Raw genomic sequence first — 57,671 nt, 5'->3', positions numbered from 1 at the left:
GCAGATCGAGAACGTCTACGAGGATACGACCGATCACTTTCTGATTGGCCCCAACTCTATCCATGCAGGGCCTGCACGTGATGCCGATCGCGTAACCGGCCTTGCCGATTTCATCGTGTCCAAACCGATCATTCGGAGCGACCTTGGTGGGCCGGGGATTCACGTCTCCCGTTTCGAACGGGTCAACATCGGGGGCGGCTCGATCGTCGGCGGTCGTGATGCTGGCATTCGCCTGGAATCCTGCGGCGGATCGGTCACCGATATGCATATCCAGGATGTCGGTCGCCTAACGGTCGGCGGTGATGCCGCCATCCGCGATGCGTCTAGCTCGGCAATCACCGTATTTGGAACGGGGGGCGATCTCACGATCGCGGACATCCGCGCGAAGGATACCCGCGTCGGCGATGCTCGCCGGATGACGCAAGCTGTCTATGCGAACGTCAGCACGGAAACACTGACGCGTATCCGCGACGTAACCGGGCGCAACATGATCTCCGGCGTCGTGAAGGACGTCAACAATTCGACGATGACCACCGGCGCCAGCGACGGCGAACGCAAGCTGCGTTTCAACAGCCCGATCGAGATGAACGGTGGCCTGAAGGTCGATGGCCCCATCGAGTTCGTCAGCAGCGACGGCGATCTGAATATCACGCTCCGCGCCGCGCTGGGCACCAACACGAAGCTATCCTTCATCAAGGGCATCGGGCTCGAGGCACAGATCGCGCAGCTCGCGGACGGCACGCTGCAGGTCAACATCTTCGAGAACGGCATCGCGACCGGTTCGCCTACGTCCAGTGCGTCGGGGAGGATGTCGGGGCAGCTCTGCTCTACCGCGACAAGTTCTCGGCTCGCGAGCTGATGGGCGTCTGGCCGGAATGGACGGGCGGCATCGCCGGCACTTGGTCGGGCAAGGCGGTCGCGATCGCGCTCGGGCTGCGCGCGGCGATCGACGAAGAGACCGGCTGGCATAAGTCGCTTTCCAACGTCCCCGTCGCCGGCGTGACCGGCATGAGCAAGGACGTTCATTTCGACCTGCAGGACATGTCCACCGATGCCGGCCTGCTCAATGCCGGCCACGTCACCACGCTGGTAAACATGAACGGCCATCGCTTTTGGGGGAACCGTACGTTCTCTGAAGAGCCGCAGTTCGCCTTCGAAGTCGCGGTGCGTACCTCGCAGGCTATTCAGGACGAGATCGCAAAGGCACTCGCGCGGTTCATCGACAAGCCGATGACTAAGGGCCTGGTCGTCGACATCGTCGAGACGGTCAACGCATCGCTCCGCCAGTGGGTGTCCGAAAACCGTCTTGTAGGCGGTTTCTGCTGGTACGATCCCGCGGCCAACCAAGAGGCAGCGCTCGCCGCCGGCCGGCTCGTGATCGATTATGACTTCACGCCATGCGCGCCCTTGGAAGGGCTCGAGCTGAATCAGCGGATCACCGACAAGTATTACGCCGGTTTCGCCGACAACATCGCCGCCTAACCGCGCCGGCGCCCCGCGAACCATCTGCAACTTCCGAACATCTAAAGGACGAACGTCATGCGCCTTCCCGCAAAGCTGAAGAATTGGGACGTCCACGTCGACGGCGAAAGCTACGCCGGCGTTGCTGGCGAAATTGCCCTCCCCAAGCTCGCCGAAAAGGTCGAGCAGTGGCGCGGCGCCGGCATGCTTGCCGAGGTCGATATCAGCATGGGCCTCGAAAAGCTCGAGATGGAAACGAAGTTCGGCGGGCTGGTGCTGGGCATCCTCCGCCAGTTCGGCGCCACCACGCTTGGCGGCGTGATGATCCGTTTCAACGGTGCCTACCAGGATGACTACACCGGCAGCGTTTCCGCGGCCGAGCTGGTCGTGCGTGGCAAGCACGTCGAGATCGATCCCGGCACCGCCAAGCCAGGCGACAACACCGAATGGACCGTCAAGTCGACGCTCACCTACGTGCGCTGGCGCGTGAACGGCCGGACGGAGGTCGAGATCGACGTGATCAACTGCATCATGATCATCAACGGCGTCGACCTCATGGCCGAGATCCGCGCCGGCATGGGCCGCTGATCGAACACTTCCCCCTGAAATTGCGAATTTGCGCAATTTTGCAAATCTGACTCCAGGACCTGCATCATGGCCGATCTGCCAGAACTTCCCGCGACCATCACCGTCGACCTCGATACGCCATTGAAGCGAGGCGACGACGCGATCGCAACGCTCACCTTCCGCCGGCCGACTACCGTCGTTCTCTTGGATATGTCGCTGATCCAGCTCGGCCTAGTCGACATGGACGTGATGCGGGACCTGCTCACCCGGACCAGCACGGTCGGCCTGATCGGTGAAGAGGTCGACAAGATCGACGGCGCCGACATGCTGCAGATCGCGCGCGATGTTTCCGATTTCTTCCAGATCGAAGAATTCGAGGATCTCGAGATCCATATCGACGGCGACATCGTCACGATCCCGCTCGTTAAGCCGATCGTCCGCGGCGAAACCACGCTCGATGAGCTGCGACTGCGTCGTCCGGATAGCGGCTCGTTTCGATCGCTTTCGCTCGCGCGAATCGGGCAGATGGAAACGCGGAGCCTCGCCGGACTGTTGCCGCGTATCAGCATGTCGCCTCTCACCGAGGCGGACACGTACGCGGCCGAACCAGGCAAGCAGCGTGGTTCGTTACACGCGTTCCTTGTCGCCTCGATCTGCACGCTCGCTCGTCCTGGCGCGATCGTCGACATCAACGTGGCGCCCGATCGCCAGCAATGGTGGCCGGGTTCGCCCTTGATCGACCTCAATCCGCACGGTCGAACACAGAACAAGAAGCACCGTGCCCTTGTGCCTGTTCTGCCTGCTTTGGACCGTTGGCTTCGCGCCGAATACGCTACGTACATAGCGCTCTCGCAGCAGGACCGCGCCGGCCGGGGCTGGCTGGTAAACTATCACGGCCGGCCAATCCAGGACGTCGACCGCGCATGGGACACCATGCTGACGAACCTCGAGCTGCCGAAGGGCCGCGAGTGGCGGTCATACCTGTTGCGCCACAGCCTCGCGACCCTCGCGCGCAACCGCGGCGCGACGAAGTGGGATCTTGAGGGCTTCATGGGACACAGCGACGGTAGCCAGACGGAAGTCTACGCGATCGGCGAATTTCCGTCCGTCGTGACAGCTCTCGAGGGGATCGTCGCTGATATGGAGCGGCTCGCGCCAGGTGCAATGCACCGAAGCCGCACCGAACACGGTCTAGTCGGCCAACTCAGCAAGGGTGACGAAAATGTGAGTTAAAACAAGCATTTAGCTTGGTTTTCGATGGTGCCGCTTACAGGACTCGAACCTGTGACCCCCGCATTACGAATGCGATGCTCTACCAGCTGAGCTAAAGCGGCCCGATGACGGATGTATCCGGTCGAGGGGGCGGCAACTACCAGCGGTTTTGCGGGCTGACAAGCGGTTTGCGAGTTTACCCGGTGTTTACCAAGCGCGGTGCACAATCGCGGCGACGATACGGGGATCTTTGGGCATGACGACGGCGCGCAGCGTAGAGGATGGACGCGCAGCGGGCGCGGATGGTGTGGCGCTTGCCGGGGCTCCGCAAACGGGGGCGACCACGGACGCCGGTGCCCGCGATTCCACCGATGCGGGCGTCAACGACGTGATGTTCGATCTCGGCGGCGACGAGCGGCGGATGCACGTGCGCGCCTATAACCACTGGGTGTCGCTGCTGAAGGACCGGCCCTACCCGTCGATCGCGGATCTCGAGCCCGAGACGATCACCGATTTCGGCCCGCACAGCGTGCTGCTCGATTTCAGCCACGGCATGGGCGACCCGAAGATCGCGTATCTCGGGCGTGCGCTGCGCGAGGAGTGCGGGCTGGAGGGGCCGATCGCGACGATCGCCGACGTGCCTAGCCGGTCGCTGCTGTCGCGCTTGACCGACCATTATCTCCAGATCATCGCCAATCGCGCGCCGATCGGCTTCGAAGCGGAATTCGTCAGCAGCAGGGGGCGCACGACGCTCTACCGCGGAATTCTGATGCCGTTCGCGTCGGGTGGGGCGACGATCGACTTCATTTACGGCGTGATCAACTGGAAGGAACTCGCGGACGCCACGCTTCAGGCGGCGCTTTCGGCCGAACTGGATGCCGCCGTGCACGCGACACCGTCCGGCTCGGGCGCGACCGCGCAGGTCTGGGCGGATGGGCCGAGCGGAGGCTTCGACGTCATGCCCGCCGAGCCGGCACCTGCGGTCGTGCAGGAACTCGTCCTGAATGATCCTTTGCCTGCCGGCCCCGAGCTGATCGGCCCGCTCGGCGAGCAATTGGCGATGGCGCGCGAGAGTGCGGCGCAAGTGCGGGCGGCAGAAACACGCAGTCGTGCTGCACTTCATCGGACGCTGGGTCGTGCGCATGATCTTGTGGTGTCGGCCGAGCAGGGCCGCGATGATTTCGGCGCGATGCTCTCTGCTGCGGGCATACCGGGCGGGACGGACGCGATGACGCAAATCGTCGCGCTGGTCTTTGGCACAAACTTCGAAGCGGCCCGGCTGGAGACGTTTGCGGCGGTGCTGCGACACGCTCGGCGGCATCAGGTGCCGGCGGGCGGCTTCGCTAGTTTTCTCGGCGGTTTCGACGGCGATCTTGCCGCGATCGCAGCCGCCGAACACTCCGCATCTTAGGTGCGCCGCAGCATATTCCTTCGCACCTGCCACAAGGGTTGAGATAGGCGAATAGCGGGCGCATAGGCCCTGACCTATGGCGAACCAATCGTTGAAGACGCTCACCGAAACCCTTGCGGGACGGTTGACCGAACGGGCCCTTCCGGGCGAACTGAGGGACTTCGGGGCGAGCGAGGTCGCGCAGGCCGCGGCGTTCGTTGCCGCGACCGCCGCGCACCGCGACGACGGTGCGCCGGCGATCGCGATCGAGCCGATCAGCGCGGACGACACGCGGCGCCGCATGCGACTCGCGATCGTCAACGACGACATGCCGTTCCTGGTCGATTCGATCGCGGCGGCGATCGGCGCGCAGGACATCGCGGTCGATCGGATCATCCACCCCGTGGTCCGCACGACGCGCGCGCCCGATGGCACGCTGCACGCTATCGACGCCGATGGGCAAGGCGCTGGCCGCCCCGAATCGATGATCTATCTCGAGATGGAGCGCGCCGATGCGCGCGACCGTCGCGGGCTGATCGAGGATCTGACAGCAGTGCTGGCCGACGTTCGTGCGGCGGTGACCGACTGGCGCGCCATGCAAGCGGCGCTCGACGATGATATCGCAATGTTGCCCGAGGGCGAAGGCGCCGCGCTGTTGCAGTGGTTCCTGGGCGGGCATCTGACGCTGCTCGGGCATCAGATCTGGCACCGTGACGGGAGCGGCCATGCCGCGCTGGGCATCGCGCGCAACGAACACCGCGTGCCGATCCTCGCCGAAGCCTCGCGCACGCTGGCGATCGAATGGTTCGAGGCGGGCAACGATGCGCCGCTGCTGCTGAAGTCGAACCTGATCTCGACCGTCCACCGCGCCGTCCCGCTCGACCTGGTAGTGGTGCCGGTGATGGAGGGCGCGACGGTCGCCGGGCTGTCGATCTATAGCGGGCTGTGGACCAGTGCCGCGCTAGCGGCGATGCCGCGCGACGTGCCGGTGTTGCGCACGCGGCTGTCGGCGATGAAGGCGAAGTTCGGGTTCGATCCGCGCGGTCATGCCGGCAAGGCGCTGACGCACGCGTTCACCGCACTCCCGCACGACCTCGTGATCGCGTTCGCACCCGATGCGCTGGAGGACCTGGCGCTGACCGCGATGAGCATCGCGGATCGGCCACGTCCCGCGCTGGTGCTGGTCGAATCGGCGCTTGGCCGTCATTTGTTCGGGTTCGTCTGGCTGCCGCGCGACGACGTCACCACCAGCCGCCGCGTCGCGATCGGCGACATGCTGGCCGAAGCGGCGAATGCGAGCGTGCTGAACTGGTCGATCGCTCTCGAAGACGGCGAGGTCGCGATGATCCGCTACACGCTCGACCTGCGCGGCGATGGCCGGATGCCCGACGTCGCGCCGCTCGCGCTCCGGTTGCAGCGGATGGTGCGCGGCTGGGTGTCGGACGTCGAGGCCGCCCTGGTCGAGACTTTGCCGCCGCCGCGCGCCGCGCGTCTCGCGCTCAAATGGGCCGCCGCGTTCCCGCAGAATTATCGCAATCTCAGCACGCCTGCGGAGGCTGCCGAGGATATCCAGCGGATCGCCGCGCTGGCCGATGCGGATGCACGCGGCGTGCGCCTCGTTCCGGGCGAAGCGGGCACCGATCCCCAGCTCAAGATCTACAAGCTGGGTGGTGCCCTCCCCCTGTCCGACGCAGTCCCGGTGCTGGAGAATTTCGGCTTCCGCGTGATCGGCGAATTGCCGACGCGGTTGCGCGACGACAGCGTGCCGTTCGTGCATGACTTCGTGCTGGAGGCGAACGACGCGGCGCAGCAAAGCGATGCGCCCGTGCTCGAAGGTGCGATCGCGGCGGTGCTGGAAGGCGCGGCCGAGAACGACGCGTTCAACCGGCTGATCGTCGAACTCGGGATGCGTCCCGAAGCGATCGTGCTGTTCCGTGCGTGGTTCCGGTACCTGCGCCAGGCGGGGCTTCCCTATGGGCTGACCACCGTTGTCGATGCGTTGCGCCGTGCGCCGAAAGTTGCGGCGGCTCTGATCGCGCGGTTTACTGCGGTCCATCATCTGCAGCACCCGGGTAACGCGATCGAGGCGGATCAGGCGATCGAAGCCGGGCTCGACGCGGTTACCGCGATCGACGACGACCGTATCCTGCGCGCCTATCGCAACCTGATCGCGGCGACGCTGCGGACCAACGCGTTCACGCCGGCCGCGTCGGAAGCGATCGCGTTCAAGCTGGACAGCCATCTGATTCCGGGGCTTCCCGCCCCAGTGCCGTGGCGCGAGGTGTGGGTCTATTCGCCGCGCGTCGAAGGCATCCACCTCCGCGCTGGCCCGGTCGCACGTGGCGGCCTGCGCTGGTCCGACCGTCGCGACGATTTCCGCACCGAGATCCTCGGGCTGATGAAGGCACAGCGCGTCAAGAACGCGGTGATCGTCCCGACCGGCGCGAAGGGCGGCTTCTATCCCAAGCAGCTCCCTGCCCCGTCGAACCGCGACGCGTGGCTTGCCGAGGGTACCGAGAGCTACCGGATCTTCATCCGCACGCTGCTGTCGATCACCGACAACATCGTCGAGGGCAAGGTCGTGCACCCGGACGGCGTGACGATCCTCGACGGCGAGGACCCGTATTTCGTGGTTGCGGCCGACAAGGGCACCGCGACGTTCAGCGACGTGGCTAACGCGCTCGCGCTCGAACGCGGCTATTGGCTGGGCGACGCGTTCGCCTCCGGTGGCTCGGTCGGGTACGATCACAAGGCGATGGGGATCACCGCCAAGGGCGCGTGGCTGAGCGTCCAGCGGCACTTCGCCGAGCGCGGGCTCGACGTGCAGAGCGAGAGCATCACCGTCGTCGGCTGCGGCGACATGTCGGGCGACGTGTTCGGCAACGGCATGCTGTTGTCGAAGACGTTGAAGGTCATCGCGGCGTTCGATCACCGCCATATCTTCCTCGATCCCGATCCCGATCCCGCGACCAGCTGGGACGAGCGCAACCGGATGTTCGCGCTGCCGCGGTCGAGCTGGGCGGATTACGACGCGAGCCTGATCTCGAAGGGGGGCGGCGTGTTCGCGCGCACCGCCAAGAGCGTGAAATTGTCGCCGCAGGTGCAGGCCGCGCTCAGCATAACGGCGAGCGAGATGGAGCCGGGCGCGTTGATCTCGGCGATCCTCAAGGCGCCGGCCGATCTGCTCTGGTTCGGCGGCATCGGTACCTACGTGAAGGCGGCGTCGGAAGCGAACGTCGCGGTCGGTGACCCGGCCAACGACCGCCTCCGCGTCAACGCCGAGGATCTGCGCGTCATCGCAATCGGCGAAGGCGCGAACCTGGGCGTCACGCAGGCGGCGCGCATCGCGTTCTCCGCGCGTGGCGGGCGGATCAATACCGACTTCATCGACAATTCGGCGGGCGTCGACTGCTCGGATAACGAGGTCAACATCAAGATCGCGCTCAACCGCGAGATGATCGAGGGGCGGCTCGACTATGAGGACCGCAACACGCTGCTCGCCAGCATGACCGACGACGTCGCGCACCTGGTGCTGGAGGACAACCGCCTCCAGACGCTGGCGCTGTCGATCGCCGAGGCGGACGGCGCGGTCGCGGTGCCGAGCTATGTGCGCGTGATCGAGATCTTCGAGGGCGGCGGTCGGCTCGATCGTGCGGTCGAGGGGCTGGCGTCGAACGATATCCTGCTGCGGCGCGGGCAGGACGGACATGGGCTGACGCGGCCTGAGCTGGCGGTGCTGCTGGCGACTGCCAAGCTCGGGTTGCAGGACGCGATCGAGCATAGCGAGATCGCCAAGGACGACGCTTTGAAGCCCGACCTGCACGCTGCCTTCCCGGCGGCGATGCGCGAGCGGTTCGAGACGGCGATCGACGAGCATCGGCTGCGGCCCGAGATCGTCGCGACCAAGCTCGCCAACCGGATCGTCAACCGACTGGGCATCCTCTACCCGTTCGAACTGGCGGAAGAGGAAGGCGCGGCGATGGGCGATATCGCGGCGATGTTCGTCGTTGCGGAACGCCTGTTCGACCTGCCGGCCTTGTGGGCGGAAATCGAGACGGCGGTGATGCCAGAGGCGGCGCGGATCGCGCTGTTCGACGAGGTGGCGGTCGCGACGCGCTCGCAGATCGCCGACCTGTTGCGCGTGTCGGCGCCGGGCGCCGTGCCGGGTGACGTGCTCACACGGTTGGCGAAGGGCATCACGCAGCTCGACAGCCAGACCGCGGCGTTGCTGCTCGACGAGGCAAGTGCGCAGAGCAGCCGCATCGCGGCACAGCTCGAGGCGGTCGGCGCGCCGGGCGATCTGGTGCGGAAGGTGGTCCGCCTGTTCGAGATGGACGGCGCGGTCGGGCTGGCCGATCTCGGCGAGCGGATGACGCTGGACGAGGCGGTTCTCACGCGCGCATTCACGCATCTTGGGCAGGCGCTGGGGCTCGACTGGGCGCAGGCGAATGCGGCGCGGATCAGCCCGACCGATCCTTGGGAGCGGTTGCTGATCGCCGGCCTCGCGCGCGATTTCCAGCAGTTGCGGCTGGAGTTCCTTGCGCGCCGCGGGGCGCAGGATCCTCAGGGTGCCGTGGAGACATGGCTGGCTGCAAATGCAACGCGTGTGGCGCAGTTCAAGGCCGTAATCGACCGCGCGCGCCATGCGGCAGTGCCGAATGCGGCGATGCTGGCGCAGATCGCCGGCCAGGCGCGGGTGCTGCTGGGGCGGTAAACCCCTCTCCCTTCCGGGGAGAGGGAGGGGCCCGCGCGAAGCGTGGGAGGGTGAGGGCACGCTCATCAAGACGCGTGCCCTCACCCTCCCGTCGCAAGCGCTCCTCCTTCCCTCTCCCCCGAGGGGAGAGGGTCAAGCCGCCCGCCGCGCCGCCAGATCCGCCTTCCACTTCCGCGCGTACCACCACATGATCACCCCGGTCACCGCCAGCACGGCGGGCAATATCCCGCCCAGGAAGATGATCACCTGCCACAGCGCCCCCATGTCGGTGCCATCGTGGATCCGTCGCATCCACCGCGCCACGCCGCCCTGAGACCGCGCCGCCGCCGCAGTCGCGCCGCCCGTGTCGTCCGCCACCTTCACCCCGATCGACGCGCCGCTACTCTGAAACGTCACCGTCCAGTCCGCGCTGAGGTCGGTTGGCCACGCAACGCTCCGCAACGGTGCATTGTCGACGATGGCCCGCGCCTTGCCGATCGCCACCGCCAGTGGCTGCGCAGGTGACATCAGCGGCCGTGCGCGCATCATCGCGCCGCGATCGGGTCCGCCTCTCGGCCGCGACGCCTCGCCGGTAAGCTTCCCGAAGACCTGCGGAAACGATATCCACGCCCCGGTCAGCGACAGCACGAACAACGGCAGCGCGATCCAGAAGCCGAACAGATGATGCAGGTTGGTCTCGACGTCGCGGTGCCGCCGGAACCGCAATCCGCGCGTCCACTTCCCCACCGTCGGCCACCACAGCCACAGCCCGGTAAAGCACGACACCATCATCGCCACGCCGATCCAGCCGACGATCGACCGCCCGACGCCGGGCAGTTGCAGGCTCCCGTGCAGCACGTGGAGGAACCGCACGAGCCCGCCGTTCGACGGCGACACCTCCAGCACGCGCGCGGTCGGCGGATCGAGATACACCATCGTTCGCTGCGGCGGACCGGGCTGGGTCGGCGCGTTGGCCACGCTGACTGCAACGACCACCGGACCGCCGTCATCAGGCATCGTCAACGTCGCGATCCGCTCGCCATGCTTCAATGCCGCGCGCGCCGCCGCGACATAGCTGTCCGGCCCGATCACGGTCTTGCCGGTCACCGCATAGCGCGCCGGATCGACGATCCGGTCCAGCGCATCATGCCACACCAAAGCCGCGCCGCTCAGCGAGAGCGGGATGATGAGGATCGCCAGCACCAGCCCGATCCACTTGTGAACCTGAAACCACGCCCGTCGCATCGCCATCTTGCTCATGGTCTACTCCCTGTGCGGCGTCCGTCGCATGGGCGGCCTGCCCAAGTCCATCACAAGGATAGCACGCGCAACGCGCTCTCCTGCTTTCAGCTATGGGAGCAGAACAGATCAGGCATCGGCCCAGCGGCGCAGCAGGTTATGGTACACGCCGGTCAGCCTTACCGTGGCCGGATCGCCCTGCCCTTGCGCGGCCGCGACCGCCTGCACGCCCTGGTCGAGATCGAACAGGATTCGCCGCGCGCCATCGTCGCGCACCATCGACTGCAACCAGAAGAACGACGCGACCCGCACGCCGCGCGTGACCGGCGCGACGCGGTGCAGGCTGGACGCGGGATACAGCACCATGTGCCCGGCGGGCAGCTTGACCGATTGCGGCCCGAACTGGTCCTCGATCACGAGTTCGCCGCCGTCATAGGTTTCGGGATCGGCGAGGAAGAGCGTCGCCGACAGGTCGCTTCGGATGCGGAAATCAGAGCCGCGCTTCATCCGGATCGCGTTGTCGACGTGCAGCCCGAAATCCTGTCCGCCGGCGTAGCGGTTGAACAGCGGTGGGTACACTTTCAGCGGCAGCGCGGCGGCGATGAACAGCGCCGACTGGCCGAGCGCGTCGAGGATGATGCCGCCGGCCTCACGCGCGGCAGCGGAGTCCTCGGGCAGTTGTTCGTTGCGCTTGGCGAGCGCGCTCTGCGGGCCGGAGGTCGCGTTGCCGTCGATCCACTCGGCGGCATCGATCAGCGCTCGCACGTGGGCGACGCTCGCCAAATCGAGCACTTCGGGAATCGCGATCAGCATGCTGCCCCATCGCGCAATGCCGCCACGCCGGAAGTCCTGAACGCCGGAATCTCGCTCGCCGCCAGCCACGTTTCGGCCTTGGCGAGAAACGTCGCGTTGCCGCGCGCACCGGCTTGCCTCAACCAGCCCAGCGCCGCTTCGACATCCCCCGCTGCGCCGAGCATCCGCGCGTGATTGAAACACCCTCGAAAATCGCCGCGTTCTGCCGCCCGCGCATAGCAATCCGCGGCGCGCACGAGATCGCGCGCGCACGCCCAGCCGTCTTCCGCGAAACTGCCGACGAAGTTGATCGCCTTCGCACTCGCCAGTCCGGAACCCATCGCCGCGACCCTCTCCAGCAACACCAGCGCGGCCGGCTTGTCCTCGGCGAGCCCCTCCCCCAGCGCGAGCAGCGTCGCGTAATTATACATCGCCCAGTCGAGTCCGCGCTCGCCCGCGATCCGGTAGCATTCGGCCGCCCGCGCCTTGTCGACCGCCGTGCCCCAGCCGAGATCGTAGCAGCGCCCGACCATGTTGAGCGCCATCACGTGATGCTGCGCCGCCGCCCTAGTGAACCAGCCGAACGCCGCAACTGGATCGGCAGCGACGCCCGCACCATCGAGCAGCATCTGGCCGTACACCGCCTGCGCCTCGGCGACGCCCGCGTCCGCCGCCTCGCGCACGAACGCCGCGCGCTCCTCCGGACTTCCGGAGAGGCGCGCGGCAATGGCGTCGGGCGTCAGCGTGTCGATCGCCGTCATGTCGTCCTCAAAAACGCAGGTTCACCGTGCCGAATACCGTACGCCCCGCCGCGATCGACGCAAAGTGGCTGGTATAGGTCTGTGAGAAATAGGTCTTGTTCGTTACGTTCTGCGCATTGACGCTGAGATCGACATTGTCGGTGAGCTTGTAGCTCGCGCGTGCATCGAAGCGCCAGTAATCGGGGATGCTGCGCGTCAGCACCTTGGTCGCGGCATTGACCGTGACGACGCCGGCGGCAGTCTGGGTCGCGGTGCGGTTGTCCGCATAGCCGCCGATCTGCTCGTCCATGTACAGCGCGGTACCACCGATCTGGAGCCGCTTCGTCACGCTGACGTTGGTCGTCGCGGTGAAGCTGTTCTTCGCGGTCTGCGGGACCTGCTTGCCGGTATTGACCGACACGACGCCAATCGTCCGCGCCGGCTGGATTACCGTGGTGACGCCGTTCGCAGTGCGCGTGATCGCAGCGGCGGTCAGGATGGTCGAGCCCCCGTCGATGATCTTCGGATCGAGATGCGTGAACCCGCCGAAGACGGTCCACCCGGGCAGGATCGTGCCGCTGACGTTGAACTCGAAGCCGCGGATCCGCGTCTCGCCGATGAACGACGCGGTATTATTGTCGTCGAGCACGCGCGCATTCGCGATATCGGTCTGGAACACCGCCGCACCAAGCTGGAGCTTCTCGCCGAACAGGCTCGCCTTCGCGCCGACCTCGTACGACTTGGTCTTTTGCGGCTTCAGCAGATTGAGCACGGCCGCGGTGATCGCATTGTCCTCGCGGCCTTCGCCGAGCAGGCTGTTGGGCGGTGTCGCGGCGGTCGCATAGCTTGCATACAGGCTCGTCTCCGCGGTCGGCTTGAACACGAGGCCCGCCTGCCAGTTGAACAAATTGTCCACGCGGGTGATCCGCGTCTGTTGGGCAGCGGGCAGCGTCACGGTAGATTCGAACCGGTCGTAGCGGGCGCCTAGATTGAGGATCAGCGCCGGCATCAGCGTGATCGAATCGAACGCGTAGACCGCCTTGGTATTCGCGTCGTTCTGCGTTTCGGTCGAGGTCGCCCCCTTTACGATTGGGGTCGCGGTCGTCGACGTGTCGCTCGTGTAATTGACCCAAGGTGCATACGGGTTCGGGTCGAACAAGCTGGTGCAATAGGAGCGCGCGATCGTGACCGTGTCGCAGCGCGGGCTGATCGTCGAGCCGTTGGCCGAGACGAACGTACCGCGCCGCGTCTTCTCCCACGAGATTTCGGTGCCGAGCGAGAAGCTGTGCTCGATGCTGCCCGTATTGAACTTGCCGTACAGATCGGTCTGGTCGACGATGCTCTCGCTATAGCCGTACCGCGTGTTGCCGCGCGTCCAGACATAGCCGCCGCCCGTCACCTTCGTACCGCCGGTGACCGCATTGACCCCGCTGGTCGTCGTCGCGGTCGTGCCATAGACATTGCCCTGGCTGTCGTCGGGCAGCGTGAAGATATAGCTCTGGTCGCTATGCGTGTAGCGCGCGGTGTTGCGCAGCGTGATGCCGCCGAAATCATGCTCGACGCGGAGCGTCGCCTGGTTAGTGGTGGCATCGCGGAAATCGCGGTTCGCCAGGCCGTAGAAGTTCTTGCGCGAAACGTAGCCGGTCTGGCCATCCGCCGTCGTCACATTGCCGAGCGCAGGTTGCGTCGTGACGTTGCCGGTGCCGGGATGGTTGGCGATCGTGTAGAGATACGGGATGCCGCTGTCGGGCAGTTCCTTGCTCTCCATGTGATAGAAGCTGGCCGTCAGCCGGGTCGGCGTGCCGAGCCCGACCGCGAACGACGGCGCGATGCCCCAGCGCTTCTGCCAGATCGCATCACGCCCGGCGACATCCTGGTCGTGCCACATCCCCTCGATACGAAAGGCGGCGGTGTCCGAGACCTTGAGGTTCACGTCACCGGTGACGCGCTTGTAATCCGCCTCGCCGTAGCTGCCGCTGAGCGCGCCGAAATTTTCGAGCTGCGGCAGGCGCGACAGGATGTTGATCGTGCCGCCCGCCGAGCCACGCCCGCCGAGCGTCGAATCAGAACCGCGGACGATCTGGACCGAGTCGACCGCGAACACTTCGCGCGTCTGTGCGGCGAGATCGCGGACGCCGTCGACATAGATGCTGCCCTGGCTGTCGAAGCCGCGAATGAACGGGCGATCGCCGATCGGATTGCCGCCCTCCGCCGCGCCGAACGTGATGCCGGGCACGGTGCGCAGCGCATCCGCCAGGCTGTTCGACCCGGTCTGCTCGATCACTTCCTTCGGCAGGACGATCACCGAGCGGGGCGTGTTGACCAGCGGCGCGACCTGCTTGGGGCCCTCGTCCCGCTGGCGCTGGCCGTTGACGAGAATTTCCTCGCGTTGCTGCGCGTCGGTCACCGGTGCGTTCTTGTCGGCCTCGGCGGCGTAGGCGGGCGCGGTCGCGAAGGCACCGACGCACGACAAAGCGAGAAACGCAGGCACGGAAGACGAACGCGGCAACGATGCACGCGGCGAAGGTAGCGACATAGACAAACCCCTTTGTTCTTGGGGGCTCGCTATTGAGAGTCGTTCGCACTGTCAACGCTAATGCGAGTAGTTCTCACTCTTGGGTGTCAAACAACCACGTTCTCAAGGCGCTAGCGAGGTTGGGAGGACTATCCGCGACGATGCGGATCGCATCGATCTCGGCAACGAGCGCGGACAGCGGCAGCCTTTGCCGCACCGCGGCAGCTTCCAGCGCCTGCCAGAAGACGGGTTCGAGGCTGATCGAGGTCTGGTGACCGGCGATCGTGATCGAGCGCTTGATGGGTCCGTGGAAGCCTCCCGCGGGCGCGGCGATCACGCCACCCGCGGTCACCGGCGGGTCATTCAGTATCAAACAGCGACGCGAGCTGTTCGATGATCGTCCCGCCAAGCTGCTCGACGTCCATGATCGTCACGGCGCGCGCGTAATAGCGGGTGACGTCGTGGCCGATGCCGATCGCGACCAGCTCGACCGGCGACTTGCTCTCGATCCAGCCGATCACCTGGCGGAGGTGGCGCTCGAGATACGAGCCCGAGTTCACCGACAGCGTCGAATCATCGACCGGCGCGCCGTCGCTGATCACCATCAGAATACGACGTTCCTCCGGCCGTGCGACCAGCCGCGCATGCGCCCACATCAGCGCCTCGCCGTCGATATTCTCCTTCAGCAACCCCTCGCGCATCATAAGGCCGAGCGAGTTGCGCGCACGCCGCCACGGCTCGTCGGCGCGCTTGTAGACGATGTGGCGGATGTCGTTGAGCCGACCCGGCTGCGGCGGACGCCCGGCCGCCAGCCACGTCTCGCGGCTCTGCCCACCCTTCCAGGCGCGCGTCGTGAAGCCGAGAATCTCCGTCTTCACGCCGCAACGCTCCAGCGTGCGCGCGAGGATGTCCGCGCTGATCGCCGCGATCGAGATCGGACGGCCGCGCATCGATCCGGAATTGTCGATCAGCAATGTCACGACGGTGTCGCGGAAATCGGTCTCGCGCTCAGCCTTGTAGCTCAGCGACAGAGTCGGGTTGACGATCACGCGTGCGAGGCGCGCCGCGTCGAGGATACCCTCCTCCTGATCGAAATCCCACGACCGCGACTGCTGCGCCATGAGCCGCCGCTGGAGCCGGTTGGCAAGCTTCGACACGGTCGATTGCAAATGCACGAGTTGCTGGTCGAGATAGCCACGCAGGCGGGCAAGTTCGTCGGCGTCGCAGAGTTCGGTGGCGGCGATCACCTCGTCGAACTGCGTCGTCCACGGTTTATAGTCGAACGCGCCGCCCATGTCCGCGAACGGACGGTTGGGGCGAACCGGCTGCATGCCTTCCTCGCCGTCGTCGCCGGGCTCGCCGTCGATGTCGTCCATCGACTCGTCGCTCTGCTCCTGGCTGTCGCTCTCCTCGTTCTGCTGCTCGGACTGTTCGCCGCGCGCCTCGACTTCGCCCTGGCCGTCCTCGCCCTGGTCGTCGCCTTCGTCGCCTTCGTCCTGCTGCTGCTCGTCGGTGCCCTCGTCCTCGGAGCCGCCTTCGTCGCTCTCCTCGGGGACCTGATCGCCTTCGACCAGTTCCAGCTCCTGCAGCATTTTCCGCGCAAGACCCTGGAACGCCTTCTGGTCGTCGAGCGCATAGGCCAGCGCGTCGAGATCGGTCTTGCTCTCGATCCACTCGCGGACCAGCGCGAGACCCGGTGCGGCGATCGCGGGCGATTCCTGTCCAGTCAGCCGCTCGCGCACCATCAGGCCGAGCGCAGTGGACAGCGGTACCTCGTCGCGATTGCGCGCACGCGTGATCGGGTCGGCGCGCAGACGTACGTCGAGTGCGCGTTCGAGGTTCTCGGTTATGCCCGCATAGCCGCGCGACCCAAGCGCCTCGACCCGCGCAGTCTCGACGGAGTCGAACACCGCGCGGGCCACGGCGTCGGCCGGCGCCGCACGATTATGCAACGCAATGTCGTGATGCTTCAACCGCAGCGCAAAACCGTCTGCGAACCCACGCGCTTCGGCCACCTGCTCCAACGGCAAGGCCCGCGCAGGCATCGGCACCTTGATGTGCTTTCCGCTCTGCGTCGGCGCATCCGCGGTGAACGCGAGTTCTACCTCTGGCTCCTCCGAGATCGCACGCGCGGTGCCGGCAAGAACCGCCTTGAAGCGATCGAGAGGGGTTTCGTTGGCCAAAGGTTTAGGCCTTGCCCACCACGCTCTCGGGCAGGTCCTTGCCGAACACGCGCTGGTAATATTCGGCGACTAGCGGCCGCTCCGCTTCGTCGCACTTGTTGAGGAAGCTCAACCGGAACGCGAAGCCGACGTCGCCGAAGATCAGCGCGTTCTGCGCCCAGGTGATCACGGTGCGCGGGCTCATCACGGTCGAGATGTCGCCGTTGACGAAGCCCTTGCGAGTCATGTCGGCGACGCGGACCATGTTCTCGACGGTCTTCTTGCCCTCGGGCTTGTCGTATTCGCCGGACTTGGCCAGCACGATCTGTGCCTCGACCTTGGCGGGCAGGTAGTTGAGCGTGACGACGATGTTCCAGCGGTCCATCTGGCCTTGGTTGATCTGCTGCGTGCCGTGATACAGCCCGCTCGTATCGCCCAGGCCGACCGTGTTTGCGGTCGCGAACAGGCGGAACCACGGGTTCGGGCGGATCACGCGGTTCTGGTCGAGCAGCGTCAGCTTGCCCTCGGTCTCCAGCACGCGCTGGATCACGAACATCACGTCGGGGCGACCGGCGTCGTATTCGTCGAATACCAGTGCGGTCGGGGTCTGCAACGCCCAGGGCAGCAGGCCTTCGCGGAACTCGGTGATCTGCTGGCCGTCCTTGAGGACGATCGCATCGCGGCCGATCAGGTCGATACGACTGATATGCGCGTCGAGGTTGATGCGGATGCACGGCCATTTCAGGCGCGCCGCGACCTGCTCGATATGCGTCGACTTGCCGGTGCCGTGATAGCCCTGGACCATCACGCGACGGTTATGCGCGAACCCTGCCAGCACGGCGAGCGTGGTATCGGCATCGAAGACGTACGCCGGATCGAGATCGGGGACGCGCTCGTCGGCTTCGGAAAACGCCGGCACTTCCATGTCGGAATCGATCCCGAACATCTCGCGCACTTTTACCATGCGGTCGGGTGCGTCGAGGATCGTGGTCTCGCGGCTGTCGGGCTGGGTAATGGGGATATCGGTCATGTTGGCCTCGTGTTCCCGGTAGCTCTAGGCCAAGCGCGGGCAGTTACTCAACCGCCGCTGTACGATTGGTCGGGCGATTGACCGGAAGAGTTAGACGAACCGCTCGCCAGCCGTGCGGTTCCGGCGGGGGCGTCGCGAAATATCGATCAGAGTAAGTATGGATCACATTCCCGACTTGTCAGGCAAACGCGGTCGCGCCCTTGAGGTGCTGGTAGGCCGCGATCACCTTCTGCAATTCCGCTTCGTGCGCACGATCACCGCCGTTCCGGTCGGGATGGTAGCGCCGGACGAGTTCGCTGTAGCGTTTGCGGAGCGCCGTCCGGTCGGTGTCCGTGCCGAGCCCGAGCACGCGCAACGAGCGCCGTTCGCCATCGGAGAGCACGCGGCCATCTTTCCGCGCCGCCGTCATCCGTTCGCCAAAGCGCGCGCCGATGGCATCGATCGGATCCGCGAAGTCCGCCCATTTCGGCGGCGTATCGCCGCCGCCATGCGCAAACGCGCGCGTCTCACGTTCCCAGCCCGCCATTGGCCGCTGCGCATAGTGGATCTCGTCCGCGGTCATGCCGTCGAAGAAATTATAGCCCGAGTTGAACGCGCGGACGTGCTCGAGGCAGAACCAACGAAACTGCGGCGGGCCGCCGTCGCTAGGCCCTTCCAGCGGCGGCGCGCGAAATTCGCCGGGCTCGTCGCAGTCGCGCCACATGCAGACGCGCCCCGTCCCTTCCACGCGGCCGTGAAACCGTGGGCTGGGGCGTTCTTTCCGCTCTTTTCGATCCTCGTCCGCCACCGGCTCCCCGCGCTTTTCAAAACGGGCTATATAGGGAGCATGACAGACCTCGCCACCGGCTCCGTACAGGACCAGATCACCGCCCGCCTCACCGCGACACTCGCCCCGACGCAGCTGACCGTCGTCAACGAGAGCGGCTTGCACGCCGGCCACATGGGCGACGACGGCACCGGCGAGACGCATTTCCGCGTCGAAGTGGAAACCCCGCAGTTCGAAGGCCTTAATCGCGTCGCCCGCCAGCGGCTCGTGAACCAGGCGCTCGCCGAACTGTTGAGCACGAAGATACACGCGCTCGCCATCAAGGCCCGCGCACCCGGGGAGATCTGATGGCGTACAAGCTCTGGTACTGGCCCTCCATCCAAGGTCGCGGCGAGTTCGTCCGGCTCGCGCTCGAAGGCGCCGAGATCGCTTATGAGGATTGCGCGCGCGGCGTAGGCGAAGAAGGCCTCATGACCGATCTTAACGACCGCACCGGCCGCACCCCGTTCGCGCCGCCCTATCTCGAACTTGACGGCCTCGTAATCGCGCAGGTCGCCAACATCCTGATGTATCTCGGCGAGCGTCACGGCCTCGCGCCGTCGAACATGGCGGACCGGCTTTGGCTCAACCAGCTCCAGCTGACGATCGCCGACCTCGTCGCGGAGGTCCACAACGTCCACCATCCGGTCGCGATGATGGACTATTACGACGACCAGAAGCCCGAGGCCGAGCGCGCCGCCAAGCAGTTCCGCGAAGAGCGGATGCCGAAGTATTTCGGCCATTTCGAGGATGCGGCACAGGCAAATCCCGGCGACTGGCTGATCGACCACAAGTGGACCTACGCCGATACTTCGCTGTTCCAGGTGATCGAGGGGCTGCGCTACATGTTCCCCAAGCGGATGAAGACGCTCGAACCCGACTATCCGACCCTAATCCGTATCCACGATCAGGTCGCGGAACTGCCGGGCATCAAGGCGTATTTCAAGAGCGACCGTCGCCTCGCCTTCAACACCGACGGCATCTTCCGCGCCTATCCCGAACTGGATGCGGAATGAGGCTTGGCAGCCTCTTCACAATCATCACCTCGTCGACCAGCACCTCCCCGGCGAAGGCCGGGGTCCAGGTGGGAGACAGGGGTAACGATGGGCAGCCCGTCGCCATATCGACCTTTCCAACTGGACCCCGGCCTTCGCCGGGGAGGTGCCGGTTGTGAGGACCCCGCGCCCGGCAGCTAGGATACTTCTCGTCGACGGCGAGGACCGCGTGTTGATGTTCCGCTTCACCCCGGCCGACCGCCCGCCGCTATGGTGCACCCCCGGCGGCGCAGTCGATCCCGGCGAGAGCTTCGCCGCCGCCGCACGCCGCGAACTCTGGGAGGAAGTCGGCCTCGACATCGACTGCGGCCCCGAAGTCGCGCGCCGCGTCGTCGACTTCCGCACCTTCGAGGGCACAGAGGTCACCGCGGACGAACGCTATTTCCGGATCGACGTCGATACCTGCGACGTGAAGGCGGGCAATCTCACCGAACAGGAGAAGCAACTGCTCGTCGGTCACCGCTGGTTTTCCCGAAACGACATCGCGGGCTTCCACGAAACGCTCTATCCAGCAGACCTGGTCGAACTGCTCGACGCCACGGAACCTGCCAAGGGATAACGCCATGCTCGATGATTTCGTCCTCCAGAGCATCCTGCCGTCGACGCACGATCTCGGCGGCTTCAAGGTCCACCGCACGCTGCCGAACAAGGAGCGGACGATGGTCGGCCCGTTCCTGTTCTTCGACCAGATGGGCCCGGCGCATCTCGACGTGGGCCAGGGCATCGACGTGCGTCCGCATCCGCATATCAACCTGTCGACCGTCACATACCTGTTCGACGGCGCGATCGACCACCGCGATTCGCTCGGCACGCAGGCACGGATCGAGCCGGGCGCGGTCAATCTGATGACCGCGGGCCACGGAATCGTCCATTCCGAACGCTCGCCCGGCGACGAGCGTGCGGAAGGGCCGAACCTGTCGGGCATCCAGACCTGGCTGGCGATGCCCGAGGCGGTCGAGGAGATCGACCCCGCGTTCGAGCACGTCACCAAGGCGCAGCTGCCGACGATCGAGGCACACGGCGTACGCTCGCGGATCATCATGGGCAGCCTATGGGGCCAGACCGCGCCGACCACGACCTATTCGGGGACGATCTACGCCGACATCGCGCTAGATCCAGGCGCGAGCGTGCCGATCGACGCGGCGGCGGAAGAGCGCGCGATCTATCTTGCGATGGGCGAGGCGACGCTGGAAGGCGTACCCCTCGAACCGCAAGTCCTCTACGTCCTGCGCCCCGGTATCTCGGCGACGCTGCGGTCTGCGCATGGCGGCCGTGCGATGCTCTGCGGCGGCGATGCGTTCACGACGCCACGCCACGTCTGGTGGAACTTCGTCAGCTCGAACCGCGACCGCATCGAACAGGCGAAACGCGACTGGAATGCGGGCAACTTCCCGAAAGTGCCCGGCGACGAGAAGGAATGGATCGAGATTCCGGCGGTGCCGAAGACGGTGAGCTATCCGTGACTCCTCTCCTCCCGTTTACGGGAGGGGGTAGGGGGTGGGCACGCGCTCACAACGAGCGATCCGCTTGTGACTAGCCGCGAGCCCTCCCCCGACCCCTCCCGCAAGCGGGAGGGGAGGACACACCTTATGCTCCCCTCCCGCTTGCGGGAGGGGTCGGGGGAGGGCATGATCCAAGGGCAGCGCGACGGGCAGGCCCTCCCCTGACCCCTCCCGCAAGCGGGAGGGGAATAATGACACTGCAACGCATCGCTCTATCCACGGGCGTCGAACTCGACGTCGCGATCAGCGGCAACCCCGCGAACCCGCCCGTCATCCTGCTCCACGGCTTCCCCGAATCGCACCGTACGTGGCGCGACATCGCCCCGGACCTCGCCCGCGACCATTACGTGATCGCCCCCGACCAACGCGGGTTCGCACGCTCGGCCAAGCCGGACGGCGTCGAGAGCTACACCCCGGACAAGATCGTCGCCGACCTGATCGCACTCGCCGACCACCTCGAGATCGATCGCTTCACGCTGGTCGGCCACGACTGGGGCGGCGCGGTCGCGTGGATGGCCGCGCTGCGCCACCCCGAGCGCATCGCCAAGCTCGTCATCATCAACGCGCCCCACCCGCTCGTCTTCCAGCGGACCATGTTCGACGATCTCGAACAGCGCGCCGCGAGCCAGTATATCCGCGCCTTCCGCAATCCCGATCTCGAAAAGCATGTCGAGTCGATCGGGCTCGAAACCTTCTTCGACACCAGTTTCTCGAAGCACGCCGATCTTGCCGCGATGGCCGAGGACAAGGCCGCCTATCTCGACGAATGGGGCCAGCCCGGCGCGATCACCGGCATGCTCAACTGGTACCGCGCGAGCGCGATCGTCGTCCCCGCGATGGACGAGACCCCGCCCCGCCCCGCCTTTCTCGACGCGCCGTTTCCGCCGACCAAGATGCCGGTGCTGGTGATCTGGGGGATGCAGGACAGCGCCTTGCTGCCCAGCCAGCTCGACCTCGCCGCCTATGTGCCCGACCTCACGATCGAGAAGATCGACGCGGGGCATTTCGTGCCGTGGCAGAAACCCGACGCTGTGATCGCTGCGATGCGCCGTTGGGGTGTCTGACACGATCATCGCTCAGCGACGTACGTACCCTTTGGCCAGGACACCCCCCGGCGAAGGCCGGGCCCCAATTGGGGGACGGTCGTAACTCGGGACGGCGCTACGTTACTGCAACCTCTCCAATTGGACCCCGGCCTTCGCCGGGGGGGTGCGTGTCCCCCAGCGCATGTCCGCCTATAATTCTGCACCCCCTCCACCTGTCTAAATCCTGACGACCACATTCGGCGATCGTTCAGCGCCGGGGGAGCAAAACCCCGTCCATGCCGTTGATCCGGCGTCGAAACAGGAGAGCAATCATGCGTAAGATGATCCTTGCGGCCGTAGCCGCCGCCACCCTCGTCCCCACCGTCGCGACCGCGCAGAGCTACGGCGAGGTTCGCCGCGACCAGCGCGAAATCCGCGAGAGCCGTCGCGACCTCGATCGCGCGCGCCGCTACGGCGACCGCGGCGATGTCCGCGAAGCCCGCCAGGAACTGCGCGAGGACCGCCGCGAGGCGCGCGAGGACTGGCGCGACTACCGTCGCACGCACGGTAACCTCTATCGCCGTCCGGCCTATGCCGGTCCGCGCGGTTATCGCTATCGCCCGGTCAGCGTCGGATACCGGTTCGCGCCGGAATACTACGGCCGCAACTATTGGGTGAACGACTACCAGACCTACCGCCTGTCGCGCCCGGCCTACGGCTATCAGCGTTGGGTCCGCTATGGTCGTGACGTCGTTCTGGTCGACACCCGCTCCGGCCGCGTCGTGCAGGTCAACAACGGCTTCTTCTACTAAGACCTTCCACCAAGTTCGGCGGCCCGGGAGCGATCCCGGGCCGCACGCGTATCCGGCGCGTCAGTCCTTTTCGTACGCGCCGCGCCGCATGACGTAATCGCGCGTCTCGTACGGCGGCGACAATCCCTCGACCCACGCGCCGTGCGCATGCGTCAGCGCGACCAGTTCCATCGCCTGCTCGCCCGGCCAGCCGCGCACCCGCACTTCATGCCGATGCAGATCGCGGTTCGGCTCCATCATCACCCAGCCGAGCCGCCGCTCCGCCGTCGCCCGAGCCCCCGCCGCATCCATCGCCACCCGGATCCGTTCGCGAGACGCCGGCGGCAGATATTGCCACACTACCGAATGCATCAGGACGCGCGTCGTCCCCGCCGGCTGCGGTTCGGCCAACCGCGCCTCGACCCAGTCCGCCGCGTCGCCCTTTGCGAGATCGACGCCACCCGCGCGCACCATCGCGATCGCCGAGGCGAGCCGCGCCTGGCGCTCGACCGCATCGACCCAGACATACGCCTCCAGCCTTGCCGCCGCGACCGGATCGGCGACGTCCACCGGCTGGATATCGACGCCGCGAGTCGATCCGATCTCGACCGGTGCGACGGGCGACGGCGCCCCCCGCCAGTCTGGGCAGATCGTCACCGGCGATGCCGCGGGCCCGACCATCACGCCGCCCAGATCGAACCGATAGCGATCGATCAGCAGGTTCAACCCCGCACTCGATCCGATCTCCAGCACCTCGAACCGCGCCCCGTACCGTGCCGCCAGATGGAGTATCCCAGTCATCATCCCCGCGGACCGCGCCGCCTCGTTGGTCTGCGGCGGCCCGTCGAGCCAGGGCAACACCGCTGCATCATGGGCGACGAGCGTCGCCTGCAAGGTCGCGCAGATACGTACCGGATCGGTTTCCGCCCCGGAGAACACCGCAGAAAGCATCGGATCGACACCCGCCCGGTGCAGCGCATGCAACCCGCCGACCAGCCGCAACGCGAGCGCATCGGCCACCGGCTCGCCCGCCCAGTCTAGCACCCGCCGCCCCGTCTCGCTTTCGCGGTCCACCGCGGTCGCCAGCGCAGTGCAGACCCGCGCGGTGATCGGCGCATCCATCGCGGCGCAATAGCCCGCCTGGATGTCGAAGCATGCGCGGTTCGCCGGTTCATTTGCCATATGCAGGTTGTTGCACCCGCCAAGCCCCACCCGTAAAGCCCGGCGCGTGCCCGACTCCCAGATCATCATCGCCGTCCCCAAGGGACGTATCCTCGCCGAGGCCCTTCCGCTGCTCGCGCGCGCCGGGGTGCATCCCGAAGCGTCGTTCTCGGACGAGAACAGCCGCGCACTCCGGTTCGCGACCAACGATCCGGCGATCTCGCTGATCCGCGTGCGCGCGTTCGACGTCGCCACCTTCGTCGCGCACGGGGCGGCGCAACTCGGCATCGTCGGGTCGGACGTGATCGCGGAATTCGGCTATTCGGAACTGTACGCGCCGGTCGATCTCGGCATCGGCCATTGCCGGCTGTCGGTCGCCGAGCCTGCCGAGATGGCAGCGCAGGACGATCCGCGCGGCTGGAGCCACGTCCGCGTGGCGACCAAATACCCACATGTCACCGCGGCGCATTTCGCGTCGCGGGGCGTGCAGGCGGAGTGCGTGAAGCTCAACGGCGCTATGGAACTAGCGCCAACGCTGGGTCTCGCGCCACGCATCGTCGACCTCGTTTCGTCCGGCCGCACGCTGCTCGAGAACGGCCTCGTCGAGGTCGAGACGATCATGGAGGTCACCAGCCGCCTGGTCGTCAACCGCGCCGCGATGAAGACGCGCAGCCGGGTGGTCCCGTTGGTCGAGGCATTCCGTCGCGCCGTCGAGCAGGAGATTGCGGCATGAGCGCCTACCTTCTGCTCCCCTCCCGCATGCGGGAGGGGTCGGGGGAGGGCACGCCTTCCCCGATCGTACCGTGCGAGGCTATGTCGTTCCCTCCCCTAACCCCTCCCGCAAGCGGGAGGGGAATGTGATCCGTCTCTCCACCAGCGACGCGGACTTCACGACCCGCTTCACCGCGCTGGTCGAAGACCGCCGCGAGTCCGACGCGGGCGTCACCCAGGACGTCGCCGCGATCATCGCCGCGGTCCGCCGCGAAGGCGAAACCGCGCTCCGTGACCTCACGCAGAAGCACGACCGCCACGACCCTGAAACCACCGGCTGGCAGATCGACGCCGCCGACTGCAAGGCCGCGTTCGACGCGCTCGACCCCGACCTCCGCACCGCGCTCGAACTCGCCGCCACCCGCATCCGCGCGTACCACGAGAAACAGCGTCCGCTCGACAGCGACTCGGTCGACTCCGCGGGTGTAAGACTCGGCGCACGCTGGCTCCCCGTCGACGCAGCCGGCATCTACGTCCCCGGTGGACGCGCTGCCTACCCCTCGTCGCTGTTGATGAACGCGATCCCCGCGAAGGTCGCCGGCGTCGGCCGTCTCGCGATGGTGACGCCGACCCCCGATGGCCAGATCAACCCGCTCGTCCTTGCCGCAGCGCACCTCGCCGGCGTTGACGAAGTGTGGCGCGTCGGCGGCGCGCAGGCTGTCGCGGCGCTCGCCTATGGCGCAGGTCGGATCGAGCCGGTCGACGTCGTCACCGGCCCCGGCAACGCCTGGGTCGCCGAGGCCAAGCGCCAGGTCTACGGCGTCGTCGGCATCGACATGGTCGCCGGCCCGTCCGAGATCGTCGTCGTCGCGGATGCGCTCAACGACCCCGAATGGACCGCCGCCGACTTGCTCAGCCAGGCCGAGCACGATGTGACCACGCAGTCGATCCTGTTCACCGACGATGCTGTCTTCGCCGACAAGGTCGCGGACGCCGTCGACCGCCAGTTGCGCGAGCTCGCTACCGAAGCCGTCGCGCGTGTCGCGTGGGACACGAACGGCGCGATCGTCGTCGTCGACACGCTGGCGGAAGCGATCCCGCTGGTCGACCGCCTCGCCGCCGAGCATCTCCAGCTGGCGATCCCCGACCCGCAAGGCTTCTTCGACAGCATCCGCCACGCCGGCTCGGTGTTCCTCGGCCGCTACACCCCCGAGGCAATCGGCGATTACGTCGCCGGCCCGAACCACGTCCTCCCCACCGGCCGCCGCGCGCGCTTTGCGAGCGGGCTGTCGGTGCTCGACTTCATGAAGCGCACCAGTTTCCTGGCGTTGGACGAAGCGGCCTTGCGCGAACTCGGGCCTGCGACGGTTGCACTGGCCAACGCCGAGGGTCTTCCGGCACACGCAAAATCAGTGGCGCTGCGGCTTCGCCTTAACAGTTAGTGTGTTCGCGCAGAGGCGCAGAGAGCGCAGAGGTGTTGTGCGCGGCGGAGCCGCTTCGACCCCCTCATGGGCGGGTGATGAGGGGGCCGCTCCGCGGCGAGCGATACAGCTCCGCGCTCTCTGCGCCTCTGCGCGAACCAATCTTCTCTGCCAACACGCCCGAAAACGCAAAGGGCTGACACGCACGCCCCCCGCGCCTACAGGCAACCGCTTATGACTCGAACCGCCCCCCGCACCAAGGCGCGTGCCGCCGCTCGCCTCGCCGCCGTCCAGGCGACTTACCAGCACGAGATGGAGGGCACCGCTATGCCCGTCTTGCTCAACGAATTCCACCAGCACCGCCTCGGCGCGACGATCGAAGACGTCGAATATGCCGAGGCCGACGTCGATTTCTTCGACGACCTCGTGACCGGTGCGAACGCCCGCGCGGGCGAGATCGACGTGCTGATCGAGGGCAAGCTCGCCAAGGGCTGGACGCTCGCCCGGCTCGACAAGCCGATGAAGGCGATCATCCGCGTCGGCACGTATGAGCTGCTGGCGCGCAAGGACGTGCCCGTCGCCGCGGTGATCAGCGAATATGTCGACGTTGCACATGCGTTCTACGACAAGCGGGAGTCGGGGTTCGTGAACGGCCTGCTCGACGGTATCGCAAAAGACGTGCGTAGCTGACGGACTCCCTCTCCCCTCCGGGGAGAGGGTCGGGGTGAGGGGCAGCCAAGCAGTGCGGCGCCTGGAACAGCCCCTCACCCCAGCCCTCTCCCCGGAGGGGAGAGGGAGCAGAGAATGACCGAAGCCGAGTTCATTGCCGCTCTCCGCCATCTCCCGCTGCACTCGGCGGCGCGGGGCCTGAACGACGACACTGCGCTGCTCGACACAGGCCCGCTCGTCGTCACCACCGACACGCTGGTCGAACGCGTGCACTTCCTCCCGACCGACCCCGCACAGGACGTCGCGTGGAAACTGGTCGCCACCAACCTCTCCGATCTCGCCGCCAAGGGTGCCAAACCCGAAGGCATCCTTCTCAACTACCCGCTTGGCGATGACGCGTGGGACCGCGCGTTTCTCGAAGGGCTGGCCGAGGTCCTGACCGCGTTCGACACCAGGATCATCGGCGGCGACACCGTCACGCTCCCCGCCAACGCTCCGCGTATCCTGACCGTCACCGCGTTCGGCAGCAACGGCGCGGCGCCTGCCCGAAGCGGCGCACACGACGGCGATGCACTCTACGTAACTGGCACGATCGGCGACGCGGGCGCGGGGCTAGCCATCGCGCTCGGCGCGGAAGGCCCTGCCGAACTTCTCGCCGCGTACCGGCGCCCGCAGCCACGGCTCGCCGACGGCCGCATCCTCGCCCCCCACGTCCATGCGATGATGGACGTATCCGACGGCCTGCTCATCGACGCGTCCCGCATGGCACAGGCCAGCAATCTCGCCGTCAGCATCGACCTTGCGCGCATCCCCCTCTCCGACGCCTATCGTACCTTCTCGGGCGACCCGCTCGCCGCAGCCACCGCGGGCGACGACTACCAACTCCTCTTTGCTGCACCGCAAGATTTCGTCACGGACGCCACTCGCATTGGTGCGTTCTCGGCCGGCTCGGGGCTCACTCTCCACGACTCGGGCACCCCCGTCCCGCTTCCGACAAGTCTAGGCTATGAGCACGTCCCCCGAGGATAACTTGCGCAATGCCCCTGCACTGATAAGTTCCTTACATCGGGACTCGGCAAAGCCGGGACCGGAGAGGACCTGACAAGAGGGATAGCGCCGTATGACGACCGTCTATTTGGCCATGATCTGCGGCGTCATCGCCGTCCTATATGGTTTCGTCACCAGTCGACAGGTGCTCGCGGCCTCCCCCGGCAACGCAAAGATGCAGGACATCGCCGCCGCCATCCAGGAAGGCGCGAAGGCGTATCTCGGGCGGCAATACACCACGATCGCGATCGTCGGCGTCATCGTCGCGGCGATCCTGCTGTTCACGCTTGGTATGATCTCGACGGTCGGCTTCGTCATCGGCGCGGTGCTCTCGGGCGTCGCCGGCTATGTCGGCATGAACATCTCGGTCCGCGCCAACGTCCGCACCGCCGAGGCCGCGCGCTCCTCGTTGCAGGCCGGGCTGACGATGGCGTTCCGATCGGGCGCCGTCACCGGCATGCTCGTGGCGGGCCTCGGCCTGCTCGCGATCAGTGCGTTCTTCTGGTATCTCACCGGACCCGCGGGTCATGCACCCAACGACCGGATCATCGTCGAGGCACTCACCGCACTCGCGTTCGGCGCATCGCTGATCTCGATCTTCGCGCGATTGGGCGGCGGCATCTTTACCAAGGCGGCGGACGTCGGCGCGGATTTGGTCGGCAAGGTCGAGGCCGGCATCCCCGAGGACGACCCCCGCAACCCCGCCGTGATCGCGGACAACGTCGGCGACAATGTCGGCGACTGCGCGGGCATGGCAGCCGATCTGTTCGAGACCTACGTCGTCACGCTGGGCGTCACGATGATCTCGATCGCGCTGCTGATCCAGGCGAGCGGCGCCGAGCTGATGCGGCTGATGACGCTCCCGCTGCTCGTTGGCGGCGTGTGCATCGTCACCTCGATCATCGGCACCTACATGGTGCGGCTCGGTGGCGGTAGCATCATGGGCGCGCTCTACAAGGGCTTCTTCACCTCGACGATCCTGTCGATCCCGGCGATCTACCTCGCCACGCGCTACGTGCTCGGCGACCTGCACCGCGTGATCGGCGGCGCCGGCTTCCTCGATCCCGCGACCGACGACCTGACGACGCAGGCCGCGCCGTCGCTGACGCAGAGCTTCACCGGCATGGACCTGTTCTGGTCGATGATGATCGGGCTCGTCGTCACCGGGCTGATCGTGTGGATCACCGAATATTACACCGGTACCAACCACCGCCCGGTCAAGTCGATCGCCAAAGCGTCGGAGACCGGCCACGGCACCAACGTCATTCAAGGCCTGGCCATAAGCCTCGAATCCACCGCGCTGCCGACGCTGGTGATCGTCGTCGCGGTGATCGTCGCCTACCAGCTGGCCGGGATCATCGGCATTGCGTTTGCGGCAACGGCGATGCTCGCCCAGGCCGGCATGGTCGTCGCGCTCGACGCCTATGGTCCCGTCACCGACAACGCCGGCGGGATCGCCGAGATGGCCGGCCTCCCCGACGATGTTCGCCAGCGCACCGACGCGCTCGACGCGGTCGGCAACACCACCAAGGCCGTCACCAAGGGCTATGCGATCGGCTCGGCCGGGCTCGCCGCGCTCGTCCTGTTCGGTGCGTACACCACCGATCTCGCGACGTACTTCCCCGATGTCACGGTCGATTTCAGCCTGTCGAACCCGTACGTCATCGTCGGCCTGCTGCTCGGCGCGCTGCTCCCGTACCTGTTCGGCGCGTTCGGGATGACTGCGGTCGGTCGTGCAGCCGGTGCGGTCGTCGAGGAAGTCCGCGAGCAGTTCCGCAACAACCCCGGCATCATGCTAGGCACCAGCCGCCCCGACTACGCACGGACGGTCGATCTCGTCACCAAGGCGGCGATCCGCGAGATGATCGTCCCCTCGCTTCTCCCCGTCCTGAGCCCCCTCGCCGTGTATTTCATCATCACCGCGGTCGCCGGCCAGGCCGCCGGCTTCGCTTCGCTCGGCGCGATGCTGCTGGGCGTGATCGTCTCCGGCCTGTTCGTCGCGATCTCGATGACGAGCGGCGGCGGCGCCTGGGATAACGCCAAGAAATACATCGAGGACGGCAACCACGGCGGCAAGGGCAGCGAGGCGCACAAGGCCGCGATCACCGGCGACACGGTCGGCGATCCCTACAAGGACACCGCCGGCCCCGCGGTGAACCCGATGATCAAGATCACCAACATCGTCGCGCTCTTGTTGCTCGCGGCGCTGGCCGGCGGCGGGGTGACCTGATCCGAACCGGGTCGTCGAGTGGTCGAGCCACGCGGCTCGCTCGACGACCCGTTACTGCCCATCCTCGCATGTCCATATGCTGCGGCAGGACAGCAGGACGGTGCCCGGTGCGCTGATCTCACTCAAATCCGACCGAGTTCGACGGTGCGCCAGGATGCAACGGTCGCCCGCCTATTGCCCTTGCCCCCGAACGCGATACTCTGTGCGGACGGCCATTGGGGAATGGCCAGGGGGAGACTGTCGATGACGTGGCCGACGATGTGGCGGGTGGCTTTGCTGACCGGTGCGATGATACCGGCGATCGTGGCGGCACAGACCGCACTGCCCTCCTCCACCGCCACGCCGAAGACGGCGGAGGCTGCGCCCAAGACGGCGGCGGCGCCCAAGACGGCGGAGGCTGCGGGACCGGTTTCCGTCGAAACCTTCGCCAAGCTCCCCGGTATCGCCAATCCCAAGCTTTCGCCCGACGGCAAGCGCATCGCCGCGAAGATGGCGCTCAACGGCGCGCAGGTGCTGGTCGTCGCGCCGCTGTTCCCCGGCGGCAAGGTCGTCGCGATCAAGGTCGGGGCGACGGTCGACATCAACTGGTGGCGCTGGGCCGGTGACGACTGGCTGGCGGTCGGCATCGGATCGCAGGACATGCTGTACGGCGAAGAAATCTACGTCACGCGCACGCTGGGCGTCAAAGCCGACATGACCAAGGTCAACCGGATCGACTGGACGCATTCGGGCGTCCGGGCGGACGACATCCTCTGGGTGGCGAAAGACGGGACGCCGCGCGTGCTGCTGTCGCGCCAGACCGGGATCGAGAGCGAGAGCCAATGGTATCCCCAGGTCTCCGAGGTGGACCTGTCGACCGGCAAGACCAAGACCGTCGCCGGCAGCCAGGCCGACGTCTTCGACTGGTATGCCGATGGCGCCGGGGTGGTCCGGATGGGGTATCGCTACAGCGATGAGAGCCGCAAAGGCGCAATGCTGTACCGCAGCACCAACCGCGATCCGTTCAAGGTCATCGCATCGGCACGCGGCAAGCAGGACATCGTCATCCCGCTGACGTTTCGCGCCGACGGCACCGCCATCGCGACGGACGATTCGGGCGGGCGCGACGAGGTGTTCGAAGTGTCGCTGCCCGACCTGAAGCTGGGCAAGAAACTATACGGCGCGGATGGCTACGACGTCGATGGCGTGATCGAGAACGCGACCGGCGACGATATCGACGGCATCACCGTTACCGATCACTTCGGCCACACGCTCTGGCTGAACCCCAAGCTGAAAGAAATCCAGGACTCGGTCGACAAGGCGGTCGGCGAGCGTCGTGCGCGCATCGTCTCCTGGGATCGCACCCGATCCAAATTCCTGGTGCAGGTCGGCTCGCCGTCGCAGGCCGGTGCCTTGTATTTCTACGATCCCGCGAGGGGATCGATGCAGCGCTATGCCTGGCAAAACGACGTGCTGAAGGCGCGGAGTTTGTCGCCGGTGTCGACGATCCGGTACAAGGCGCGCGACGGGGTCGAGATCGAGGCACTGCTGACCTTGCCACGCGGACACAGTCCCAAGAACCTGCCACTGATCGTCTTGCCGCACGGCGGCCCCTTCGCGCGCGATTCCGAGGACTGGGACTGGTGGACGCAGTATCTGGCGGAAACCGGCTATGCCGTCGTCCAGCCGAACTATCGTGGCTCGTCCGGCTACGGGACCAGTTTCGCCAAGCTCGGCGAGGGACAGTGGGGCCTGAAGATGCAGGACGATCTCGACGATGCGATCACGCACCTGGCCAAGCAGGGCATCGCCGATCCGAAGCGCGTGTGCATGGCCGGCGCATCCTATGGCGGTTATGCGGCGATGCGCGCGGCACAGCGGAACGGCACCGGCGACGCGGCACCTTATCGGTGCGCGATCTCCTATGCCGGCGTGTCGGATCTGCAGGCGATGCAGCGCTACGACGGCAAGTTCCTGTACGGGAAGACGCGCGGCGACTGGCTGAAGAAGCAGGCGCCCGATTATCGCAGCGTTTCGCCGCGTTTCGGGGCCGCCAACTTCTCGATCCCGATCCTTCTGCTGCACGGCAAGGAAGACAAGCGCGTGCCCGTGAAGCAATCGCGGATGATGGCGGCGGCGTTGAAGGAAGCAGGCAAGCCATACGACTATATCGAACAGCCCCTTGGCGATCACCACTTCACGCGTGCGGAGGACCGGCTCGAGTTCCTGAAGGCGATGGGTGCGTTCCTGGCAAAGTATAATCCGGCTTAGCGCAAGGATACGGCACGGAAAAACTCCGCAACGGAGCAAACCCGCCGACTACGGATGCATCTCGCTTGGACGAACGCCGATTTGTCCTCGCATTCTATCTGATGCGCAACTGGCCCGAGAATCACCTCTTCTACGGCGACAACCTCGCCGTCCTCCGCAAGGAGGTCGCCGACGAAAGCGTCGACCTGATCTATCTGGATCCGCCGTTCAATTCTAACGCCAATTACGGAATCCTGTTCAAGGAGCCCGACGGCAAGTCCTCGAACGCGCAGATCGAGGCGTTCGAGGATACATGGCATTGGAACGAGACGGCCGAGGACGCCTTCGATCAGGTCGCGCGAAGCGGTAGCACCAAGGCCTTCGACCTGTTGAACGCGATGCGCGGGTTCCTCGGCGATAACGACATGATGGCGTATCTGGCGATGATGGCGGTCCGCCTGCTCGAGCTGCACCGCGTGCTGAAGCCGACCGGCAGCCTGTATCTCCACTGCGATCCGACCGCGATCCATTACCTGAAGCTGCTGCTCGACGCGATCTTCGGCAAGCGCCAGATCGCGAACGAGATCGTCTGGTGCTACCGGCGCTACACCGCGGCCAGCAACCGGTTCCAGCGGCTCCACGACACGCTGCTGTTCTATGGCAAGACCGACCAGCGGCGCTTCAACGACATCCGCGTGCCGTATGGCGAGACCTCCGGCAAGAAGGATTCGCACTACCGGCAGGACGATGACGGCCGCTGGTTCCGCTGGCAGAAACGCAAGGACGCCGAACCCTACCGCATCTATCTCGCCGACGGAGTCAGGCTGGGCGACTGGTGGGACATTCCGATCATCAATGCGTCGTCCAAGGAGCGCCTCGGGTATCCGACGCAGAAACCCTCGGCGTTGCTGGAGCGGATCATCACTGCTTCGTCGAACGAAGGCGACGTGGTGCTCGACCCGTTCTGTGGCTGTGGCACCGCCGTGCACGCCGCGGAAAAGCTCAAGCGGCAATGGATCGGGATCGACGTGACGCATCTCGCCATCTCGCTGATCGAAAAGCGGATGAAGGACGCGTTTCCCGGCGTCACCTTCACCGTCGAGGGCACGCCGAAAGACCTCGCCTCCGCGTACGACCTCGCGCTGCGCGACAAATACCAGTTCCAGTGGTGGGCGGTCTCGATGGTCGATGCGCTGCCGTTCGGCGGCAGGAAGAAAGGCGCGGACGGCGGGATCGACGGGCTCATCTACTTCAACGATCACGATCCGGTATCCGGCAAGATGGTCACGCACCGCGCGATCGTGTCGGTTAAGGGTGGTCTCAACCCCGACACTGCGATGGTCGAGACGCTCGCCGCGACGATCGCGCGCGAGAAGGCACCGATCGGCATCCTCATCATGAACGCTAGGCCGACGCGCGAGATGGAGCGCCGCGCCGCCGCGGTCGGCATCTACCGCGCGGGCGTCGATGAGGCGTTTCCGAAGCTCCAGATCCTGACGCTCGCCGACCTGTTTCAGGGCAAGCGACCACGTATTCCCAATGTCGACCGCGCCGCCTTCCGCCGCGCCGCACGCGAGGCGACGGCTTATCAACCGAGCTTGCTGTGAACCGACTACCCCGTCGTCGTCATTACCTCGAAGGGGGGAACCCATACCGACTGGCCTCGCGATCGATCATGGACCGTAGACGACCCGGGTCCCCGCCCCCCGCCGGGATGGACAAGGAATAAGCCCTTGTTTCCATCATGCCGGACACGATATCCACGTCTTACTCAGCGGGTGCGGGCATGATGCCTGCGTCCGCTGTCGGCCGTGCTTTCCTTTTTCGCGAACTTGCGGTAAGGGCGCTCGTCCCGAAATTCCCCCAATTCAGAGATTATATTTGGCCAAGGAAGAACTGCTCGAGATGCGCGGCCGCGTGGTGGAACTCCTCCCCAACGCGATGTTCCGGGTCCAGCTCGAAAACGACCACGAGATTCTCGGTCACACCGCCGGCAAGATGCGCAAGAACCGCATCCGCGTGCTGGTCGGCGACGAGGTGCTGTGCGAACTCACGCCGTACGATCTGACCAAGGGTCGCATCACCTACCGCTTCAAATAAGCGCCATGCGCCGTTCGTGCGGCGCGTAGCCCAAGCATCGAGGCACCAATGCTGGTCCTGGCCTCTTCCTCGCCCCGCCGCCGCGATCTGCTCGCGCGGCTCGGCGTCGTGCCGTCACGCGTGGAATCCCCCGACATCGACGAGAGCCCGCGCAAGGCCGAACCACCCCGCAGCTACGCGCTGCGTCTCGCCATCGAGAAGGCCAGCGCGGTGGCGCGTGCCGAAGGCGAGATCGTGCTCGCCGGCGACACCACGATCGCGCTCGGCAGCCGTATTCTCCCGCCAGCCGACACTCTGGAAATCCAGCGCGACCTGCTCGGCAAGCTGTCGGGCCGGCGTCATCATTGCCTGTCCGCTGTCTGCGTGATCGACGCGACCGGCAAGGTCCGCACTCGCATCGCCGACACGACCGTCGCGTTCAAGCCGCTCTCGCCGGCCGAGATCGACGATTATCTCGCGTGCGGGGAAGGTCTCGGCAAGGCCGGCGGCTATGCGATCCAGGGCCGCGCCGAGGCATTCGTGCGATTCCTGGCGGGCAGCCATTCGGGCGTCGTCGGCCTGCCCCTGTTCGAAACCCGCGCGCTGCTGAAGACCGCGGGCGTCGCTTTTGCCTGAGTGGCTCTACGAAGCCGGCATCGGCGAGGCGCGCGCGGCGCTGGTCGACAACGACGAGATTATCGAAGCCGCGATCGAGTTCGACACCGACATGCTCAAGGTCGGCCTGATCGCCCCCGCACGGCTTGTTGAACTGTTACCGGGTCGCCGCGGTCGCGTCGCGCTCGGCGGCGGCGAGGCGCTGATCAACCATCTCCCCCCCGGCATCACGCAAGGCGCCAGCCTGGTCGTTGAGATCGTCCGCGAGGCATTGCCCGAATCAGGCCGCGCAAAGCTCGCCAAGGCCGTTCCCAGCGCCCTGCCGCCCAGCCCCGCCCCGACGCTGTACGAACGCCTCGTGGCGACCGGCCTGCCCATCCGCAGCCCTCGCCCGCACGAACCCGACGCATTGGAAGCAGCAGGCTGGTCCGAACTGCTCGACGAGGCGACGAGCGGCGAGATCGTCTTCTCGCTCGGCGCATTGCGCCTGTCGCCGACGCCGGCGATGACCCTGTTCGACGTCGACGGCGCACCGCCACTCGACACGCTGGCCATCGCGAGTGCGCGTGCCGTCGCCCGCGCGATTCGCCGACATGGCATCGGCGGCTCGATCGGCATCGATTTCCCGACGATCGCCGGCAAGGCGCAACGCAATGCCGTTGCCGCCGCTATCGACGAATCATTGCCGCAACCGTTCGAGCGCACCGCGATGAACGGCTTCGGCTTTCTCCAGATCGTCCGTCCCCGCCCGCGTGCATCGATCCCGGAAATCCTCCGCGCCGATCCAGTCGGTGCAACGGCCCGCGCGCTGCTCCGTACGCTCGAGCGCACGCCACCGACTGCATCCCGCCGCCACACCCTGCCCGCCGCCGCCCACGCGCGTTTGACGGCGCGCCCGGAGTGGCTTGCGGAACTCGCACGCCGCACCGGCGTCGTCCACGAACTGGAGAGCACCCGATGAACGCCGCCGCCCCGACCATCAAATGCCCGATCTGCGACCAGGCCGCGGTCGCCGACTACAAGCCGTTCTGCTCGAGTCGCCACCGCGACCGCGACCTGTTGCAGTGGCTTGGCGAAGGCTATCGCATTCCCGGCCGATCAATCTCACAAACGGGGCTGGACAGCGCCGAAGACCCCGACTAAACGCGCCCTTCCGATCACAAGATCGGACGCTTCTCCGGTCCCAGATCGGACGATGCCCGGATAGCTCAGTTGGTAGAGCATGCGACTGAAAATCGCAGTGTCGGCGGTTCGACCCCGTCTCCGGGCACCATTTTCCCTTGTTACCCATCGGTTCTACCTTCCGCTCGGATGCACGATGCTGCTCGAGTCACGATAGTGTACTTTGACACGCGATGAACGCCGGCGGCGCTCCACCTGCCTGGTATCGCGGTGAACCGACGGATTGGATCTGCAACCATATTCGATCATTGCGGGGCGATAGCGCCTCAACGGGCGCCGGTTCGGGCCGACCGCGAGATCTCAGCGAGACTGCGACCTGTTACCTCGAAATCATATCCTGACGCGGCAAGTCGTTAGGGCGAGCCATAACCTTCCGGGATCGGATGTCATGAAGGGGCGCCCAGTACGATCGCGCGGCCGTAACGGCTCGTAGGGGCCCTCTAGCACTGCAATCGTCGGCGTTGAGCCCCTTGCCCGTTCAAGGCGACCTCGCGGACCCATGCCGCCCGAGGCGCCTGCGTCCTTGCGGATGTCACGCAACGAAAAAGGGCGGCCCCGCAGGACCGCCCGTTTCTGTTCCAAACCGCGCCGTGGCAAAGCCACGCCGTCGGACGGTGCCTGCGCACCGCCAGCCGGTCTCGTTATACTCGACTTAGCGCGAATAGAACTCGACGACCAGGTTCGGTTCCATCTTCACCGGGTAAGGCACTTCGTCGAGCGTCGGGACGCGCGTGAAGGTGACCTTGGCCGCACCGTCGGTGGCGACATAGTCGGGAATCTCGCGCTCGGCGAGGCTCTGGGCTTCCATGACCAGCGCCATTTCCTGCGCCTTCGAACCCAGCGTGATCTCGTCGCCGACGAAGCAGCGACGCGAGGCGATGTTGCACTTCACGCCGTTGACGCGGATGTGGCCGTGCGAGACGATCTGGCGTGCCGCGAAGATCGTCGGTGCGAACTTGGCGCGGTAGACGATCATGTCGAGGCGCTGCTCGAGCAGGCCGATCAGGTTCTGCGAGGTATCGCCCTTCAGACGCGCAGCCTCGTGGTAGCATGCACGGAACTGCTTCTCGGTCACGTCGCCATAATAGCCCTTGAGCTTCTGCTTGGCGCGCAGCTGGATACCGAAATCGCTGACCTTGCCCTTGCGGCGCTGGCCGTGCTGGCCCGGGCCGTATTCGCGCTTGTTGACCGGCGACTTGGGACGGCCCCAGATGTTCTCGCCCATACGGCGATCGAGTTTGTACTTCGCGCTTTGACGCTTCGACATAGTAAGTCCTTGGCAGCTTGTGACGAACCCGCGCCATCGCTGGAGCGGATCATTCCCGGTATCGCCTGCTGGCCGTGGACGAGATCCATGGGGCAGGGCATCCGCTTCACCGGGGTGCGGTGCCTGTCGCGAAGCGCGGGCCTATGTCCGAAAGCGGGCCGGCGGTCAAGTCGGCAAGCCTGTCAGCCGCCCCGACCACCGAGACTTGGCTGGCCCGGATTGGTGGTCTGATCGCGAAAAGTGTCGCGGCCGCCCGACTCCACCTTGCTCATCGCCGCCCATTCCGCGCGCGTATGGCAGACCCGGTGGCCCATGATGCTGCCGGTCGTCGTCTCGTTGCGACAGATCTTCTTGTCGGGATCGACGACGGGTTTTGCCACTATAGGAGCGGGGGCGGCCTGCATGGCCAGGGCAGCGATCATCGTCGTCAGGAACATTGCGGGCCTCGAACGTCATGGTTGGGCGATGGCCGGGATGGTGCCGTGCGCGCGCTCATTACGCAACCGAAATGCCCGCCGTGCTGGCGGCGGTGATGCGGTTCGCTGGACAGCGCAACGGACCGCGGTATTGACGCATCATGTCCAGTTCCACCCAACCCCGTTCCAACATCGCCGATGCTATACTGGCCGGTCCAGACTGCACGACCATGACCGAGGTCCGCGCGGGCGTCGACGCGCTCGACCGGGACCTCGTCGCGCTGCTTGCCAAGCGTTTCGCGTACATGGACGCCGCCGCGCGCATCAAGCCCGAGCGCGGGCATGTGCGCGACGAGGCGCGGAAGACGCAGGTAATCGACAACGCACGGGCCGAGGCGGTGAGACTCGGAGTGCCGGAAGCCGCGGTTGCGGACCTTTGGGAAACGCTGGTCGAAGCCTCGATCGCCTATGAACTGGCGGCGTTCGACCGCCGCTAGGGTGACGCACTCCCCGCCCTGAAAGGGAGGGGTTGGGGGTGGGTCGGCCCTGTAACCGCCACCCCGCCCGCCAAGCAGCCGACCCACCCCCGGCCCCTCCCTTCCAGGGAGGGGGGATTATGGCCGCGGCCGCTTCCCCGCCAGCGACGACAACACCCCGCGGAGAGTCCGAATCTCCTGGCTCGACCAGCCCGGCTTGGTCAGCAACGTCCGCAGAGTCCGCCGCGTCGACTGCATCTTGTCGGGCAGGTGGAAGAACCCCGCCCCCATCAGCATCGCATCGAGCTGCCCGATCATGCCGTCGAGCTCCTCCTGCGGCGCGGGCGGCATGATCGGGTTGATCGACGGCTGCGACAGCTCGCGCTCGGCGGTGAGGCCCTTCGACCATTCATACGCGACCAGGATCACCGCCTGGGCGAGGTTGAGCGAGCCGAACTCCGGATTGATCGGCACCGTGATGATCGTGCGCGCGACCGCGACATCGTCGGTTTCGAGGCCCGAGCGCTCGGGCCCGAACAGGATCGCGGAGCGACCGGGGGCGGCGTGGATCTCGGTTGCGGCCTGTTCGGGGGTGACTACCGGCTTGGTCACGCCGCGCTTGCGTACCGTGGTCGCGAACACCTGCGCGCAGTCGGCGGTGGCTGCGGCGACGCTGTCGTAGACCTTGGCGTTCTGGAGCACGATGTCGGCACCGCTGGCGGCTGGGCCGGCGGAGGGGTTGGGCCAGCCGTCCCGCGGGGAGACGAGGCGCATTTCGGTGAGCCCGAAGTTGAGCATCGCGCGCGCGGCCTTGCCGATGTTCTCGCCGAGTTGGGGGCGGACGAGGACGATGACGGGGGGTGGGGTCGAAGCGCCGACCGCCTCCAACCCGTCCGAGAGCACATCGCTGTCGCTGGCCACGTCCTTACCAAGCATGTTTTCGTCAATCACGTCGCCAAATCCACCAATCTCGCCAAGCTCACCAAAGTCGTCCGGCTCGGCCAATCCTTCATGCTCAGCCAAACCATCCCGCTCACCCGCCCCACCCCGTTCGTCCTGAGTAGGGGCTGAGCGAAGCCGAAGACCCGTATCGAAGGATTTGCGTGCGAGAAAGCGCACTGCTTCCCAATCGCCAGCCGCCAAAGCTTCCTTCTTCGCCCGCGTCCAGCCTTTCAACTGACGCTCGGTCTCCAATGCCTCTATCCTGCTGGGGAAATCTTGCGACCATATCAGCGTCACCGGCCGCCTGTTGTGGGTATACCCGGGAAGCTCACCATGCTGGTGCTGTGCGATCCGGCGTTCGAGCGCGTCGGTGTGGCGATGTAGTAGCTGCCGTCCGAACAGCGGAGCATGTAGGCGTAAAAGCTCATGCAACCTGTCCTTCGATACGGGCCTTCGCCAGGCTCAGTCCCTACTCAGGACGAACGGCGGGGGTGAGGGACCGTCGATAAAGCAAGCGCTGCGTTCTTGCCAGCAACGCGGCGGATCCCGGCATGATAGGCCAAGCCTAATTCAGGAAGCAGGCCCCAAGTCACTCCGTCCGCCCAACCTCCTCGACACTCCCGGCAAAAGCCTCGAAGTCCTTGGCCTCGCTAAAGTCCCGATACACACTCGCAAACCGGATATACGCCACGGAATCGAGACCCTTGAGCCCGTCCATCACCATCTCACCGATCCGCTTCGACGTCACGTCGTTCTCACCCAGCGTCTCCAGCCGCCGCTGGATCCCGCTCACCAGCTTCTCGATCCGCCCAGCCTCGATCGCCCGCTTCCGCGTCGCGATCGACAACGACCGCAGCAGCTTTTCTCGATCGAACGGCTCCCGCCTGCCCTCACTCTTCAACACGAACAGCTCGCGCAACTGGATCCGCTCGAACGTCGTAAAACGCGCGGCGCACCCTTCGCATTGGCGCCGGCGTCGGATCGCCGCCCCGTCTTCGGTGGGGCGGCTGTCCTTTACCTGGCTGTCTTCATGTCCGCAGAAGGGGCAGCGCATTCAGACCTTCTTCTTGCCCTTGTAGTACGCGTAGCCCGCGCCCGCGAGTGCGCCGAAGATCGGGCCGATCACCGGCACCGGGATCGCCACGACCGCGCCAAGCGCGCTCCACTTGGCCATGCTCTTGCCGAGGCCGGGGGTTGCCTTGATGTCGTTCTGGACGTCGTCGAACTTCGACATGCTACTTATCCTTGATAGATCGGGAAGCGCGCGCACAGTGCACGAACACGCGTCCGAACGTCCGCCTCGACTTCCGGGTCCCCATGCTCGCCCTTTTTCGCGAGGCCGTCCAGCACGTCGGCGACCATGTTGCCGATCTCGCGGAACTCAGCCGGGCCGAACCCACGCGTCGTACCCGCGGGCGAACCGACGCGGATGCCGCTGGTCTTCACCGGCGGCAGCGGATCGTTGGGAATGCCGTTCTTGTTGCAGGTGATCCCCGCACGCTCCAGCGCCTCGTCCGCATCGCGCCCGGTGATGCCCAGCGGGGTGAGGTCGATCAGCGCCAGATGCGTGTCGGTGCCGCCCGAGACCACGTCCGAGCCACGCTCCTTGAGCGTCGCCGCCAGCACCTTGGCGTTCTCGACGACAGCCGCGATGTAGCTCTTGAAATCAGGCTGGAGCGCCTCGCCGAACGCGACCGCTTTCGCCGCGATCACGTGCATCAGCGGCCCACCCTGGAGCCCCGGGAACACCGCCGAGTTGATCTTCTTCGCCAGCGCCTCGTCGTTGGTCATGATCATGCCACCGCGCGGTCCCCGCAGAGTCTTGTGCGTGGTGGTCGTCACGACATGCGCGTGGCCGAACGGCGTCGGGTGCAGGCCCGCTGCGACGATCCCGGCGAAATGCGCCATGTCGACCATGAAATACGCACCGACCTTGTCCGCGATCGCCCGGAAGCGCGCGAAGTCGATCGTCCGCGGATAGGCCGAACCACCCGCGATGATCAGTTTCGGCTGATGCTCGACCGCCAGCGCCTCGACCTGATCGTAGTCGATCAGATGCGTGGTCGCATCGACACCGTATTGAATGGCGTTGAACCACTTGCCCGACATCGCCGGCTTCGCGCCATGCGTCAGGTGACCGCCCGCATCGAGGCTCATGCCGAGGATCGTATCGCCCGGCTTGACCAGCGCGAGCATCACCGCGCCGTTCGCCTGCGCGCCCGAATGCGGCTGCACGTTGACGAACCCACAGCCGAAGATGGCGCGCGCCCGCTCGATCGCCAGCGTTTCGACCGTGTCCGACGGCGCGCAGCCCTGATAGTAACGCTTGCCCGGATAGCCTTCGGCGTACTTGTTCGTGAACACCGAGCCCTGCGCCTCGAGCACTGCCTTCGAGACGATGTTCTCGGACGCGATCAACTCGATCTGCGTCTGCTCGCGTTCCAGTTCGGCAGCGACGCCGGCGAAAACGGCAGCGTCCGCATCGGCCAGGCCGCGCGTAAAGAAGCCATCGGGCTGGACGTCGTGGAGTTCGCGGGGCTGAGTGCTCATGCGGGGACCTTTAACTTGTCGACACGGAGTTGATGACGGCCGCCGGCAAATTCGGCGGACAGGAAAGCTTCGACGCACGCCTTGGCCATTTCCTCGCCGATCAGGCGCGCGCCCATCGCGATCACGTTGGCGTCGTTATGGATGCGCGCGAGGCTCGCCGACAGCGGTTCGGAGACGAGTGCGCAGCGGCAGGCGGGGTTGCGGTTGGCAGCAATCGAAATGCCGATCCCGGAGCCGCACAGCGCGATACCGCGCTCGGCGCTGCCATCGGCGATCGCTGCAGCAAGCTTGAACCCATAGTCAGGATAATCGACGCTGGCAGTGCCTTCGGGACCAAGATCGAGCACGTCGTGCCCCGCCTCGCGCAGCCAAGCAGCGAGCACCGCTTTCAACGAAACGGCAGCGTGATCGGACGCGATGGCGATGCGCACCTGGCGTAATCCTGTGACGGGGGATCGGGTGCCCAGCCCCCTACCCTCCCAAGCGCCGATTTGCCACACCTGTTCGCGAACGCGGCCGGTGAACCGCAACGATCCTCCCCCGCAAGGGGGAGGTGGCTGGCGCTTGCCAGACGGAGGGGGAGGAATGAGGCAACATCTGTTACGTATCCTCCCCCTCCGTCACCTTCGGTGCCACCTCCCCCTTGCGGGGGAGGATCGCATGAAGGACTGTCGACCTTGCCCCCCGAGGAGAAGCGCCATGAAAGCCTTAACCCTGCTCGCCGCCGCCGCGCTGACCGCTTGTTCCGGCCCAGCCCCCGATACCAGCAGCGACGGCAACATGACCTCCGCCGGCTCGGTCGAGCGCAACGTCGCCACTACCAAGCCCGCCACTCCCAAGTCCAAGGCGCCCAATTACGCCGGCCGCTGGCTGGGCGTCGAAGGCATGGTCCTCGACATCGCCCCCAAGGCCACACCCGGCCAGTACGCACTGACGATGCAATGGGATCTCGACAACAAGGGCAAGTTCGACGGCATCGCGAGCGGCGACACGATATCGTTCGATCGCAACGGCATCCGCGAAACCCTGCGCCCGACCAACGGCGACGCGACCGGGCTCAAATATCTGTTCGGCAAAACCGACTGCCTCACGGTGAAGCCCGGCGAAGGCTATTGCCGCGACGGACTTAGCCGCTAGGTTCCCGACCGTGACTATCGCACATGCCCCCCCAGCACGGGCCAACGCCGCCCAGGCGAACGCCGACGCCGCCCGCGCGCACCTTTCCGAGGTGCTGCTGCGGACCGGCCAGGAGGACCGCGACGCGTTTCGCGAACTCTATACGCTGACCAGCGCGAAGCTTTTCGGGATCACGCACCGTATCTGTGGCAACGCCCAAGCCGCGGAGGATGTGCTGCACGAGGTCTATCTCACGATCTGGAAACGCGCCGGTGCCTGGGAACCCGGTCGCGCGAGCCCGATAACCTGGTTGGCGACGATCGCGCGCAACCGCGCCATCGACTGGCAGCGCGCGCAGGGCGTCCGCCGCACTAGTCCGCTCGATGATGCGCCCGACGTCGCCGATCCCGGCGAGGGTGCCGAGGCGGGGATGCTCGCGAGCGAGTCCTCGCGCGAACTGATCGAGTGCCTGAACGGTCTCGAACCGCAGCAGCGTGACGCGATCCGCACCGCATTCTTCGACGGCATCACCTACGCCGAACTCGCGATCAAGCGCGCCGTGCCGCTGGGCACGATGAAGAGCTGGGTCCGCCGCGGTCTCGCCCGCCTGAAGGATTGCCTCGATGGTTGATCCGACCACCGATACCGGCGAGCCCGAGGACGTCGCCGCCGCCGAACTCGCACTCGGCCTGCTCGAAGGCGAAGAACGCGGGGCAGCGCTGCGCCGCGTGCTCGCCGAGCCCGGTTTCGCCGCACAGGTCGAATGGTGGCGGTCGCGCCTGGCAGTCCTGTTCGACCTCTGGCCCGAACACGCCGCGCCGCCGCATCTCGCCGCCCGGATCGAAGCCAGTCTCAACGGAACCCCGGCCCCCGCGCAAACCAGCCGCTTCGCTTGGCCGGCGCTCGCCGCCGTCACCAGCGCGCTCGCCGCATCGCTTTTGCTGTTTGTCATGGTCCGCCCAGAACCGACCGTGCCCGTCTCGCAACCGATCGCCCCCTCAATACCGGCCGCGCGGCCGACCAGCGTGCTCGTCGCGATGCTCGGCGATGCGAAGTCGCCCGTCGCCGCGGTCTACGATCCCGCCAACGGCGCGCTCCGCGTCGCGGCCGGCCCCGGCGTTCCGGACGCGCGCGTCGCGCAACTCTGGGTGATCGGCGGCGACGGTGTGCCTCATTCGCTCGGCCTGCTCTCGGGACGTCCGACCTCGTTGGCACCCAAGGGCGTCGATCGCGGTCGCATAGCGCCCGGCGCGACGCTCGCGATCTCGGTCGAACCGCTCGGCGGCTCGCCGACCGGCCTGCCGACCGGCCCGGTCGTCGCCACCGGCGTGGTCGCGCGCGTCTGATGCCCGTCTGATGACAGCGCGATCCGCCGCAACCGGCGGCATTCCACCGATCGCGCGCCTGCTCGGGCTGAGCGGCCTCCTCCCGCAACTCGCGGCGGTCGCGCTGCTGCTGAGCGGCGATCCGCAAAGCCGCTTCTCCGCGCTGGCGATCGCCTACGCCTACGCCGCGATCATCTTGAGCTTCCTCGGTGGCCTCTGGTGGGGCCTCGCCGCACGCACCGACTCGCCGCCGCGCTGGCTCTGGTTCGCGAGCGTCGCGCCCTCGCTGATCGCGCTGGTCACCGCCTGGCCCTGGATGGTCGGCCTGCGCTGGCCCGGCCCGTCGCTGGTCGTGCTCGGCATCAGTCTGATCGCCGCGCTGCTCGTCGACCGAGCCCTGGTCCGCGCCGGCATCACCCCACCCGGCTGGATGGCCTTGCGCGTACCGCTGTCGCTTGGTCTCGGCGTCCTGACGTTACTGGCGGCTATACTGTGACTCGGGTACGGGAAAATGCTATACTAACGCTATGAGCGTTGCCGAACACATCACTCAATTGGCTTCCGGGCCCGCGCGTTTCACCACCGCCGAGTTCATGGAACTCGTCCGTCATCCGCCGATTGCCGACTGGCTGGGCAAGGTCGAACTGGTCAACGGGGAGATTATGCGGATGTCACCGGCAAACGTACCTCACTGGAACGCGCAGCGTATCGCTTTCCTGCGCTTGCAGTCCGCCTTCGCCGCACTCGGCACCGAGTGGATCGTCGGGCAGGAGCCAACCGTCCGCCTGACCGCCGACACGCTGCGCGAACCGGATGTGGCTGTGCTTCGCGGCCCCGATCTACGCGCAACATTGTTCGACCGCGTTGCGCTGTTCCTCGCTGTCGAGATCGCCGATACGAGCCTAGCGCTCGATCTTGGCGCCAGGCGGAGCGACTATGCCGAGGCGTTCGTACCGCATTATTGGGTGGTCGATATGAACGCGCGCCGGACGCACGTGATGGCCAAGCCCCGCGCTGGCGATTACGAGGACAAACTACTCATTCCGTTCGGCCACCCTATCGCAATCCCCGAACTCAACCTCGACATCGTCGTCAACTGACCCTCAAGCCGCCTTGCGCAAGTCCAGGCGGCTCCAGATCTCCACCAGCGCATCCGTCAGCTCGCGCATCATCGCCTCGGTATGCGCAGGGCCCGGCGTGAACCGCAGCCGCTCAGTCCCGCGCGGCACGGTCGGATAGTTGATCGGCTGCACGTACACGCCGTATTCGGCGAGCAGCACGTCGCTGATCTTCTTCGCCTTGACCGGGTCACCGACCATCAGCGGAACGATATGCGTATCACCGATCATCACCGGCAGCCCGGCGTCCTTCAGCATCGCCTTCAGCATCGCCGCGGAAGCCTGCTGCCCCTCGCGCTCGACGCTGGACGCCTTCAGATGCCTCACGCTCGCGAGCACACCCGCAACCAGCACCGGCGACAGCGAGGTCGTGAAGATGAACCCCGGTGCATACGACCGGATCACATCGACGATCGTCCGATCGGCGGCGATATAGCCCCCCATCACACCGAACGCCTTGCCCAGCGTCCCCTCGAGGATCGTGATCCGGTGCGCGACCTCGTCGCGCTCCGAAATGCCGCCGCCACGCGCGCCGTACATCCCGACCGCATGGACTTCGTCGCAATAGGTCAGCGCGTTGTAGCGGTCGGCGAGATCGCACACCGCCGAGATCGGCGCGATGTCGCCCTCCATCGAATACACGCTCTCGAACGCGATCAGCTTCGGCACGGCGGGATCTTCAGCGGCCAGCAATTCCTCGAGATGCGCGAGATCATTGTGGCGGAACACCCGCTTCTCGCAGCCGGAGTTGCGAATGCCAGCAATCATCGACGCGTGGTTCAGCTCGTCCGAAAAGATGATGCAGCCCGGCAGCACCTTGGCCAGCGTCGCCAGCGTCGCCTCGTTCGAGACGTACCCGCTGGTGAACAGCAACGCCGCTTCCTTGCCGTGCAGGTCGGCGAGTTCGCCTTCCAGGTCGACATGGTAATGCGTATTGCCGCCGATGTTGCGCGTGCCGCCCGAGCCCGCGCCGACGTCGTGCAGCGCCTCTTCCATCGCCGCGATGACCTTGGGGTGCTGGCCCATTGCGAGATAATCGTTCGAGCACCACACCGTGATCGGCTTCGGCCCGTTATGCCCGGCAAAGCAGCGCGCGTTCGGAAACGCGCCCTTGTTGCGGAGAATGTCGATGAACACGCGGTAGCGCCCTTCGGCATGCAACCGGTCGATCGCCTGCGTGAAAACGCGCGAATAATCGACTCGTGGACCCATTGCGGAGTCCGTTGCCGAGATGCCGTTGGTAATCATAGGCTTGGGCACTACGCCTCGCTTTCACTCGTTTCCAGCGCAATACCGCTCTTACGGTGATCGCTTTCCTCATCCTGGCAGCACATTGCCACGATGCGCCTGCGAAGCAAGGTGCCACATTGTCCCAGGGCAACGCTTAAAGCTGCTCGATCCTGCCAAACCCGCGCGCCGCCAGAGCCGGTCCGAGCGCGCGCTCCTCGTCGCCCAACCGGGTGAAGACGGCAACGCCCTCCCCCGCTCCCGACCATGATTCGCTCCGCATGAGATGCACGATCCGCCGCGCAATCCCCGGTCCACCATCGACGAAGCGCACGCCGGGAGCAGCGGCCGCAAGCTCCGCTTCGACCAGCGGAAAATGCGTGCAGGCGTTGACGATCACGTCAATCGCGTCGCCGCCGGGTTGCGAGAACAACCCGTCGAGCATCGCCGCATAGCGTTCCGGCGCGACGACTCGGCCGTGCAATTTCGCCTCGGCCATCTCGACCAGAGCCGCCGAGCCGTAGCGCAGCACCGTGCAATCGCCTGCAAACTTCGCCGCAAGATCATCGACATACGCCTGCCGCACGGTCGCCTCGGTACCCAGCACGCCGATGGTCCGAGTCTTCGAAAGCAGCGTGGCGGGCTTGATCGCCGGTACCGTCCCCACCACTGGCAGGTCGAGCGCGGCGCGCACCACCGGCAGCGCGATCGTCGAGGCGGTGTTGCACGCGATCACGATCAGCCGCGGCCGATACCGCTCCGCCAACCGCCCCAGCAACACCGGCACCCGCGCCGCAATCTCCGTTTCGCTCTTGGTGCCGTACGGAAAGCCAGCCGAATCGGCGGCATACACGAACGGCGCATCGGGCAACGCCGCCCGCGCCGGACCGACGATCGACAACCCGCCGACGCCGGAATCGAAGAACAGGATGGGGCGCTGGTCCATGCGCGGTCCTTAGGACGGAACACCCCCCATAAACCAGAGCGACCTGCCCCCCTCCCTGGAAGGGAGGGGTCGGGGGTGGGTCGGTTTCCGCATGATCAGACGTCGGTGGCCAAAGCCGTCCAACCCACCCCCAGCCCCTCCCTTCCAGGGAGGGGAGCGCCTCGTGGGCCTGTCACAGGCAGTTTCTACAACCTCACCCCATTTGCCGTCCGCCCCGCGTGGCCTATAAGCCCCTCCCAGAACGGGGGACATAGTTGCAGACGGAAATTCTCTGGGTAGCGCCCACGCTATCGCTCGTACTGAGCTATCTGCTCGGCTCGATCCCGTTCGGCGTCATCCTCACAAGGGCGGCCGGCGCGGGCGATCTGCGGACGATCGGCTCCGGCAATATCGGCGCCACCAACGTGCTGCGCACCGGACGCAAGGGCCTCGCCGCCGCCACGCTGCTGCTCGACATGGCAAAGGGCGCGGTCGCCGTGCTGCTGGTCGCGCACCTATTCCCCGGCAACGCGCTGCTCGCAGCGGCCGGTGCGTTCATCGGTCATTGCTACCCGATCTGGCTAAAGTTCAAGGGCGGCAAGGGCGTCGCGACACTCATGGGCATCGTCGTCGCACTGCACTGGCCGCTCGGGCTGGTGTACGCAGTCGTCTGGCTGGGCCTGCTCGCAGGCCTGCGCATATCCTCGGTCGCGGGCATGGCCGCCGCGCTCAGCGCACCGTTTGCCGCCGCGCTGTTCGGTCGTTTCGACCTCGTCCTCCTTCTCCTGGCGCTCGCGCTGATCGTATTGTGGAAACACCGAGAGAACGTCGATCGCCTGTTCTCCGGCACCGAACCGCGCATCGGCTCCAACCGGCAAAAGAGTGGCTGACCCGACGGTCTCGAGACTTCGGCTCATCCGCACGACCGGGATCGGACCGGTCACCTATCGCCAACTCATCGCGCGCTTCGGCAGCGCCGCCGCCGCGATCGAAGCACTCCCGATGCTCGCCCAACGCGGCGGCGGACGCGCGCCCAGGATCGCAGACGCTGCCCTAGCCGAACGCGAAATGGCCGCCACCGCCAGGCTCGGCGCACGCTACCTCTTCCTCGACGACCCGGACTATCCCCGCCTGCTCGCCGAAATCGAGACCGCGCCCCCGGCGCTCATCCTGCGCGGCGACATCGCCCATGCCAGCCGCCCCTGCATCGCGATGGTCGGCGCGCGCAACGCCTCGGCCGCCGCCTGCCGCTTCGCCCGCCAGCTCGCACTGCAATTGGCCGAGGAAGGCACCACCATCGTCTCTGGCCTCGCCCGCGGAATCGACACCGCCGCGCACATCGGCGCGCTCGGAGCCGGCTCCAGCGGCGCGACGATCGGCGTCATCGCCAGCGGCATCGACATCGCCTACCCGCCCGACAACACCGCGTTGCAGGAACGCATCGCTGCCGAAGGTCTTCTGCTAGCCGAACAGCCCCCCGGTACCGAACCCAAGGCGCGCAACTTCCCCTCGCGCAACCGCATCATTGCCGGCCTCGCGATCGGCACGGTGGTGGTCGAGGCGGTCCCCAAATCCGGCTCGCTGATCACCGCGCGGCTAGCAAACGAGTCCGGTCGCGAAGTCATGGCCGTCCCCGGCAGCCCACTCGACCCGCGCGCGCAAGGCTGCAACCTGCTGATCCGCGAAGGCGCCACCCTGGTACAGTCCGCCGCCGACATCCTCGAACAGATCCGCCCGTTCGACCCGCGCTCGGTCCGCTCGCCGATCGACGTCTACGCCGCCTCGCCACCGGAGGACGCCAGCGACACCGACCGCCGCAGGATCGCCGACCTGCTCGGCCCCGTCCCGGTCGCGATCGACGAACTCATCCGCCAATCGCGCGTGAGCCCCGCGGTAGTGCAGACGGTATTGCTCGAACTTGAGCTGGGCGGCAGACTCGAACGTCATGCCGGCGGGCGCGTAAGCCTGGCCTGACGCCAGGTCCACACGTGCGGCGAAGCACCTGCCCCCGCCCGCGCTCGCTAACATCCGCGCGCATCACGAACATCCACGCGCATCACGAACAGAGGCGCACGATCCGTTCGGCCGCACTGGCAGCGCCATCCTCGCCGGCAACGACATCCGCCGCATGCTGCGCCGCCTGCGCCATCGCTCGATCGGAGAGGACCTGGGCGAGGACGCGGACGGTACGGCCGTCGCCGAATCGTTCGCGCTTCACGGTCAGGGCGATACCAGCCGATACGAGTCGGGCGGCGTTATCGAACTGATCGCCGAAATGCGGAACGACGATCTGGGGACGCCCCGCGCGGAGCGCCTGCCCCGTCGTTCCGATCCCGCCATGATGGATCACGACCGCGGCTTCGGGAAACACCGCCGAATGGGGCGCGTACTGCAGGAACAGGCAGTTACCGTCGCGATGCGGTGGCTGCGGTCGTCCGGTCAGCAGGAGCGCACGCTTGCCGAGATCCCAGCTGATGGCGGCGGCGTTCTCGTAAAAACGCCCGGCCGAGGCGACTGCAAACGATCCCAGCGTGAAGATCAACGGAGGATCGTTCGCCTGCCGGCATTCGTCCAGGAAACTGTCCAGTTCGGGCAATTGCGCCGGTTGCCCATCGTCTGCCCCCGTTTCGCTGTCGAAGAACGGAAAGCCCGTCAGCGCAGCCATGCTCGGCACATCGGGCGGGAGCGCGCCCAGCGCAGAGGACCAACAGCACAGGATCGCTGCCGTCGCCGGACCGTGATCCAGCAACGGCGCGCCTTCCCCGGGACCGAGCCCGTGTTCGGCACGCACCGCATCGATCCGCCTCGCGTGCCGTCGGCGCAGGATGGTTCGTGCCAGCGACAGGACCGCGCTGTTCCAGCCGTAGCCGAGGCGAGTCTGCGGACGATGGCGCATCAGTTCGAATTGTCGCGCAACCGGCGGCTGCCACGCGGAAAACAGCGTCATCGGTTGCAGGATGATGGTCGCCAGCGGCAGCCGTCGCTTCTCGGCGACGATCGCCGCCGAGAAGGCGAAGGTCGACCCGGCCAGCGCATCGGCGCCATCGGCCACCGCATCCAGAGCGGCGGTGCTGGCGCGCAACGACGGCATCAAAATCTCGTCGATCACGAAATCCCGGTCGGCGAGAACCTTCGCGGCGACCTCCGCGTCGCTCAGGCCCAACCGCGCGCAGATCGACGCAAAGCTCGGCAGGATCGGTGCCGCCTCGAGCCCGGCCGCCTTCACCTTGGCCATATGGTCCTCGGGCACCGCGAGCAGCACCCGTTCGCCACGCGCCGCCAGCGATCTGCCGATCGCGATGAACGGATGCAGATCGCCCAGCGAGCCGATAGTGGCGAGAACGATCCGGGCCATGACGGACACTACCCAGCGATCATTGCGTTCGCGAGACAGTGCGATTTTTCGGTACAGGCGTTGCGGAAGCCGTCGTCGCGGTGCGCTCCCCCTCTGGAAATCCCGCACCTGCGACCGCACCTTCCGCACGTCACTCCGGACCAACCCCCGCTTGACGGCACCACCCCGACGCCGTCACCCTCGTACGCGTACACGTAAGGACCCCGGTTTCCCCATGCAGCTTGTCATCGTCGAATCGCCTGCCAAGGCCAAAACCATCGAGAAGTATCTGGGCAGCGATTACCGCGTCCTGGCCAGCTACGGCCATGTCCGCGATCTGCCGCCCAAGGACGGCTCGGTCGATCCCGACGATGCGTTCGCGATGACGTGGGAGAATTACGCGGACAAGTCGAAGCAGCTGAAGGCGATCACCGATCTCGCAAAGCTCGCCGACCGCCTGATCCTCGCGACTGATCCGGATCGCGAAGGCGAGGCAATCTCGTGGCACGTCCGCGAGGTGCTGCGCGCGCGCAAAGCGCTGCCGAAAGAGGTCGAGCGCGTCACCTTCAACGCGATCACCAAGGCCACTGTCACCGAGGCGATGAAGAACCCGCGCGAGCTCGACGACGACCTGATCGACGCCTACCGCGCCCGCCGCGCGCTCGATTACCTCGTCGGCTTCACGCTTTCGCCGGTGCTGTGGCGCAAGCTGCCAGGCGCCAAGTCCGCGGGCCGAGTCCAGTCGGTGTCGCTCCGCCTGATCGTCCAGCGCGAGCGCGAGATCGACGTCTTCAAGCCGCAGGAATATTGGTCGGTGACGGCCGAGATGGAGCATGACGGCACCGCGTTCACATCGCGGCTGACGCAGTTCGAGGGCAACAAGCTCGACCGCCTTTCGATCGGCAACGAAGGCGATGCCCTGCGCGCCAAGCAGGCCGTGCTCGACGGCAATTTCTCGGTCCAGTCGGTCGAGACCAAGCCCGCGGGTCGCAACCCGCCGCCACCGTTCACCACCTCGACCTTGCAGCAGGAAGCGTCGCGCAAACTCGGCTTCTCGGCCGATCATACGATGCGGATCGCGCAGGGCCTCTACGAGGACGGCACGATCACGTACATGCGTACCGACGGCGTGCAGATGGACGGCAGCGCGATCAGCGCCGCGCGCTTGGCGGTCGCGAACCGCTTCGATGCGAGCTATGTCCCCGACAAGCCGCGGCAATATCAGTCGAAGGCGAAGAACGCGCAGGAAGCGCATGAAGCGATCCGCCCGACCGACTTCGGCAAGGACAAGGCCGGCGGCGGCGACCACGCGCGCCTCTACGACCTGATCTTCAAGCGCGCGCTCGCCAGCCAGATGGCGTCCGCCCGCATGGAGCGGACGACGGTCGAGATGGCCGACGGCACCGGCCGCAACATCCTCCGCGCCACCGGCCAGGTCGTGCTCTTCCCCGGCTACCTCGCCTTGTACGAGGAAGGGTCGGACGACTCGGCCGACGAAGACGCCCGCCGCCTACCGCGGATGCGCGAAGGCGATGCGCCCGCCAAGAAGAAGGTCGACGCCGAGCAGCACTTCACCCAGCCGCCACCGCGCTTCTCCGAAGCTTCGCTGGTCAAGCGGATGGAAGAACTCGGCATCGGCCGCCCGTCCACCTACGCCTCGATCATCAAGACGCTGAAGGACCGCGCCTACGTCCGGATCGAGAAGAACCGCTTCTTCGCCGAAGAGTCCGGGCGCCTCGTGACGGCATTCCTCGAGCGCTTCTTCGAGAAGTACGTCGGCTACGACTACACCGCCGAACTCGAGGAAGAGCTCGACGACGTCTCCGGTGGCCGTGCGCAGTGGCAGTCGGTGCTCGACGCGTTCTGGCGCGATTTCAAGCCGCGCACCAATGAGGTCATGGAACAGCAGCCGTCGGCGATCACCGCCGAGCTCGACACCTTCCTCGCGCCGTACCTGTTCCCGGCAAAGGCGGACGGCGGCGATCCGCGTCTCTGCCCGAACTGCGGCGAGGGCCAGCTGGCGCTTCGCGGCGGCAAGTTCGGCGCGTTCATCGCCTGCTCGAACTACCCCGAATGCAAATACACACGCCGTTTCGCGCAGCCCGGCGGCGACGCCGAGGCGGATGCCGGCCCGTCGACGCTCGGCACGCACCCGGACACGGGTCAGCCGATCGAGCGCAAGTCGGGACGCTTCGGCCCGTATCTGCAGATCGGGGAGGGCGAGGATCGCAAGATGGCCTCGATCCCCAAGGACATCGGCGAGCTCAATCTGGAATGGGCGGTCAAGCTGCTGTCGCTCCCCCGGACGGTCGGCAACCACCCTGAGACCGGCGAACCGATCATCTCGACGATCGGCAAGTTCGGCCCGTATCTGAAGCACGCAGGCAAATACGCGCGGCTCCAGACGACGGCAGACGTGTTCGAAACGGGCATGAATGCCGCGGTCGTAAAGCTCGCCGAAGCCGCGGCCGGCGGCGGACGTACCGCACGCGGGGCTCAGGCACCGCTCAAGGTCCTCGGCAACCATCCGCGTACCGAGGCCGAGATCAAGCTGATGGAAGGCCGTTACGGCGCCTACGTCACCGACGGCACGACCAACGCGACGCTGCCCAAGTCGATCGAAAAGGACCAGCTGACGCTCGAGGAAGCGGCGTCGCTGATCGACGCACGCGCCGCCGCGGCGCCGGCAACGAAGAAGAAGAAAGCGCCCGCCAAGAAGCCGGCGGCGAAGAAGGCACCGGCCAAGGCGGCAGTGGCCAAGGATGCGGCCGAGGCAAAGGCGCCAGCGAAGAAAGCTCCAGCTAAAAAGGTCCCCGCCAAGAAAACCGCGCCAAAGAAGAAAGCCGAAGCCTAATTTCCCTCCCGCTTGCGGGAGGGGCTAGGGGAGGGACCGAAATACCCCACGAACGCGTCGTTCGCGGTGATCCCCTCCCCAAGCGGAAGGGGAGTTTTCAACTTAAGCAGCCCGGCGTTGCGTCAACTGCATCCAGTCGCGCGCCGCACGCTGCGCCACCGAGATCTCCCGGGCCGTCATGTCCTCAGCGATCTCCGCGCGACATTCCTGCGCCGCGATGTTCCCCGACACCGCCGCCAGGTTGAACCACTTGTGCGCCTCGATCAGGTCGAGCACGACGCCGGCCGTGCCGGTCGAATACACCATCCCGAGTTCGTAACACGCCCGATCGTCACCGCGCGCGGCATCCGCCAGACGGCGTTCAATTCCGATATTCGCATTCTTGAGACTGCTGCCCATGGTCTTGCCCCCAATGTTCGTGAGGACAGACTGCCGTGATTCGCGCTACGAAATGGTTAATGGGTTAACGGTCGTTCTTTACAACTCTATCGCGATGTTATCGATCAACCGCGTCGCGCCCATCCGCGCCGCCGCCAGCAACCGCCGCGGACGCTCCGCCGCGGGGTTCTCGGCCAGCGTCTCGGCATCCGCCAGCGCGACGTAATCGATCGTGAACCCCGCCCCGACCAACGTCGTCCGCGCATCGTCGAGCACCGAGTCGACGTCCTCGCCCTTCGCGATCGCCCGCGCGGCGACACCCAGCGCACGCGGCAAGGCGACCGCCTGCTTGCGCTGCTCATCGTCGAGATAGATGTTGCGCGACGACATCGCCAAACCATCGTCGTCGCGCTGCGTCGGCACCCCGACGATATCGATCGCGAAGTCCAAATCGGCGACGAACCGCCGGACGACGGCGAGCTGCTGGTAATCCTTCTCGCCGAAATACGCCGCATCGGGCCCGACCTGGTTGAACAGCTTCGACACGACCGTCGCGACGCCGTCGAAATGGCCTGGACGCGAGGCGCCGTCGAAGCCGTCGCTGACGCCCGAGACGCGCACCGACGTCGCGAACCCCTCGGGATACATCGTCTCGACCGACGGCAACCAGAGCAGGTCGCACCCGGCTTCGTTCAGCATCCGGATATCCGCCATCTCGCGCCGCGGATAGCGCGACAGGTCCTCGTTCGGGCCGAACTGCGTCGGGTTGACGAAGATCGACGCGACGACCTTGGTCCCCGGCCGCTTCGCCGCCTCGATCAGCGCGACATGGCCGGCGTGGAGCGCGCCCATCGTCGGGACGAGCGCGACGCGCTGCCCCGCCGCACGGAAGGCGGCGACGCTTTCGCGCAACGCATTAAGGTCCCGGACGGTGTCCACGTGAAACTCCTACTCGATAAGTGCGGTCGCGGCTTCTATGAAGGGTGACTGTTACGATCAATAAGGAAACGCGCGTTGGCCACGGGCCCCGAACAGACCCCCGCTTCTACGCACGTCCCTCCGCCGGCGTCGACGCACGTGATCGTGTTCGCCAATGAGAAGGGCGGCACCGGCAAGTCGACGACTGCGGTGCACGTCGCGATCGCGCTCGCCGCGAAGGGTGCGCGCGTCGCGTGTCTCGATCTCGACCACCGCCAGCGCACCGTCGGCCGCTATCTCGACAACCGCGCCGAGACGATGAAGCGCAACGGCTCGGTACTGCCGATGCCGCGCCACGCTACGCTGTCCGACCAGAGCGAGGACCAGTTCGAGGACCTGTGGCACTCGCTGTGCGAAGGCTCGGACTTCCTGGTCGTCGACACGCCGGGCCGCGACGATCCGTTCGCGCGCACCGCGGCGGCGCTGGCCAACACCTTGGTCACGCCGATGAACGACAGCTTCGTCGACTTCGACCTGATCGGCCAGGTCGATCCCGAGACCTATCAGGTGACGCGCCCGAGCTTCTATTCCGAACTGATCTGGGACGCGCGGAAACAGCGCGCGCGCGCCGATGGCACGACGATCGACTGGGTCGTGCTGCGCAACCGCCTCCAGCATATCGAGGCGCGCAACATGCGCCGCGTGTCCGACGCGCTGGCGCAACTGGCCAAGCGCGTCGGCTTCCGGATCATCCCGGGACTCGGCGAGCGTGTGATCTACCGCGAGATGTTCCCCGCCGGGCTGACGATGATCGATTCGAAGGCGTTCGGCAGCATGGGCCTAGGCCACGTCGCCGCGCGCCAGGAACTGCGCGAGATGATGGCCGCGTTGCAGCTGCCCGAGGTTGTCGAGCAAGCGCCGGACGTCGCTGCGTGAAGTGGATCGTCGCCGCGGTATTTATCTGGCTGGCCTGGCACTACCTCCGCCCAAAGCCGAAGCAGCGCGTCGTGACCGATGAAGCGGAAGCGCGCTCGATCCTCGGCGTCGACAGCAGCGCAAACGCCGACGCGATCCGCAGCGCGCACCGCCGCCTGATCGCCTCGGTCCACCCCGACCGCGGCGGCTCGACCGACCTGACCCGCCGAGTGAATGCGGCGCGCGATCTGCTGCTGAAACGCTCCTCGCGATAACCCTTACCGCCGACCGTCCTGAGCGAAGTCGAAGGGCAAGCCCAGGACGAACGGAAATCTAAAAATGACCCATCAGTTCGACCCGACCTCGCTCCGCGAATACGACATCCGCGGGATCGTCGGCACAGCGCTCGGCCCTGCCGATGCCACCGCGATCGGCCGAGGTTTCGCTACCCGCATCCGCGCCGCGGGCGGCCACCGCGTCGCGGTCGGCTATGACGGCCGCAACTCCTCCCCAGAACTCGAAGCCGCGCTCGTCTCCGGCCTCGTCGCAGGCGGCGTCGACGTCGTTCGCATCGGCCTCAGTTCCACCCCGATGCTCTACTACGCCGAAGCGACGTTAGAGGTTGATGGCGGCATCCAGGTAACCGGCAGCCATAATCCCCCCGAGTATAACGGCTTCAAGATGGTGCGCGCCCACGCGCCATTTTTCGGCGACGACATCCAAGACCTCGCCGCGCTCGCCGCATCGGGCACCTGGAGCGAAGGCGCGGGCGAAGTGACGACCGCGGACGTCCTCGACGCCTATGTCGGCCGGCTGATGGCGGGCTATGCGGGCGGCGCGTACCGGATCGGCTGGGACACGGGCAACGGCGCCGCCGGCCCGGTGATCGAGAAACTCGTGCAGCTGCTCCCGGGTGAGCACCATGTGATCTTCGCCGAAGTCGACGGCAATTTTCCTAACCATCATCCCGATCCCACCGAAGAGTCGAACCTCGCCGATCTCAAACGTCTGGTCGCGGCGAAGAACCTCGATTTCGGACTGGCCTTCGACGGCGATGGCGACCGGATCGGCGCGATCGACGGTGCGGGACGCGTGATCTGGGGCGATCAGATCCTCTCCATTCTGGTCGAACCTGCCCTGCGCGAACATCCCGGCGCGCCGATCGTCGCCGACGTGAAGTCCTCGCAGGCGTTGTTCGACCGAATCGCCGAACTCGGCGGCGAGCCGGTGATGGCCGCCACAGGCCACAGCCTGATGAAGACCGCGATGACTCGCACCGGCGCACCGATCGGGGGGGAGTTAAGCGGCCACCTGTTCTTCGCAGGCGAATATTATGGGTTCGACGACGCGCACTATGCTGCCGTCCGCCTCATCCGCGCGGTGCATCTGTCGGGGCAGTCGCTGACCGAGTTGCGCGATGCGATGCCGGCGCTGGTCGCGACGCCGGACCTGCGGTTTCCGGTCGAGGATGTGCGGAAATTCGCGGTCGTGGACGAAGTGATCGCGCGGTTGAAATCCGAAGGGGCGGAGATGGACCTGACCGATGGGGCGAGGGTGACGACCGCCGACGGGTGGTGGCTGCTGCGA

At 66.3% G+C, this 57,671-nt stretch carries 56 protein-coding genes and 2 tRNA genes (1 of these 58 running past the window's edge); 35 read left to right on the top strand and 23 right to left on the bottom strand.

The features are described from left to right. The first annotated feature begins 342 nt into the window (after positions 1-342). The 3 genes from BM244_RS08040 to BM244_RS23500 all read left to right on the top strand — a co-directional run bounded on the left by BM244_RS08040 (position 343) and on the right by BM244_RS23500 (position 3,261). A complete protein-coding gene (locus tag BM244_RS08040; RefSeq protein ID WP_368086067.1) occupies positions 343-1,482 on the top strand; it encodes a phage tail sheath C-terminal domain-containing protein in 1,140 nt (379 codons plus the stop codon). A 57-nt stretch (positions 1,483-1,539) separates the two neighbouring features. Then, complete coding sequence (locus tag BM244_RS08035; protein ID WP_093398441.1) at positions 1,540-2,049, top strand: phage major tail tube protein; 510 nt, start codon at positions 1,540-1,542, stop codon at positions 2,047-2,049. 66 nt (positions 2,050-2,115) lie between these two features. After that, positions 2,116-3,261 (top strand): tyrosine-type recombinase/integrase, encoded by a 1,146-nt coding sequence (locus BM244_RS23500; protein WP_139226882.1) that lies wholly within the window; start codon positions 2,116-2,118, stop codon positions 3,259-3,261. 25 nt (positions 3,262-3,286) lie between these two features. On the opposite strand, the gene BM244_RS08025 is transcribed toward BM244_RS23500, so the two are convergent. Continuing rightward, positions 3,287-3,362, bottom strand: a tRNA-Thr gene (locus tag BM244_RS08025). Positions 3,363-3,496: 134 nt separating this feature from the next. Here BM244_RS08025 and BM244_RS08020 point away from each other — a divergent pair. After that, a complete protein-coding gene (locus BM244_RS08020; RefSeq protein ID WP_093398440.1) occupies positions 3,497-4,651 on the top strand; it encodes a PAS domain-containing protein in 1,155 nt (384 codons plus the stop codon). Between the two features lie 76 nt (positions 4,652-4,727). Further along, a complete protein-coding gene (locus tag BM244_RS08015; RefSeq protein WP_093398439.1) occupies positions 4,728-9,344 on the top strand; it encodes an NAD-glutamate dehydrogenase in 4,617 nt (1,538 codons plus the stop codon). A gap of 132 nt (positions 9,345-9,476) precedes the next feature. Here the strand turns inward: BM244_RS08015 and BM244_RS08010 are convergent, their stop codons facing one another. From BM244_RS08010 to BM244_RS07975, 8 genes are all read right to left on the bottom strand, one after another. Beyond that, positions 9,477-10,583, bottom strand: a complete 1,107-nt coding sequence (locus BM244_RS08010) for a PepSY-associated TM helix domain-containing protein (RefSeq protein WP_093398438.1) — start codon at positions 10,581-10,583, stop codon at positions 9,477-9,479. Between the two features lie 108 nt (positions 10,584-10,691). Beyond that, positions 10,692-11,375, bottom strand: coding sequence for a Fe2+-dependent dioxygenase (locus BM244_RS08005; protein ID WP_093398437.1), 684 nt, complete (start codon positions 11,373-11,375; stop codon positions 10,692-10,694). Continuing rightward, positions 11,369-12,115, bottom strand: a complete 747-nt coding sequence (locus tag BM244_RS08000) for a tetratricopeptide repeat protein (protein WP_093398436.1) — start codon at positions 12,113-12,115, stop codon at positions 11,369-11,371. Before BM244_RS08000 ends, BM244_RS08005 begins: the two co-directional genes overlap by 7 nt. Positions 12,116-12,122: 7 nt before the next feature. Further along, on the bottom strand, positions 12,123-14,630 hold the full coding sequence (locus BM244_RS07995; RefSeq protein ID WP_093398435.1) for a TonB-dependent receptor: 2,508 nt from the start codon (positions 14,628-14,630) through the stop codon (positions 12,123-12,125). A 73-nt stretch (positions 14,631-14,703) separates the two neighbouring features. After that, positions 14,704-14,961 carry a ribbon-helix-helix domain-containing protein gene (locus BM244_RS07990; protein WP_175518127.1) on the bottom strand — a complete coding sequence of 86 codons (258 nt, stop codon included), beginning with the start codon at positions 14,959-14,961 and terminating at the stop codon, positions 14,704-14,706. Between the two features lie 7 nt (positions 14,962-14,968). Next, a complete protein-coding gene (cobT, locus tag BM244_RS07985; protein ID WP_093398434.1) occupies positions 14,969-16,792 on the bottom strand; it encodes a cobaltochelatase subunit CobT in 1,824 nt (607 codons plus the stop codon). Positions 16,793-16,796: 4 nt separating this feature from the next. Next, complete coding sequence (gene cobS, locus BM244_RS07980; protein WP_093398433.1) at positions 16,797-17,801, bottom strand: cobaltochelatase subunit CobS; 1,005 nt, start codon at positions 17,799-17,801, stop codon at positions 16,797-16,799. 178 nt (positions 17,802-17,979) lie between these two features. Further along, the gene (locus tag BM244_RS07975; protein WP_093398432.1) at positions 17,980-18,504 is read right to left on the bottom strand and encodes a J domain-containing protein; all 525 of its coding nucleotides are present in this window, start codon (positions 18,502-18,504) and stop codon (positions 17,980-17,982) included. Positions 18,505-18,627: 123 nt separating this feature from the next. Here BM244_RS07975 and BM244_RS07970 point away from each other — a divergent pair, with 123 nt between their 5' ends. The 6 genes from BM244_RS07970 to BM244_RS07945 all read left to right on the top strand — a co-directional run bounded on the left by BM244_RS07970 (position 18,628) and on the right by BM244_RS07945 (position 23,000). Continuing rightward, positions 18,628-18,915 carry a BolA family protein gene (locus BM244_RS07970; protein ID WP_093398431.1) on the top strand — a complete coding sequence of 96 codons (288 nt, stop codon included), beginning with the start codon at positions 18,628-18,630 and terminating at the stop codon, positions 18,913-18,915. Continuing rightward, positions 18,915-19,622, top strand: coding sequence for a glutathione S-transferase (locus tag BM244_RS07965; RefSeq protein ID WP_093398430.1), 708 nt, complete (start codon positions 18,915-18,917; stop codon positions 19,620-19,622). Before BM244_RS07970 ends, BM244_RS07965 begins: the two co-directional genes overlap by 1 nt. A 145-nt stretch (positions 19,623-19,767) precedes the next feature. Then, on the top strand, positions 19,768-20,220 hold the full coding sequence (locus BM244_RS07960; RefSeq protein ID WP_093398429.1) for an NUDIX hydrolase: 453 nt from the start codon (positions 19,768-19,770) through the stop codon (positions 20,218-20,220). A 4-nt stretch (positions 20,221-20,224) separates the two neighbouring features. Then, positions 20,225-21,124, top strand: coding sequence for a pirin family protein (locus BM244_RS07955; RefSeq protein WP_093398428.1), 900 nt, complete (start codon positions 20,225-20,227; stop codon positions 21,122-21,124). Positions 21,125-21,354: 230 nt separating this feature from the next. Further along, on the top strand, positions 21,355-22,227 hold the full coding sequence (locus BM244_RS07950; RefSeq protein WP_093398427.1) for an alpha/beta fold hydrolase: 873 nt from the start codon (positions 21,355-21,357) through the stop codon (positions 22,225-22,227). Between the two features lie 293 nt (positions 22,228-22,520). Next, positions 22,521-23,000, top strand: coding sequence for an RcnB family protein (locus BM244_RS07945; RefSeq protein ID WP_093398426.1), 480 nt, complete (start codon positions 22,521-22,523; stop codon positions 22,998-23,000). Positions 23,001-23,060: 60 nt separating this feature from the next. Here the strand turns inward: BM244_RS07945 and BM244_RS07940 are convergent, their stop codons facing one another. Further along, positions 23,061-24,161, bottom strand: a complete 1,101-nt coding sequence (locus BM244_RS07940) for a DUF2332 domain-containing protein (protein ID WP_093398425.1) — start codon at positions 24,159-24,161, stop codon at positions 23,061-23,063. Positions 24,162-24,207: 46 nt separating this feature from the next. Here BM244_RS07940 and hisG point away from each other — a divergent pair, with 46 nt between their 5' ends. From hisG to BM244_RS07880, 12 genes are all read left to right on the top strand, one after another. After that, positions 24,208-24,873: an ATP phosphoribosyltransferase gene (gene hisG, locus BM244_RS07935; RefSeq protein WP_254784345.1), complete on the top strand. Its 666-nt coding sequence runs from the start codon at positions 24,208-24,210 to the stop codon at positions 24,871-24,873. 124 nt (positions 24,874-24,997) lie between these two features. After that, positions 24,998-26,293 carry a histidinol dehydrogenase gene (gene hisD / locus BM244_RS07930; protein ID WP_093398424.1) on the top strand — a complete coding sequence of 432 codons (1,296 nt, stop codon included), beginning with the start codon at positions 24,998-25,000 and terminating at the stop codon, positions 26,291-26,293. A gap of 213 nt (positions 26,294-26,506) precedes the next feature. Beyond that, the gene (gene nusB / locus BM244_RS07925) at positions 26,507-26,962 is read left to right on the top strand and encodes a transcription antitermination factor NusB (protein WP_093398423.1); all 456 of its coding nucleotides are present in this window, start codon (positions 26,507-26,509) and stop codon (positions 26,960-26,962) included. A gap of 114 nt (positions 26,963-27,076) precedes the next feature. Continuing rightward, complete coding sequence (gene thiL / locus BM244_RS07920) at positions 27,077-27,970, top strand: thiamine-phosphate kinase (protein WP_093398422.1); 894 nt, start codon at positions 27,077-27,079, stop codon at positions 27,968-27,970. A gap of 91 nt (positions 27,971-28,061) precedes the next feature. After that, positions 28,062-30,218 (top strand): sodium-translocating pyrophosphatase, encoded by a 2,157-nt coding sequence (locus tag BM244_RS07915; RefSeq protein WP_093398421.1) that lies wholly within the window; start codon positions 28,062-28,064, stop codon positions 30,216-30,218. 243 nt (positions 30,219-30,461) lie between these two features. Beyond that, entirely contained in the window at positions 30,462-32,468 is a 2,007-nt protein-coding gene (locus BM244_RS07910) for an alpha/beta hydrolase family protein (RefSeq protein ID WP_254784344.1), read from the top strand. A gap of 65 nt (positions 32,469-32,533) precedes the next feature. Next, on the top strand, positions 32,534-34,054 hold the full coding sequence (locus BM244_RS07905) for a DNA methyltransferase (protein WP_254784343.1): 1,521 nt from the start codon (positions 32,534-32,536) through the stop codon (positions 34,052-34,054). Positions 34,055-34,328: 274 nt separating this feature from the next. Then, positions 34,329-34,547 carry a translation initiation factor IF-1 gene (infA, locus tag BM244_RS07900; RefSeq protein ID WP_031441079.1) on the top strand — a complete coding sequence of 73 codons (219 nt, stop codon included), beginning with the start codon at positions 34,329-34,331 and terminating at the stop codon, positions 34,545-34,547. Positions 34,548-34,595: 48 nt separating this feature from the next. Then, positions 34,596-35,162, top strand: coding sequence for a Maf family protein (locus tag BM244_RS07895; RefSeq protein ID WP_093398420.1), 567 nt, complete (start codon positions 34,596-34,598; stop codon positions 35,160-35,162). After that, positions 35,155-36,102, top strand: a complete 948-nt coding sequence (locus BM244_RS07890) for a ribonuclease (protein ID WP_093398419.1) — start codon at positions 35,155-35,157, stop codon at positions 36,100-36,102. Before BM244_RS07895 ends, BM244_RS07890 begins: the two co-directional genes overlap by 8 nt. Beyond that, the gene (locus BM244_RS07885) at positions 36,099-36,284 is read left to right on the top strand and encodes a DNA gyrase inhibitor YacG (protein ID WP_093398418.1); all 186 of its coding nucleotides are present in this window, start codon (positions 36,099-36,101) and stop codon (positions 36,282-36,284) included. Before BM244_RS07890 ends, BM244_RS07885 begins: the two co-directional genes overlap by 4 nt. A gap of 54 nt (positions 36,285-36,338) precedes the next feature. Continuing rightward, positions 36,339-36,414 (top strand) — tRNA-Phe (locus BM244_RS07880). 561 nt (positions 36,415-36,975) lie between these two features. On the opposite strand, the gene rpsD is transcribed toward BM244_RS07880, so the two are convergent. Beyond that, a complete protein-coding gene (gene rpsD, locus BM244_RS07875; RefSeq protein WP_056053294.1) occupies positions 36,976-37,590 on the bottom strand; it encodes a 30S ribosomal protein S4 in 615 nt (204 codons plus the stop codon). A gap of 182 nt (positions 37,591-37,772) precedes the next feature. Next, positions 37,773-38,027, bottom strand: coding sequence for a hypothetical protein (locus BM244_RS07870; RefSeq protein WP_093398417.1), 255 nt, complete (start codon positions 38,025-38,027; stop codon positions 37,773-37,775). Between the two features lie 209 nt (positions 38,028-38,236). Here BM244_RS07870 and BM244_RS07865 point away from each other — a divergent pair, with 209 nt between their 5' ends. Beyond that, positions 38,237-38,503, top strand: coding sequence for a chorismate mutase (locus BM244_RS07865; protein ID WP_254784399.1), 267 nt, complete (start codon positions 38,237-38,239; stop codon positions 38,501-38,503). 117 nt (positions 38,504-38,620) lie between these two features. Here BM244_RS07865 and BM244_RS07860 read toward each other — a convergent pair whose 3' ends face one another. The 6 genes from BM244_RS07860 to rpiB all read right to left on the bottom strand — a co-directional run bounded on the left by BM244_RS07860 (position 38,621) and on the right by rpiB (position 42,405). Further along, a complete protein-coding gene (locus BM244_RS07860) occupies positions 38,621-39,775 on the bottom strand; it encodes a TrmH family RNA methyltransferase (protein ID WP_254784398.1) in 1,155 nt (384 codons plus the stop codon). Then, complete coding sequence (locus tag BM244_RS23765; protein ID WP_302847266.1) at positions 39,718-39,852, bottom strand: GIY-YIG nuclease family protein; 135 nt, start codon at positions 39,850-39,852, stop codon at positions 39,718-39,720. Before BM244_RS23765 ends, BM244_RS07860 begins: the two co-directional genes overlap by 58 nt. Positions 39,853-40,013: 161 nt before the next feature. Further along, positions 40,014-40,478, bottom strand: a complete 465-nt coding sequence (gene nrdR / locus BM244_RS07855) for a transcriptional regulator NrdR (RefSeq protein ID WP_093398415.1) — start codon at positions 40,476-40,478, stop codon at positions 40,014-40,016. Beyond that, positions 40,479-40,658 carry a hypothetical protein gene (locus tag BM244_RS07850; RefSeq protein ID WP_056053298.1) on the bottom strand — a complete coding sequence of 60 codons (180 nt, stop codon included), beginning with the start codon at positions 40,656-40,658 and terminating at the stop codon, positions 40,479-40,481. It lies immediately after the preceding gene. Positions 40,659-40,663: 5 nt separating this feature from the next. Beyond that, positions 40,664-41,974 (bottom strand): serine hydroxymethyltransferase, encoded by a 1,311-nt coding sequence (locus BM244_RS07845; RefSeq protein ID WP_093398414.1) that lies wholly within the window; start codon positions 41,972-41,974, stop codon positions 40,664-40,666. Then, positions 41,971-42,405: a ribose 5-phosphate isomerase B gene (gene rpiB, locus BM244_RS07840; protein ID WP_093398413.1), complete on the bottom strand. Its 435-nt coding sequence runs from the start codon at positions 42,403-42,405 to the stop codon at positions 41,971-41,973. Before rpiB ends, BM244_RS07845 begins: the two co-directional genes overlap by 4 nt. A 268-nt stretch (positions 42,406-42,673) precedes the next feature. On the opposite strand from rpiB, the gene BM244_RS07835 reads away from it, so the two are divergent. Genes BM244_RS07835 through BM244_RS07815 form a run of 5 tightly spaced genes read left to right on the top strand, consistent with a single transcriptional unit; the run spans position 42,674 to position 45,515 of the window. Beyond that, entirely contained in the window at positions 42,674-43,111 is a 438-nt protein-coding gene (locus BM244_RS07835) for a hypothetical protein (protein WP_093398412.1), read from the top strand. A 10-nt stretch (positions 43,112-43,121) separates the two neighbouring features. After that, a complete protein-coding gene (locus BM244_RS07830) occupies positions 43,122-43,721 on the top strand; it encodes a sigma-70 family RNA polymerase sigma factor (protein ID WP_254784342.1) in 600 nt (199 codons plus the stop codon). After that, the gene (locus BM244_RS07825) at positions 43,714-44,436 is read left to right on the top strand and encodes an anti-sigma factor (protein ID WP_093398411.1); all 723 of its coding nucleotides are present in this window, start codon (positions 43,714-43,716) and stop codon (positions 44,434-44,436) included. Before BM244_RS07830 ends, BM244_RS07825 begins: the two co-directional genes overlap by 8 nt. Before the next feature lie 10 nt (positions 44,437-44,446). Continuing rightward, positions 44,447-44,911, top strand: a complete 465-nt coding sequence (locus tag BM244_RS07820; RefSeq protein WP_093398410.1) for a DUF3429 domain-containing protein — start codon at positions 44,447-44,449, stop codon at positions 44,909-44,911. Between the two features lie 31 nt (positions 44,912-44,942). Next, the gene (locus BM244_RS07815) at positions 44,943-45,515 is read left to right on the top strand and encodes a Uma2 family endonuclease (protein WP_093398409.1); all 573 of its coding nucleotides are present in this window, start codon (positions 44,943-44,945) and stop codon (positions 45,513-45,515) included. Between the two features lie 3 nt (positions 45,516-45,518). Here the strand turns inward: BM244_RS07815 and hemA are convergent, their stop codons facing one another. Continuing rightward, the gene (gene hemA, locus BM244_RS07810; RefSeq protein WP_093398408.1) at positions 45,519-46,745 is read right to left on the bottom strand and encodes a 5-aminolevulinate synthase; all 1,227 of its coding nucleotides are present in this window, start codon (positions 46,743-46,745) and stop codon (positions 45,519-45,521) included. Positions 46,746-46,917: 172 nt separating this feature from the next. Next, a complete protein-coding gene (murI, locus tag BM244_RS07805; protein ID WP_093398407.1) occupies positions 46,918-47,706 on the bottom strand; it encodes a glutamate racemase in 789 nt (262 codons plus the stop codon). Between the two features lie 254 nt (positions 47,707-47,960). Here murI and plsY point away from each other — a divergent pair, with 254 nt between their 5' ends. After that, positions 47,961-48,575, top strand: coding sequence for a glycerol-3-phosphate 1-O-acyltransferase PlsY (plsY, locus tag BM244_RS07800; protein ID WP_093398406.1), 615 nt, complete (start codon positions 47,961-47,963; stop codon positions 48,573-48,575). After that, entirely contained in the window at positions 48,568-49,659 is a 1,092-nt protein-coding gene (gene dprA / locus BM244_RS07795) for a DNA-processing protein DprA (protein ID WP_093398405.1), read from the top strand. The genes plsY and dprA overlap by 8 nt, the downstream gene beginning before the upstream one ends. Positions 49,660-49,741: 82 nt before the next feature. On the opposite strand, the gene BM244_RS07790 is transcribed toward dprA, so the two are convergent. Beyond that, positions 49,742-51,040: a glycosyltransferase gene (locus BM244_RS07790; protein ID WP_093398404.1), complete on the bottom strand. Its 1,299-nt coding sequence runs from the start codon at positions 51,038-51,040 to the stop codon at positions 49,742-49,744. A gap of 214 nt (positions 51,041-51,254) precedes the next feature. Here BM244_RS07790 and topA point away from each other — a divergent pair, with 214 nt between their 5' ends. Further along, on the top strand, positions 51,255-53,873 hold the full coding sequence (topA, locus tag BM244_RS07785; RefSeq protein ID WP_093398403.1) for a type I DNA topoisomerase: 2,619 nt from the start codon (positions 51,255-51,257) through the stop codon (positions 53,871-53,873). Between the two features lie 102 nt (positions 53,874-53,975). On the opposite strand, the gene BM244_RS07780 is transcribed toward topA, so the two are convergent. Together BM244_RS07780 and panC are read right to left on the bottom strand one after the other, a co-directional pair. Next, positions 53,976-54,272, bottom strand: coding sequence for an SEL1-like repeat protein (locus BM244_RS07780; protein ID WP_093398402.1), 297 nt, complete (start codon positions 54,270-54,272; stop codon positions 53,976-53,978). Between the two features lie 78 nt (positions 54,273-54,350). Next, positions 54,351-55,190: a pantoate--beta-alanine ligase gene (gene panC, locus BM244_RS07775; RefSeq protein ID WP_093398401.1), complete on the bottom strand. Its 840-nt coding sequence runs from the start codon at positions 55,188-55,190 to the stop codon at positions 54,351-54,353. A gap of 75 nt (positions 55,191-55,265) precedes the next feature. Between panC and BM244_RS07770 the strand changes: the two genes are divergently transcribed. The 3 genes from BM244_RS07770 to pgmG form a co-directional block, all read left to right on the top strand. Further along, positions 55,266-56,105, top strand: coding sequence for a division plane positioning ATPase MipZ (locus BM244_RS07770; RefSeq protein WP_093398400.1), 840 nt, complete (start codon positions 55,266-55,268; stop codon positions 56,103-56,105). Beyond that, a complete protein-coding gene (locus BM244_RS07765) occupies positions 56,102-56,359 on the top strand; it encodes a DnaJ domain-containing protein (RefSeq protein WP_093398399.1) in 258 nt (85 codons plus the stop codon). Before BM244_RS07770 ends, BM244_RS07765 begins: the two co-directional genes overlap by 4 nt. Before the next feature lie 64 nt (positions 56,360-56,423). Next, positions 56,424-57,671: the 5' portion of a phosphoglucomutase/phosphomannomutase PgmG gene (pgmG, locus tag BM244_RS07760; protein ID WP_093398398.1), read on the top strand. Its footprint extends 120 nt past the window's final position; 1,248 of the gene's 1,368 nt are visible here — the first part of the coding sequence; the start codon lies at positions 56,424-56,426; its stop codon lies off the right edge, out of view.

It is taken from the genome of Sphingomonas sp. OK281 (assembly GCF_900115295.1).
GTDB lineage: Bacteria > Pseudomonadota > Alphaproteobacteria > Sphingomonadales > Sphingomonadaceae > Sphingomonas.
The sequence above is the reverse complement of the archived record's forward strand: the minus strand, read 5'-3'. Positions and strand labels throughout refer to the sequence as shown.

Coding starts and splice junctions, on each gene's coding strand:
- BM244_RS08005 (WP_093398437.1), bottom strand. CDS start 11,375: ATGCTGATCGCGATTCCCGAAGTGCTCGATTTGGCGAGCGTCGCCCAC.
- BM244_RS07845 (WP_093398414.1), bottom strand. CDS start 41,974: ATGAGCACTCAGCCCCGCGAACTCCACGACGTCCAGCCCGATGGCTTC.
- rpsD (WP_056053294.1), bottom strand. CDS start 37,590: ATGTCGAAGCGTCAAAGCGCGAAGTACAAACTCGATCGCCGTATGGGC.
- BM244_RS23500 (WP_139226882.1), top strand. CDS start 2,116: ATGGCCGATCTGCCAGAACTTCCCGCGACCATCACCGTCGACCTCGAT.
- BM244_RS07970 (WP_093398431.1), top strand. CDS start 18,628: ATGACAGACCTCGCCACCGGCTCCGTACAGGACCAGATCACCGCCCGC.
- BM244_RS07815 (WP_093398409.1), top strand. CDS start 44,943: ATGAGCGTTGCCGAACACATCACTCAATTGGCTTCCGGGCCCGCGCGT.
- cobS (WP_093398433.1), bottom strand. CDS start 17,801: ATGACCGATATCCCCATTACCCAGCCCGACAGCCGCGAGACCACGATC.
- BM244_RS07950 (WP_093398427.1), top strand. CDS start 21,355: ATGACACTGCAACGCATCGCTCTATCCACGGGCGTCGAACTCGACGTC.
- BM244_RS07885 (WP_093398418.1), top strand. CDS start 36,099: ATGAACGCCGCCGCCCCGACCATCAAATGCCCGATCTGCGACCAGGCC.
- BM244_RS07790 (WP_093398404.1), bottom strand. CDS start 51,040: ATGGCCCGGATCGTTCTCGCCACTATCGGCTCGCTGGGCGATCTGCAT.
- BM244_RS23765 (WP_302847266.1), bottom strand. CDS start 39,852: ATGAGCTTTTACGCCTACATGCTCCGCTGTTCGGACGGCAGCTACTAC.
- BM244_RS07895 (WP_093398420.1), top strand. CDS start 34,596: ATGCTGGTCCTGGCCTCTTCCTCGCCCCGCCGCCGCGATCTGCTCGCG.
- BM244_RS08020 (WP_093398440.1), top strand. CDS start 3,497: ATGACGACGGCGCGCAGCGTAGAGGATGGACGCGCAGCGGGCGCGGAT.
- BM244_RS07915 (WP_093398421.1), top strand. CDS start 28,062: ATGACGACCGTCTATTTGGCCATGATCTGCGGCGTCATCGCCGTCCTA.
- BM244_RS08015 (WP_093398439.1), top strand. CDS start 4,728: ATGGCGAACCAATCGTTGAAGACGCTCACCGAAACCCTTGCGGGACGG.
- BM244_RS07865 (WP_254784399.1), top strand. CDS start 38,237: ATGACCGAGGTCCGCGCGGGCGTCGACGCGCTCGACCGGGACCTCGTC.
- nrdR (WP_093398415.1), bottom strand. CDS start 40,478: ATGCGCTGCCCCTTCTGCGGACATGAAGACAGCCAGGTAAAGGACAGC.
- topA (WP_093398403.1), top strand. CDS start 51,255: ATGCAGCTTGTCATCGTCGAATCGCCTGCCAAGGCCAAAACCATCGAG.
- BM244_RS07975 (WP_093398432.1), bottom strand. CDS start 18,504: ATGTGGCGCGACTGCGACGAGCCCGGCGAATTTCGCGCGCCGCCGCTG.
- BM244_RS07835 (WP_093398412.1), top strand. CDS start 42,674: ATGAAAGCCTTAACCCTGCTCGCCGCCGCCGCGCTGACCGCTTGTTCC.
- BM244_RS07945 (WP_093398426.1), top strand. CDS start 22,521: ATGCGTAAGATGATCCTTGCGGCCGTAGCCGCCGCCACCCTCGTCCCC.
- murI (WP_093398407.1), bottom strand. CDS start 47,706: ATGGACCAGCGCCCCATCCTGTTCTTCGATTCCGGCGTCGGCGGGTTG.
- BM244_RS07780 (WP_093398402.1), bottom strand. CDS start 54,272: ATGGGCAGCAGTCTCAAGAATGCGAATATCGGAATTGAACGCCGTCTG.
- BM244_RS07850 (WP_056053298.1), bottom strand. CDS start 40,658: ATGTCGAAGTTCGACGACGTCCAGAACGACATCAAGGCAACCCCCGGC.
- hemA (WP_093398408.1), bottom strand. CDS start 46,745: ATGGGTCCACGAGTCGATTATTCGCGCGTTTTCACGCAGGCGATCGAC.
- BM244_RS07820 (WP_093398410.1), top strand. CDS start 44,447: ATGACAGCGCGATCCGCCGCAACCGGCGGCATTCCACCGATCGCGCGC.
- BM244_RS07910 (WP_254784344.1), top strand. CDS start 30,462: ATGACGTGGCCGACGATGTGGCGGGTGGCTTTGCTGACCGGTGCGATG.
- BM244_RS08000 (WP_093398436.1), bottom strand. CDS start 12,115: ATGACGGCGATCGACACGCTGACGCCCGACGCCATTGCCGCGCGCCTC.
- BM244_RS07825 (WP_093398411.1), top strand. CDS start 43,714: ATGGTTGATCCGACCACCGATACCGGCGAGCCCGAGGACGTCGCCGCC.
- thiL (WP_093398422.1), top strand. CDS start 27,077: ATGACCGAAGCCGAGTTCATTGCCGCTCTCCGCCATCTCCCGCTGCAC.
- BM244_RS07995 (WP_093398435.1), bottom strand. CDS start 14,630: ATGTCGCTACCTTCGCCGCGTGCATCGTTGCCGCGTTCGTCTTCCGTG.
- BM244_RS07955 (WP_093398428.1), top strand. CDS start 20,225: ATGCTCGATGATTTCGTCCTCCAGAGCATCCTGCCGTCGACGCACGAT.
- nusB (WP_093398423.1), top strand. CDS start 26,507: ATGACTCGAACCGCCCCCCGCACCAAGGCGCGTGCCGCCGCTCGCCTC.
- BM244_RS07940 (WP_093398425.1), bottom strand. CDS start 24,161: ATGGCAAATGAACCGGCGAACCGCGCATGCTTCGACATCCAGGCGGGC.
- BM244_RS08010 (WP_093398438.1), bottom strand. CDS start 10,583: ATGAGCAAGATGGCGATGCGACGGGCGTGGTTTCAGGTTCACAAGTGG.
- BM244_RS07870 (WP_093398417.1), bottom strand. CDS start 38,027: ATGTTCCTGACGACGATGATCGCTGCCCTGGCCATGCAGGCCGCCCCC.
- BM244_RS07965 (WP_093398430.1), top strand. CDS start 18,915: ATGGCGTACAAGCTCTGGTACTGGCCCTCCATCCAAGGTCGCGGCGAG.
- BM244_RS08035 (WP_093398441.1), top strand. CDS start 1,540: ATGCGCCTTCCCGCAAAGCTGAAGAATTGGGACGTCCACGTCGACGGC.